Origin of the sequence: Paramaledivibacter caminithermalis DSM 15212, assembly GCF_900142245.1 — a bacterium.
GTDB lineage: Bacteria > Bacillota > Clostridia > Peptostreptococcales > Caminicellaceae > Paramaledivibacter > Paramaledivibacter caminithermalis.
In genome coordinates, this window is sequence record NZ_FRAG01000010.1 from 57672 (window position 1) to 103041 (window position 45370).

The following is a 45370-nucleotide window of genomic DNA, read 5'->3' on the forward strand; positions in this document are numbered from 1 at the left end:
GCCATAGTTGGTATTTTGTGTATTGATTATAATTCGTTTGGCGATGCATATAAAACCCTTTATATAATATCTATCATATTATTGTTATTGGTTTATGTTCCAGGTCTTGCAGTTGACCCTAGGCTAAGGGGTGGTGCAAGGAGTTGGATTAATCTGGGGATAATGGATTTACAAACATCTGAAATAGCTAAACTTGGTTTTATATTAGCCTACGCAAAATATGTTGAGAAGAGATATAATAAACTTGATAAAATAAAGGATTTAATTGGTCCTGCATTATTTGTAGCTCCATTTATACTACTACTTTTGAAGCAACCAGATTTAGGATCAGCCTTGGTATTTGCTATTATTGCCTTTGGGATGTTATTTATGGCTGGTATTAATATAAAGATTGTATTCTATGGAGGATTAATTGGCATTTCATCTATGCCTTTGGTGTATAGATTTTTAAAGCCACATCAGAAAAAAAGAATCGATGCATTTCTTAATCCATCGGATACTTCTTTAAATTGGCATGTAGATAAGTCAAAAACAGCTATAGGATCAGGAATGGTATATGGGAAAGGACTATTTAAGGGAACTTTTCATAGAGGAGACTTTTTGCCTGTTCAGGAAACTGATTTCATTTATGCTGTTTTAGGTGAAGAATTAGGGTTAATAGGCTGTTCAATAGTACTTTTACTTTATTTTTTGTTTCTATATAAAATGATAAAAATAGCAAAAAATGCTAAGGATATTTACGGATTATTAGTCGTTACAGGCATAACATTTATGTTTGCTTTTCAAATAATAGAGAATATTGGTATGACCGTAGGTATAATGCCAGTCACAGGAGTTACCCTTCCATTCCTAAGTTATGGCGGCAGCTCTCTCATAACAAGCATGATTGCATTAGGTTTAGTTCTAAATGTTTCCATGAGAAATAAGAAGATAAGATTTTAAAAGATTCCTAGTATAGTATAGTAAGGAATCTTTTTTCTTCATGTATAAATAGTTATAAATATGTCCTTTTAAAAATATACTATATTAAAATCTATTTAATATGAAACATAAGGAGGGGAATTATGGATAAGTTATATGGAGGAAATATAGCAAATAGACAAAGAAAATATAAAATAAAGAGATATAAAGCAGGAAATAGAAAACACAACATCTATAGAAAAATACTTGCTCAAATACTAGTATCAATTTTAGTAGTATTATTAATAATATTATTTAAAAGTATTAATACTCCTATTACAAACAATGCATCTTCTTTCATAAGCAAAATTTTATATGCTGAATTTGATTATAGGGAAAGCATTAATAAAACAAAGGAATATGTATCAAAAATAAAAGATTATACTATCAAAGCTATGCCAGTCTTTAATAAATCTACAAGGCAATTAGAAATGTCACGCCCAATAGAAGGAGTTGTAATATCATCCTATGGAGAAAATAATAATCCAATAACTGATAATAAAACATTTCAAAGAGGTATAGATATAAAGGCTGTAAATATGAAAATAGTTAAAGCAGTCGATGATGGAGTAGTTATAATGACAGGCGAAAGCGAAAATTTAGGAAAATTTATTAAGATAAGTCACGGAGATGATATATTTTCATTTTATAGTAATTTAGAAAGAATCTATGTAAAAGAAAATGAAAGGATCATTAGAGGACAAAGAATTGGAGAATTAGGGAATTTATACAATTCATATCTACATTTCGAACTATGGATTGACAATAACCTAGTTGATCCACAATTATATATAAATTATAATACAATGAGTATATGAAATAATATACATATATGATTATATAACTTTGCCTGATACCTATAATTTTAGATCTATTAATAATAATTCTATTAATAATTAGTAAAAGATGTTAAAATGTTTAATGAAGCAAACATTTTAGATTATATTTTCTCGTATATAAAAAGCATGTATAATATATATAAATGCAATACTAATGATAAACATAGTATTTTAAGGAGGAGCACTGATGAATGAAAGAATAGAAGAAATACTCTATAAAGTAGAGAAACCTAGCAGATATATCGGTGGGGAAATAAATAGTTATGAAAAAGAAATAAATGAAAATACAATCAGATATGGATTTGCATTTCCAGATATATATGAAGTAGGTATGTCTCATTTAGGCATGCATATAATATATAATTTATTAAATGAATTAGACAATGTATATTGTGAGAGAATATTTGCTCCATGGGTAGATATGGAGAATGTATTGAGAAAAGAAGATATATCTCTCTTTACCATAGAGACCCATAGCCCTATTAATGAATTGGATATTATTGGATTCACTTTGCAGTATGAACTTAGCTATAGCAATATACTTAATATTTTGAATTTAGGCAAAATACCCCTTAGGAGTTCAGAGAGAGATGAAACACATCCTATTATCATTGCTGGAGGGCCATGTGCATATAATCCTGAGCCTTTAGCAGATATAGTTGATTTTTTCGTATTAGGTGAAAGTGAAGAAGTTTTAATTGAAGTTCTTGATGCTTACAGAAAAATAAAAGAAAAAGGGCTTAATAAAAAAAGACTACTAGAAGAGGTATGTAAAATAGAAGGCGTTTATGTACCAAGCCTGTATGAGGTTCAATATAATGAAGATGGTACAATCAAAAGCTTTATACCTAAAAAAGAAGATTATCCTATAAAAATAAAGAAAAGGATTATAAAAGATCTTAATAATGTTTTTTATCCCGAAAAGGTTATAGTTCCCTTTGCTGATATTGTTCATAATAGAGCAATGATTGAGATTTTTAGAGGTTGTACAAGGGGATGTAGGTTTTGTCAGGCAGGAATGATATACAGACCTGTAAGGGAAAGAAAATCTGAAAAAGCCTTGGAATTAGCTGATAAACTTTTAAGAAATACTGGATATGAAGAAATTTCTATATCTTCACTTAGTACAAGTGATTATTCCCAGTTAAATGAATTGGTAAGAGGTTTAATAGACAAATATTTAAATAAAAAAATTGGGGTTTCTGTACCATCACTAAGGTTAGACTCATTTTCTTTAAAGCTTATTGAGGAAATTCAAAAAGTAAGAAAAACGGGTTTAACATTTGCTCCTGAAGCAGGAACACAAAGACTTAGGGATGCTATTAATAAAGGTGTAGAAGAGAAGGACTTAATAGATGCTGTAACAAACGCATTTGGATTGGGATGGAATACAGTGAAACTATATTTTATGCTGGGTTTACCAACCGAAACCTATGCAGACATAGATGGTATAGCAGATTTAGGGAAAAAGGTAGTGGATATATATTATAATATACCTAGGGAAAAAAGAAGCAAAGGTTTAAAGGTTACTATAAGTACTTCATCTTTTGTGCCCAAGCCATTTACTCCTTTTCAATGGGAGCCACAGGATAGAATTAACACATTAGTAGAAAAACAAAATTATTTAAAAAGTAAGCTAAAGCATAAGAATATTACCTATAATTATCATGATTCTAAGACAAGCTTTCTTGAAGCAGTATTTGCAAGGGGAGACAGAAAACTGGGAGATGTTTTAATTAGAGCCTTTGAAAAAGGTTGTAAATTCGATGGTTGGCAAGAACAGTTTTTGTATGATAAATGGATGGAGTCCTTTGAAGAATGTAAGATTAATCCTAATTTTTATGCAAATAGGCAAAGAGGCTATGATGAAATATTACCTTGGGATCATATTGATGTAGGTGTTTCTAAAAAATATTTAATGAAAGAAAATGAGAAGGCTAAGAATGAAGAGTTAACTAAGGATTGCAGATTGGGTTGTAAAGGTTGCGGAATAAATAATGGCTTTATAGGTGGTGTTTGTTGATGTATAAGATTTTAGCTAAATTTATAAAAAAAGATAGAATGAAATTTATATCACATTTAGAATTGATAAATATAATTGAAAGAGCTCTTAGAAGAGCAAATATTCCATTGAAATTTTCTCAAGGCTTCAATCCCCATCCTAAAATATCCTTTGCAGCTCCTTTAGCTGTAGGAGTATCCAGTGAAGGAGAATATTTAACTGTAGAAGTAATAGAGAAAATCGAAATTGATAATTTCAAAGAACGACTTAATAAGGAATTGCCTAAAGGTATAAAATTTATTAAATGCAAATATATAGATTCTAAAAGCAAATCACTTATGAGCCTAGTTGAAGATGCTACTTATATTATAAAATGTATTACACAAGATTCATATAATATAAATGAAGTGGATGAAATTTTAAAAAAATTCTTAAATAATGAAGAGATTTTATATAAAAAAGTAGGCAAGAGGAAAGGGGAAAAGATAATAAATATTAGAAATAACATTAGGAATATGATGGTTTTATCTGTAATAGAAAACGAAGTCATCTTTAAAGTTACTGTTGCTACAGGGAGCAAAGGAAATTTGAAGCCTGAAATAATTATTGAAAAACTTATGGACTTGGAAGGTATTAGTATAGATTTAGAGAAATTAAGGGTACATAGGCTAGAAATATTCTCATCAATGGGAAATAAAAATTTAGTCCCAATTGATAGAATTATATAATTGTTAGGATGGGAAAGTGATGAATAAAATAGTTATTGATTCTGGTTTTAGCCAAAGTCGTGTTGCACTATTGGAAAATGGAGAATTGGTTGAATACTATATCGAGAGTAAAAACTTTAAAAGGATTGTTGGCAACATTTACAAAGGAAGAGTAAAGAATGTTTTACCTGGAATGCAGGCTGCTTTTGTAGATATAGGTTTAGAAAAAAATGCATTTCTATATGTCAAGGATGCAATTCCCCAGGAAATATTATATGATAAAAAGAAAACCTTTAAGGACATTTTAATAAAAGATGTTATTAAGAATGGGCAGGAAATTATTGTGCAAGTAACTAAGGAGCCTATGGATAATAAGGGTGCCAGAGTTACAACTCACCTTTCATTTCCAGGGAGATATTTAGTATTAATGCCTAATATAGACTATATTGGTATATCGAGAAGAATTGAAGATAAAGATGAAAGAGCTAGGCTTAGAAAAATTGTTGAAGAAATTAGACCTAAAGGTATGGGTCTAATTATAAGAACAGAATCAGAGAATAAAGAAGAGAAGGATTTAATCGAAGATTTAAAATATCTTTTAAAGCTTTGGCATAAAATTGAAAAGGAAAAAAAGCTAGGATTTCCACCTAAAATATTATACAAAGATTTAGACTTGATTTATAGAACTATAAGAGACTTTTTTACAGAAGACATAGAAGAGTTAATTATTAATGATAAAGAGAATTACAATGCTATTTTAGAGTTTTTAGATTTAATCTCACCTAAGCTTCAAGATAGGGTAAAATACTTTGATCCTGGAATTAATATCTTTAGTTATTATGGTATTGAGAAAAAGATAAAAGAGGCATTAAGTAGAAAGGTATGGCTTAAAAGTGGAGGATACATAGTAATAGATAAGACTGAAGCACTTACTAGCATAGATGTTAATTCAGGCAAATACGTGGGAGTTAATGATTTATCTCAAACTATTATTAAAGTAAATAAAGAAGCAGCAAAGGAAATAGCTAAGCAAATTAGATTAAGGGATATAGGTGGTATTATAATAATAGATTTTATAGATATGGAAAACAAGAAATATGAACAAGAAATATTAAAGCTTTTAGAAAGTGAATTATCTAAAGATAGAGTAAGAACTAATGTATTAGGTATGACTGGATTAGGGCTAGTTGAAATGACGAGAAAAAAAGTTAGAAAACGAATAAGTTCAATTTTAGAGAAGAAATGTCCTTATTGCAATGGATTAGGAATGGTTCTTACTCCAGAGACAGTTATAAACAATTTAGAAAATGAATTGAAAAGAATATCCTTGCATACTAATTCAGAAGCTGTCATAGTAAATGTGAATAAAGAGGTTGGAAGGATATTAAATGGCGATATGAAGGAATATGTGGAAAGATTAGAAAATGCGTTAAATTTGAAAATATTTATATGTAAAGATGATAATATACATTCCAATGATTATGATGTAAAGTATATGGGAAGATTGAATAAAGTTAAGGATATTTTAAAGGAAATAGATTCAAAATAATATTATTGACAATTTTTTTTAGCTATGATAATATTAATTTGTTATGGGTATTGAGGTAAACTCTTAATATTCATTTGTAGCCGCACAAATCGGGTTTTAAAGAGAGTCTATCTACCTAGATTTGGCGAGACTGGACTGAGGAGGTGTAAGAATGTACGCAATTATTGAAACTGGTGGGAAACAGTATAGAGTTCAAGAAGGAGATACTCTATTTATTGAAAAAATTGAAGCAGCTGCTGGTGAGACTATTGAGTTTGATAAGGTTCTAGCTGTTTCAAATGGAACAAGCTTATCTGTGGGAACACCATTTGTTGAAAATGCCAAGGTTGAAGCTTCTGTAATTGAGCATGGAAAAGGACGTAAAGTGATTGTATTTAAATACAAATCTAAAAAAGATTATAGAAAAAAACAAGGTCATCGTCAACCATATACAAAGGTAAAAATTGAAAAAATTAATGCTTAAGGTTATTAAAAATGATTAGAATTAATATTAGGAGAAATAAAAAAAATGACATAGAAAGCTTTAGTGTTGAAGGTCATGCAGATTTTGACGAATTTGGCAAGGATATAGTATGTGCAAGTGTATCTATTCTTACTCAAACTGCTGTATTAGCTCTTTATGAAGTTGGAAATATCGATGTTACATACGAGATGAATGATGGATGGCTTTCATGCCAAATTCCATGTAACATTGATAGTAATCAAAGAGAGAAGGCTAATATAATTCTTGACACTATGCTCATTGGAATAAAAGGAACGCTTGAAATGTATCCTGAATATATACAGCTTCAAGACGAGGAGGTGTGAAGCATGCTATTTAAATTAAATCTTCAGCTTTTTGCTAGCAAAAAGGGAGTAGGTTCCTCTAAAAACGGCCGTGATAGTGAATCCAAGAGACTTGGTGTAAAAAGAGCTGACGGACAATTTGTTAATGCTGGAAGTATTATTGTAAGACAAAGAGGAACTAAGATACATCCAGGAAGCAATGTTGGAAAAGGTGGAGATGATACTCTTTTTGCTAAGGTAAACGGTGTGGTTAAATTTGAAAGAAAAGGTAAAGACAGAAAACAGGTAAGTGTATATCCTGTTAGTGAAGCTAGTGCACAATAATTAGACAAAAAGCCCATACATAAGGTATGGGTCTTTTTAATTATTACAAATAGATTACAAATATGAATCACATTGTGAAAATAAGGAAAAACTAGATATATAGAATTTACATAGTAAAACTTAATTTATACATGTACAAATACGCAATGTTTCTGGGCATTTTGGACATGTATAAATTAAAGTCTTTACTTAAAAATTCTATATTTTCTAAAATACGTATACATATTAAAAGGTGATGATAATGTTTATAGATAAGGCAAAGATATTTATTAAAGGAGGCAAAGGCGGCAACGGTGCTGTTTCCTTTCGTAGAGAAAAATATGTACCAGCAGGTGGTCCCGATGGAGGAGATGGGGGGCGTGGTGGTAATATAGTATTAGAAGTCGATGAAGGACTAAAAACTTTGATGGATTTTAGATATAAAAAGAAGTATATTGCTATGTCGGGAGAAGATGGCAAAAGAAAAAACAAGTTTGGTAAGGACGGAGAAGACTTGATTCTCAAAGTACCCCCTGGTACTATAGTTAAAGATGAAGAGACAGGGGAAATTATAGCAGATTTAATAAAAAATGGTGAAAGAGCTATAATAGCTAAAGGAGGTAAAGGTGGTAAGGGTAATGTTCATTATAAGACATCTACAAGACAAGCTCCTAACTTTGCAGAGGCAGGGGATTATGGAGAAGAAAGATGGGTAATCTTAGAACTTAAGCTTATAGCTGATGTAGGACTTATAGGGTTTCCAAATGTTGGAAAATCCACTTTGCTTTCTGTTGTTACTAAGGCTACACCTAAAATAGCTAATTACCATTTTACAACTATTAAGCCTAATTTAGGAGTTGTAAATGTTGTAGAAGGAAAAAGCTTTGTTTTAGCCGATATACCTGGACTTATCGAGGGTGCCCATGAAGGTATTGGCTTGGGGCATGAATTTTTGCGCCATGTAGAACGTACTAAATTACTTGTACATGTGATAGATATTTCTGGTATAGAAGGTCGAGATCCTATTAAAGATTTTGAGAAAATTAATAAAGAGTTAGAACTATTTAATCCTGTCCTTGCTTCTAGACAACAGGTGATTGCAGCAAATAAAATTGATCTATTGGATGACATGGAAAAATTCAAAGAATTTGAAAAAACAATGTCACGGAAGGGATATAAAGTATTTCCTGTTTCAGCAGCAACAAATAAAGGTATTAAAGAATTAATGTTATATATAACAGAGTTATTAGATAAAATTAAGGATGTCCCATTGCAAACTGTAGAAACAGATCATGAGGTATTTAGATTAAAAGAAAATAAAAATAAAGACGAATTAATTATAAAAAAAGAAAACAACATATACATAGTAGAAGGAAAGTCTATAGAAAAATTAGTTTATTCAACGGATTTTAATGATATTGATTCCATAAGACGATTCCAAAGCATATTAAAAAAGCGTGGTATTTTTGATGAATTAAAAAAACTGGGTATTGATGATGGTGATACGGTTAAGATATTTGACATAGAATTTGAATACTACGATTAAGGAGGAATTTTAATTGTTAACAAGTAAGCAGAGGGCATATTTAAAGGGATTAGCTAATAATATTGAGGCTATTGCTTATATAGGTAAAGAAGGTATAACAGAAGGAGTTCTAAAGCAATTAGACGATGCATTGGAAGCCCGTGAGCTAATTAAAGTAAGTATACAAAAAAATAGTATTCTTGATACAAAGGAAGCTGCAAATGAGGTTGCTAGATTAACACGATCTGAAGTTGTACAAGCCATAGGAAGAAAATTTGTTTTGTACAGAAAGTCCAAGGAAGATTCAAAGATTGAATTAAATGTGTAAAAAGAATATGTGGTCTTTGGACCACTATTTTTTAAGTGGTATAATTTACAATATTCTGTTAAAATAATAAAGTATATAAGAACAACCAACTCTAAAGAACACTAAAGCTTTAAAAAAAAGTTGGAGGGAAAGATGAAGAAAATTGGACTGATGGGTGGTACATTTGACCCAATTCATTATGGACATCTAGTATTAGCAGAACAAATAAGGACACGATTTAACCTAGATAAAGTATATTTTATACCAGTAGGTATTCCGCCACATAAACAAGGAAAAAAAATAACTAGTAGTAAGCATAGGTATTTTATGACATTATTAGCTACTATAACAAATCCATATTTTGAGATATCAAAAATAGAAATTGAAGATGATGGTATATCCTATACGGTGAATACCATAAAAAAATTTAAAGAAACAGTTGATTATAATGCTGAATTATATTTTATTACAGGTGCTGATGCTATATATGAACTAGAATCATGGAAGAATGTAAAGGAGCTTCTAGGTTTGTGCAATTTTATTGCTGCAAGTAGACCAGGAATAGATGAAGATAAATTGAAGTCAAAAATAAAGGACTTAAAAGAGAAGTATAATGGAAATATAATATTAACTTCTGTACCTGCATTGGCTATCTCATCTACTGACATAAGAAACAGAGTAAAAAAAGGTGAGAGTATAAAATATATCACACCTGAATCTGTCGAATATTATATATATAAAAATAGTCTTTATTTAGAAGAATAAATAATAAAGATATATGTTTTATATTCTTAGATTATGTTATTAAATGTTTAAACTATTGATATAGAATTTACATAGTAAAACTTAATTTATACATGTGCAAATACGCAACGTTTCTGGGCGTTTTGGACATGTATAAATTAAAGTCTTTACTTAAATTCCTATAGTAGTTTTTATAAGTGAAGCTTAATTTAATTCCTTGTAATAGTTTCTATCGTGGGAGTTTTAATATTTCCTTTTCGTTCATGGAATAAACCCGTTTTTTTTATATGATTTTGAGGGAAAAAACAGATTTATAAAAATCATTCAAATGAAATATTAAAACCCCTTAAGGTAGCTCAAAACAGAAAATTTTATTTACTGGCTTGACAGGTTAATTTTGAATAAGGGATATAATAATATTAATGAGGGGTAAGAAGAGTTGACAGATATAGAATTTCTAAAGAGTGTAGTAAAAAATAAATTACCAGAGAGAAGATATATTCATTCATTAGGAGTTTTTGAAACTGCCATTAATCTAGCGAAAATATATAATGTATGTGAAAAAAAGGCTGGAATTGCTGCTATTTTACATGATTATGCAAAATATTTATCAAAAAAAGAAGCAAGACATTATATTAAAAAATTTCATATTAAAATTGATGAAGTAATTGATAAACAAATAGATTTAGCCCATGGATTAATAGCTGCTGAATTAGTTAAACGTGAATTTAAAATAGTTGATATAGATATATTAAATTCGATAAAGTATCATACAATCGCAAGGGTAAATATGACAGATATTGAAAAAATTATATACTTAGCAGATTATATAGAACCCAACAGAGAATTTCCTGGAGTAAATAAAATCAGAAATGTAGCATTATATAATTTAGATAAAGCTATGATAATGGCTTTAGATAATTCTATCAAATATGTTATCGAAAAAGGATTGCTTTTACATACCAATAGTATTTTAGCTAGGAATAGTTTGATTTTAAGTAGTGATAAAAGCTGAAATTATGGAAACAATAATTCGCATATTTTAATTTTAAAAAGTTTTAATTTATACACATAAAAAATTTCTGGAGAGTTTAATATGTATAAATTAAAATTTACTTGGGATTCTCTATAAAAATAGAACTTGTTTTCAAATTTGTAACATTGAACTTTTGTCAACAGCCTAGGCTTAGAAGACGCTTTGTTTTTTAAATGTAAAGGGAGGAAATTGGATGGCAAAAAAGGAAAAAGAATTGGCTTTAAAAATATGTGACATATTATATAACAAGAAGGGCAAGGATATAGTTTTACTTGATGTATCAAACATATCAGGTTTTGCGGATTATTTTGTAATTGCAACAGGAAATTCAAAAAAACATACATCTGCTTTAGCTGATGAAATTGAAAAAAAACTGGATGAGTATGGCGAATTTTTAAATCATAAAGAAGGGCATAATGAGGGAACTTGGATTTTATTGGATTACTTAGATATAATTGTTCATATTTTTATCGAAGATGAAAGAAACTTTTATGATATAGAAAGAATTTGGAAAGGTGCAAAATATGTTGAATTAGATATTGACATGGAATAATAAAATCATTAAAATTATTGATAATATAAGTTTTTAAAATTTAATATTTATATATAGGAGTAGTAGAAAGTAATTCTAATTAATGGTTATTATTTATAGGTATTTTGGATAAGAAATTAAAGCAGAAAAAAGGTTTATTATCTTAAAAATTTCTATTTATAATAACTGTCAGAGAGTCGATGGGTGGTGCGAATCGATATTAGAATACTTTTGAACTTACCTAAATATATAGAGAGGTTGGTTACCTTTAAAAAACCATTTAAGTGGACATAGTGTCAAGTAGGGTGGTACCGCGGGAGAGATCTCGTCCCTATAGTTTTAGGGATAGTAAATTTCGGGTACTATTTTTTTATATCTAAAAAGCAGTTAATTAATATATTTAATAAACAATGAAAGCATTAAGCTTAAGGAGGTAAATTAATGACTAAATATAATTTTAATGAAATTGAAAAAAAGTGGCAAAACAAATGGGAAGAAAAGAAGGCATTCAAAGTTGATGAAAATTTTGAAAAGGAAAAATATTATTGCCTTGAGATGTTTCCTTATCCTTCAGGGAAATTGCATATGGGACATGTAAGAAATTATTCAATTGGAGATGTTATTGCAAGATTTAAAACTATGAATGGATATAATGTGCTTCATCCTATTGGATGGGATGCTTTTGGGCTTCCAGCGGAAAATGCTGCAATAAAGCACAATATTCATCCCGATAAATGGACTAGGGAAAATATTGCTGAAATGCAGAGGCAACTAAAGGAACTAGGGATAAGCTATGATTGGGATAGAGAAGTTACTACATGCTTACCAGATTACTATAGGTGGACCCAATGGATATTCTTACAGTTTTATAAGCATGGATTAGCGTATAAGAAAAAATCCCCTGTTAACTGGTGCCCTTCTTGTGAAACTGTCCTTGCAAATGAGCAGGTCGTCAATGAAAGATGTGAAAGATGTGATACTGTAGTTGTCAAGAAAAATCTTGAACAATGGTATTTCAAAATTACAGATTATGCTGAAAGGCTTCTAAAAGATCTTACTAAACTACAAGGATGGCCTGAAAAAGTTAAGATTATGCAGGAAAATTGGATAGGTAAAAGTCATGGGGCTGAAATGAAATTCAAAATTGAAGGAACTGATAAAGTTTTAGATATATTCACTACTAGACCCGATACAACCTATGGAGTTACTTTTATGGTTTTAGCACCAGAGCATCCCTTAGTAAGGGAGCTAATAGGTGGCACTGAATATGAGAAAGAAGTAAATGAATTCGTAGATAAATTGCAGCATTTATCAGAAATTGAAAGAACTGCTAGTGATGCAGAAAAGGAAGGTATGTTTATTGGGAAATATGCAATTAATCCATTAAATAACAAGAAAATTCCAATATATATAGCAAATTACGTACTTATGGACTATGGAACAGGTGCTGTTATGGCTGTACCTGCCCATGACGAAAGAGATTACGAATTTGCTAAGAAATATAGTATTGATATTATACCAGTTATAAAGCCTGAAGATTTAGATGATGTAGAAGCTTTACATTTGCCATATACTGAATCGGGAATAATGATAAATTCAGGTGAATTTAATGGTTTAAAGAATACTGATGGTTCAGATAAGATTATTGAATTTATTGAAGAAAAGGGTTTTGGTAAGAGGACTATTAATTATAGACTTAGAGACTGGTTAATTTCTAGACAAAGATATTGGGGAACACCAATACCTATAGTATATTGTGAGAAATGTGGAGTTGTGCCTGTACCTGAAGAGGAACTGCCAGTTTTATTACCAACTGATGTGGTGTTTTCTGGAAAAGGCGAATCTCCACTAACAACAAGTGAATCATATAAAAATACTGTTTGCCCAAAATGTGGACATATTGCTAAAAGAGAAACCGATACAATGGATACATTTGTAGATTCATCCTGGTACTTCCTAAGATATACAGACCCTAAAAACAGGAATGAACTTTTTGACAAAGAAAAAGCAAGCTATTGGATGGATGTAGATCAATATATAGGTGGAGTGGAACATGCAATTCTTCATCTGCTTTATGCAAGATTCTTTACAAAGGTTCTTTATGATATAGGATTGTCTCCTGTAGATGAACCATTTAAGAATTTACTAACTCAAGGCATGGTTCTAAAGGATGGAGCTAAGATGTCAAAATCCAAGGGAAATGTAGTAAGTCCTGAGGAAATTATATCTAAATATGGGGCTGATACAGCAAGGCTTTTCATTCTATTTGCAGCTCCTCCTGAAAGAGATTTGGAGTGGAGCGACAAAGGAGTTGAGGGTTCCTATAGATTCTTAAATAGAGTTTGGAGATTAGTATATGAGCTAAAGGAATATGTATCATCTATAGAAGGAACTGTTGAAATTAAAGGAAAAGAAGATAAAGAATTAAACTATGTAATTAATAATACTATTAAAAAGGTTACTGAAGACATAAGTCAAAGATTTAATTTTAATACTGCTATTAGTGCAATAATGGAGCTTGTAAATGAAACATATAAATATAAGGAAATTGATAAAGAGAAAATGAATACTGAATTAATAACCAAGGCTTTAGAAAATATATTAGTACTTCTTTGTCCGTTTGCTCCCCATATTACAGAAGAATTATGGTATATAATTGGTAAAGAATCAAGTATTCATACTGAAAGTTGGCCCAAATATGATGAGAAAGCCTTAGTTAAAGAAGAAATAGAAATAGTTATACAAGTTAATGGGAAAGTAAGGAATAAAATTTGTGTTAATAAGAGTATTTCAAAAGATGAATTGGAGAAGCTTTCTCTAAATAACGAAAGGATCAAATCATTTATTGAAGGAAAGAATATTGTTAAAGTTATTTGCGTTCCTAGAAAATTAGTTAATATTGTAGTTAAGTAGTTATTTGTTTTTGAAAGGAGGATTTGATGGATAATAAATTGAACCCAATATTGAAAACATATATACCAGTCGTAGAAGGTATAGCAAAAACATTTGGTAAAAACTGTGAGGTCGTTCTGCACGACTTTAGCAAAATGCAGAGTTCTATTATTGCTATAGAAAATGGGCATGTTACAGGAAGAAGTGTAGGAAGCCCTATGACGGAAGTAGGATTAAAAGCAGTACGTAAAGGTAATACAAAGGATAATATAATAAATTATACTGGAAAAAGCCTTGAAGGTAGAATTTTAAAATCATCTACTATGTTTATTAAGGATGAAAATGATGAGGTGATAGGATGTCTCTGCATAAACTTTGATTTGTCAGAGATAGTAGTTGCTAAAAAGGTAATAGATGATTTAATAAAAACCGAGGTTGATGAAAGTGACAAAGATAATGAAGGTAACGGAAATAGAGTAAATGATGTATTAATAGATATTGTGGAAAAGACATTGGATGAAACGGGTAAGCCTGTTGCATATATGGGAAAAGAAGAGAAGGTCAATATAGTTAAAAAATTAGATAATCAAGGTGCATTTTTAATAAAGGGTGCAATAGATTATGTTGCAAAAGTGCTATGCGTTTCCAGATATACGATTTACAACTATTTAGATGAAATTAGAGTTGAAACAAAATAGGTAGATGTTGTAAAATGTTATTAGGAATATGTATATGAATCTTAATATTAGTTGTGTAGGGAGTGATTCACATTGATTTTAATAATCAATGCAAATCATTCCTATATGCCTATTAGATTTATGTTCAATTCTACTTTTTAATAAAAATTCTAATATATTAATAGGAGGACTTAATTATGGATTTAAAAGTGGTACATACTGATAAGGCACCAGCAGCTGTTGGACCTTATTCACAAGCAATTTTAGCAGGCAATTTATTGTTTGTATCTGGACAGATACCTTTTAATTCTGCTACTGGTGAAATGGTACAAGGAAGTATCGAAGATGAAACAAGACAATGCTTAGAAAATGCAAAGGCAATTCTTGAAGAAGCAGGAACAACACTTGAAAATGTAGTAAAAGCAACAGTTTTTATTAAAGATATGAACCAATTTGGAAGAATAAACGAAGTATATGGAGAATATTTTAATACTCATAAGCCTGCAAGAGCATGTGTTGAAGTAGCAAGATTACCTAAGGATGTAAATGTAGAAATAGAAATGATAGCAATTGTGAAGTAAAAAAAAAGCGACTTAGGTCGCTTTTTTTTACCATTTCCATCTTCTGCGTTTTCTCCTAATCCTATTTATAGTTACTATTGTTCTCCAGATTATAAAAAGAACAATTATACCAAGAACTATTTTGAAAAATGACATATTTTTTGGGTCCTTAATTCTTTTGACTATTTTATATATTTGTTTTTCGTCTATAGAATTTTTAGCAATCAAATTTGTTTTCCCAATAATTTCATTATTTATGCTATATATAACTTTACCTAGTGCTTCACCTTTGCTTATAGGGGCTTTAATCTCTGGGTTTAATTCAATAGCCATTTTTATATTAGATTCATTATAATCCTTTGGAACAATTTTTGAAATACTATCCTGAGTTATAAGATCAAGATTTTTCTCTATTCCATTTTCTATTTCTATTGTTTTAAGTTTAGTACCAGAATTGACTACATTTATTTTTTTGAAGTTATTAAAACCATAGTCAATTAATGTTCTTGAATCTAAATATACGTTTGTTCTAATAGCCTTTAGAACAACACTTATAACTCTCCTGTTATCCTTGAATGCAGTAGAGACAAGGCATTGACCTGCTTTGGAAGTATAACCAGTCTTAATACCATCAACTATGTCATATTTAATATCAATCCATTCTCCATTATATTTTATCTTATTACCAGGGCCAACTCCATGAAGAAGTCTATTTCTATTTCTAAAGTATCTAATTTCAGGAGTTTTTTCTGTTGCAGGTATTTGATATCTTATGGTTTTTACAATTTCTCTAAACTTAGGAATAGTCATACCGTATTTAGCGATCATAGCTAAGTCATAAGCAGTAGTCACATGATTTTCATCAGGTAAACCATGGGGATTTGTGAAGTGAGTATTGAGAGCTCCTAATTCTTTAGCTCTCTTATTCATTAACTTTGCAAATTCTTCAGTGCTACCTGAAATATGTTTAGCCAATGCAACCGCCGAATCATTAGCAGATTCTATTAATAAAGCGTGCAATAATTGGTCTACAGTAAATTCTTCCCCTTCCTTAACATACATACGACTACCCTCGGTAAAAGGAGCTTCTTTATCAATAATTACTTTATCATTAAGATTTGCATTTTCCAGAGTTAGTATAGCAGTCATTATTTTAGTTGTACTAGCTGGATACATTTGTTTATGAGCATTTTTTTCAAAGAGAACTTCTCCAGTTTCAAAGTCAATCAGCACACCACTTTCTGAAGAAATATCAATTTGAGCAGGTAAAATCATTGCAAAGCTATTAAATGTTGATGTGATTAAAATAGTTGCTATAAATATTATTACAAATAAACGCCTCATGTTTTCACCTCTAGTTTAGTTTTATAGATATTAAATTTCAAGTATAAAAATCTAGTTTACTACGCTGATAAAAAAATTCATAGAGCGTTAGTATTAAGAAAATTATAATGAAGATTTTTAATACACTATATACAGTATATCAAAAATAAAAAAAAATTTTAAGTATTTATGTATAAAAAGAAGGGTATAGCAAAAGCATATAGAAATAATAACAATAATTACCATAATATACTATATATCTTGGATTAGATAATAAAATTTTAACCTTAGAATTGTAAAAAAGAGGAGGCTATATCATGAAAAAGCTTGAAAAAAAAGAAATTATCATAATTATAGTATTTATAATTTCAATAGTTTTTCTAAATGTTAATGAATTTAGATATAAAACTAATCAAAAAATATCAATTGAAGAGGAAGTAAAAGAAGTCGATAGTAGAGATCAAGAAGGAGATAAAGAAAATAAAGATAAACAAGAAGAAAAAGAGAAAAATGAGCCAAAAAAAATTAAAGTCGATATATGTGGTGCTGTTAAAAATCCTGGTGTAATAATCCTTAAGGAAGGAGATAGAGTAATAGATGCAATAAATAAGGCTGGCGGGCTTACTGATAGGGCTGATATTTTAAAGATTAATAGATCAAAATATGTTTATGATAGTGAAAAAATCATAATACCAGAAATTGGTCAAGAAATTGATGTTGAAGGAATCGATGATTCAGATACAATAGGAATAGATAAAAAAATAAATATTAATACTGCTTCAAAGGAAGAATTGGAAAGTTTAGATGGAATAGGAGAGTCCATAAGTGAAAGAATTTTAAAATATAGGCAAAAGAACAATGGATTTAAAAGCATTGAAGAGATTATGAATATAAGTGGCATAGGGCAAAGTAAGTTTGAACAAATTAAAGATAGTATAAAAGTTAAGTAAAATATGTTAATATAATAATGTAGCATAGCAAGCCAGTTTCCATAGTGGGAGTTTTAATATATCTATCTATTGAGTTAAATGAAGACCTAGAAGGTTGACCCTAATATGTCACCCTCAACATTAATCTCAATTTCGACAACAAAGTCATGACCTATAAGTAAATTTACGGAGGTGATATGCTTGAAAGATATAAAACATAAAAGATTAACTGAATTAAGCAGCAGTTCTGGCTGAGCTGCTAAAATAGGTCCTGAGACCTTGGCACAGGTTCTGTGTCAATTACCACCAGTTGAAAGTGATAAGCTTTTGGTAGGCTTAGACAAATCTGATGATGCTGCGGTATATAAGTTAAACGAAGATACTGCTTTAATACAGACTTTAGATTTTTTTACTCCTGTAGTAGATGACCCCTATGTTTTTGGACAAATAGCTGCTTCTAACTCATTAAGTGATATATACGCAATGGGAGGAAAACCAATTTTAGCTCTTAATATAGTATGTTTTCCAACATGCTTATCTATGGATATATTAGCTGAAATCCTAAAGGGTGGAAGTGATAAGGTAAGAGAGGCGGGAGCATTATTAGTAGGAGGACATACTGTAGATGATAATGAACCCAAATATGGGTTATCTGTATCTGGAATAGTTCATCCCCATAAAGTTCTAAGCAATTCCAATGCTAAGCCTGGTGATGTGTTAGTCTTAACTAAGCCTATAGGACTTGGAATATTAAATACGGCGATAAAGGCTGATATGCTCGATGAAAAAATTCAGAAAAAGGCTATTGAAACAATGATAAGTTTGAATGATATTGCAGCTGAGGGAATGGAAATTACAAAGGTTAATTCATGTACAGATATCACAGGATTTGGTTTTTTAGGTCATGCTTTTGAGATGGCTAAGGGAAGTGAAGTATCAATAGTAATAGATTCAAAGGCTGTTCCTATTATTGAAGGAGCCATAGAGAATGCACAGATGGGTTTAGTTCCAGCAGGAGCATACAGAAATGAAGGGTTCTTGGGGGATAATGTTGAGTTTGAAAAGGATATGCCAGTTTATATGAAGGATATTCTATTTGATCCACAGACATCAGGTGGATTACTTATTTCTATCGAAAAAGAAAATGTAAATAAATTATTGGAGTTTTATGATAGAAACTTGAAAACCCAATTTAGTATTGTTGGAGAAGTTGTAGAAAAACAAGAAAAATATTTGATAGTAAAATAAGCACTCGAAATATCCGGGTGCTTATTTTCAGATTACTCTTTCTAAATGCTTATCAAGAAACACTAGCTTTTATTTGCGTCCTTCTCCTTTTTCATAGTCAGATGTCATTTTAAATATTAGTGGACTTAGTGTTAATAGGGCTATTAAGTTTGGTATAGCCATCAATCCATTAAATGTATCGGAAATGTTCCATACAAATTCTAGAGATGTATAGGAGCCAATAAAGCATAAAATAATCCATGCTATCTTATATAGACCAATAATTTTTACTCCTGCTATATATTCGAGACATTTAGACCCATAATAGTACCAACCAAGGATAGTTGAGAATGCAAAAAATATTAAACCAAAGGATACTATGAATGAGCCAAAACCAGGTAAAGCATTGCCAAAGGCTGTAGTAGTTAAAGCTGCACCGCTAAGGTTTTCTGTAATAACCATTTTACCATCGGCACCAATATTAACAAGACCAGAAACCAGTATTACAAGGGCAGTCATGGTACAAACTACTAATGTATCAAGGAAAGATCCAAGAGAGCCTATTATTCCTTGCTTTACAGGGTCATTATTTGTAGATGCAGCATGGGCTATTGGGGCACTTCCAAGACCAGCTTCATTTGAGAATACACCACGTGAAACACCAAACCGGATAACTGTACCGATTACTCCCCCACCAACAGCTTTTCCAGAAAAAGCATTACCAAAAATCATAGAAAATGCTGTTGGAATCATGGAAACATTACTAAATAGTATAAATAATGAACCTAGAATATATATGATGGCCATTGCTGGAACGATTTTATCGGTAACCTTTGCTATACTTTTTATTCCTCCAAGTATAACTAGTCCTGTAGCAGCAGCAATAATAATCCCAGAAATTTTAGGATTTAATCCAAAAGAGGTATATAATGATGCTGCAACTGAGTTTGCTTGAACCATATTACCTATACCAAAGGAAGCGACAAATCCAAATAAAGCAAATAACCATCCTAGCCAAGCATAGTTACCATTAAATTTTTCTCCCATACCATTTTTTATGTAGTACATTGGGCCACCAGATTTTTCGCCCCTTTGATTTGTAATCCTATATTTGATTGCTAGTAAAGCTTCTCCATATTTGGTAGCACCACCAAAGGCAGCAGTAATCCACATCCAAAATATTGAACCAGGACCACCTGCTGCTATGGCAGTTGCAACACCAGCAATATTACCAGTACCGATAGTGGCGGCCAGAGATGTCATCAATGCTTGAAAAGGAGTTATATCTCCTTCACCTACATGTTCTTTTGAGAAAAGAAGTTTAAAGGCATAACCTAATTTTCTAAACTGAACTACCCTTGTCCCAATTGTAAGGATAATACCTGTTCCAACTAAAAATAGAATCATGAAGCCGCCCCATGCAAAACTGTTTATACTTTTTATAATTGCATTAAAAGTATCCATAAAAAACCTCCTAATATATAATGTGTATTTTAGATTTTGGTAATGTTACTAAAACTATTGTTTAAAAAATTTTTATTGAGAAAAACTACTAAAAAGCTTGAACATCTAAAGTTGTTTTTTATATTTTGAGATATTAATATATTTTGCAAAATATTAAAAAACTATGTAAAATTTAAAAAGATTTTTCCCTAAAAGATAATGGATTCTTTTTTCAAGGTACAACTTATTTTTATAAAGAAGTAAAAATTGTGTTATAATTTTATAGAAAAAAGATATAAAATCAAAAGATTTTAGGAGTGAAAAGATGAATAAAAAGAACTTACTTGTTAAATTACCGAAGGTAGATGAAATATTGAATGATAAAAAAATAGAGGAACTAATAAAAAAATTTCCAAGAACTACAATAGTCGATTCCATTAGAAATAAAATAGATGAAATAAGAAAGCTTATACTAAATACTGATGAAGCCGAGTTCGATAAGTTTGAAATTAATATAGATAGTTTAGTTGAGGATATAATATGGGATGTTGAAAAAAGAAATCAAATGAGTTTAAGAAAAGTAATAAATGCAACAGGAGTTGTACTACATACAAATTTGGGTAGAGCATTAATCAGTGAAAAAGTTATAGAGAACTTGATAGATGTTGCAAGTCATTATTCAACATTGGAGTTCGATATTTCTTCTGGGAAAAGAGGTTCCAGATATTCCCATGTAGAAGAAATTATATGTCAGTTAACTGGTGCTGAAGGTGCATTGGTTGTTAATAATAATGCAGCTGCAGTATTGTTGGTTTTAAATACTATTGCTCCAAATAAGAAAGTAATCGTATCTAGAGGACAATTAGTAGAGATAGGAGGTTCATTTAGAGTACCAGAGGTAATGGCTCAAGGTGGAGCTATTTTAAAGGAAGTAGGAACTACAAATAAAACTCATGTTTTTGATTATGAAGACAATATTGATGAAGAGACTGCTGCAATATTGAAAGTTCATACAAGCAACTACAAAATATTAGGCTTTACCAAGGAAGTAGATATTGAGGAAATGGTTTTATTAGGAAAAAAATATGATATACCTGTTATTGAAGATATTGGAAGTGGAACATTAGTAGATTTATCAAAATATGGTTTAACCTATGAGCCTACAGTTTTAGAAAGTATTTCAAAGGGTGCAGATATAGTTACCTTTAGTGGAGATAAGCTGCTAGGAGGACCACAGGCTGGAATAATAGTTGGAAAGAAAAAATATATAGAAAAGATGAAGAAAAATCAACTTACAAGAGCTTTAAGAGTTGATAAAATGACTTTAACAGCTTTAGAAGCGACCTTTAGATTATATTTAGATGAAAAAATGGCATTAGAGAATATTCCTACTTTAAAAATGTTGACTATGGATATAGATGAGATTAAACAAAAAGCAGAAGTTTTACATAGAAAAATAGAACAAAAAATAAAGACTATTACAGCTAAAATTATCCCAGGATATTCACAAGTTGGGGGAGGTGCAATGCCTTTAAAAGACCTGCCTACTTATCTAATTTCACTGAATTCAAAGAATTTAAGTGCTAAGGGGCTAGAAGAGCTTTTAAGAAAAAATAAATTCCCTATAATTTGTAGGATTAATGATGACAAAGTCTTATTAGATGTTAGAACAATAAAGGCAGAAGAATTTGATATTATAGCTAAAACTCTTAATTCAATTGAAAATGGGAGGAAAATATGAGAAATATTATTATTGGAACAGCAGGACATATTGATCATGGAAAAACGACCCTAATTAAAGCACTTACTGGTATAGAGACAGATAGACTAAAGGAAGAAAAGAAAAGAGGTATAACCATTGAATTGGGATTTGCTTTCTTTAAGCTGCCAAATGGAAAAAAAGCAGGAATTGTTGATGTACCAGGTCATGAGCGATTTATTAAAAATATGCTTGCAGGGGTAAGCGGAATAGACTTGGTTTTACTAGTTGTTGCTGCAGATGAGGGTGTTATGCCTCAAACTCAAGAGCACTTAGATATTTTATCAATTTTAGATGTCAAAAAGGGAATTGTTGTATTAACAAAGAGTGATTTAGTAGATGAAGAATGGTTAATGCTTGTTAAGGAAGATTTAGCACATAAAGTGAAGGGAACTTTTCTAGAGAAGGCTCCAGTTGTTTGTGTTTCATCTCTTGAAGGAACAGGGATTAATGAACTTAAAGAGTATATAACAAAACTTACTGAAGAAGTGCCTGAAAAAAACATTTCTCAGCCTTTAAGACTGCCAATAGATAGAGTTTTTACATTATCAGGGTTTGGAACCATAGTGACAGGAACTTTAATTGAAGGAACTGTTAAAGAAAAAGAATCTCTTATGATATACCCTAAAGGCTTAGAGGTAAAGGTTAGAAATATTCAAGTCCATGGCAATTCCGTTGATAAAGCCTATGCAGGACAAAGAGTGGCATTAAACTTGACAGGTATAAAAAAAGAAGACATATCTAGGGGAGATATTCTTGCCGCTGAAAATTCTATGAAAGGTACTATGATCATAGATGTTAAATTAAATCTATTAAAAAATTCAAGTAGAAAGATAGAGCATTGGTCAAGATTAAGATTTTATCATGGAACTAAAGAAATTTTATGTAGAGTCGTATTACTTGATAGAGATGAATTAAATCCTGGTGAAAGCTGTTATGCTCAATTAAGATTAGAAGAGGAAACTGCATGTAAATATGGCGATAGATTTGTAGTAAGATTTTATTCCCCACTGGAGACCATTGGTGGAGGAGTTATATTAGACCCCAATGCAGTGAAGCATAAAAGGTCTAATGAAGATATAATCAATGAATTAAAGGTTAAGAGCGAAGGCAATAATGATATAATAATAGAAAGTGCTTTAAAGAAATTTAGCAATGAGTTTCCAGACATAAGATTTATATCTGTTCAGACAGGATTATCTGAAAAAATTGTTAAGGAGAGTTTTATAGCTTTTATACAACAGAAATTGGCTGTAGAATTTTCTAATGGAAGATTTGTTCATAGGGATTTCATTGAAAAGTATGAAGAACAGATTATAAGCTTTTTATCTAAGTTTCATAAAAAATATCCTTTAAAACAAGGAGTATCAAAGGAAGAGATAAAAAGTAGATTCTTTAAAAATACTAGAGGAAAGCTTTTTGATGAAATAATTGAAATTTATAAAAAGAATGGCATTGTTAATGTTTTTGGTGATAAGGTAGCTTTAAAAGGGTTTGAAATTCAATTATCAAGCAAACAAACCGCTATTAAAGATAGAATAACAAAAATATATAGGGATAATGGGTTTAAGCCACCAATGCTAAAGGATGTTTTAAAATCTATGGATTTGGATGAAAAGGATAAGGATATTATTGATGTTATGATTGATATGAATATTTTAATTAAAGTAAGTGAAGATATTTTATTTCACATAGATGTTTATAGTAAGGCGAAAGAAGCCCTAAAGAAGCATTTAGTAGAAAATAAAGAAATAACCTTAGCACAGTTTAGAGATATATTGAATACGTCTAGGAAATATGTGGTTCCATTATTAGAACATTTTGATGCAATTAAATTTACAAAACGTATTGATGATAAGAGAGTTTTGTATAATTAAGTATTGAAGCTTTAATATAACATCATTTTTATTACTATTAACAATTAAGAAACTTGCATAATTAACACTAATAATTTTGAAATGCAATATGTAGATAGCTTTCTTAGCTTTATCTTCTCTTTCACATTTTATATTCCCAAATTTTTTAAATGCATTATGTCAAAAGAATTAATATTAAGTTAATGATTAATAATAAGTTATAGGGAAATTATTCATTTATAAACATTTAAAATTCTTAGAAACACTGGGCATTTATATATCTTTATATAGAAGGAAAAAAATGAGGTGATTACTTAATGTCAAAAAAACTTTTAGTTGTTGATGATGAAGAAATATTGTTAAAGGGTTTAAAGTATAGTTTAGAGCAAGAAGGATATGACATAGATACTGCTGTTGATGGAATTGAAGCGTTTGAAAAAGCTATTAATAATAGCTATGAATTAATTGTTTTAGATTTAATGTTGCCTAAAATGGATGGTTTGGAAGTATGCAGAAAGATAAGGGAGAAATCTATGGTACCAATTATTATTTTAACTGCAAAGGGTGAAGATACTAGTAAAGTTTTAGGATTAGAGTATGGTGCCGATGATTATTTAACAAAACCCTTTAATATTCTTGAATTAAAGGCAAGAATTAAGGCCATATTTAGGCGAGTAGACGTAAAGGGAAATATAATGCATACAAATATTCTAAATATAGATGATTTTACAATTAATACTCTAGGTAGAAAAGTTAGTCTAAATGGTAAGGAAATTAATTTAACTGCAAAGGAATTTGATTTGCTTCTACTATTGGCAACTAATCCAGGTAAAGTTTATTCTAGAGAAGAACTTCTAGAGACCATATGGGGTTATGAGTATTTTGGTGATGTAAGAACGGTAGATGTACATGTTAGAAGATTGAGAGAGAAGATAGAACAAAATTCCAGCCAACCAGAATACATTTTAACAAAATGGGGAGTTGGTTATTATTTTAGAAAGAAATAAAAAACTTACTGGACTAAGGTGGAAACTAGTTTCCACCTATTTGTTATTAGTATTTTTAACAATTTTGCTTATAAATTCATTTATAAGTGAATCACTTAGAATAAACTATGTCAATGAAAAGAAAATTAGTTTGCTTACACAAAGTAATATTATCGCCGATAGATTATTACCCTATATTTATGAAATCAACAGCAAGTATGTTAATGAAATGGTTACAGATATAGTAATGCGATTGAGCATTGAGCTAAAATCAAGGGTGATGGTTTCAGATTTAAATGGGAAAATATTAATTGATTCATATAATACCTTTGAGGGTGAAAGATTAAATGAAGAAGAACTATCCCTTGCATTATTAGGCAAAAATGTTGCTAAGCAACATTTTTTACCTAAATATGGTAGAGTTATGTATGTAGCTGTTCCAATTACAAATAAAGGAAGGATTCTAGGTGCAGTTTTTATATCATCTTCTTTAGAAGAAATATTTTCAAACATAAAAAGGACAATGGAAAAATTTATGATTCTTTCTTTTTTCAGTTTAGCAATAACAGCTTTTATTAGTTTTGTTTTTGCAGATATTATTTCAAATCCAATAGAAAAATTAACTGAAGCAGTAAAAAAGATGGCTCAAGGTAAGTTTAATCAAAAAGTAGAGGTTTATGGCAACGATGAGATAAGTAATTTGGGAAGAGCTTTTAATCTAATGACTACCAAGCTTGAACAGGTTGATAAACAGAGAAGAGAATTTGTAGCAAATGTTTCCCATGAGTTAAGAACACCCCTTAGTTCAATAAAAGTTCTTTCAGAGTCTTTGATACATCAAGATGATACCCCAAAAGAAATATATAAGGAGTTTCTAAGGGACATTGATTCAGAGGTAGACAGATTAAATAAAATTATTGATAATTTGTTATATTTAGTTGATTTAGAAAAGGAAAACATTCATTTAGATTATCAGTTAACATATGTTAATTATTTAATTCAAAAGGTAATTAGTAGTTTAAAGCCTTTAGCTGACAAAAAAAATATTGAGATAAGCTTTGTAGAGAAAGAAAAAATACAGGTAATGCTTGATAAGTTTAAAGTTCAACAAAGTCTTATAAACGTAATAGGTAATGCTATAAAGTACACACCAGAAAATGGTAAAATACATATCGAAATATATTCTGAACAAAATAACTTTGTTATTAAAGTAAAGGACAATGGTATTGGTATTCCAGAAGACGAATTGCCCTTTATATTTGATAGATTTTATAGGGTTGATAAAGCAAGGGCTAGAAAGACTGGGGGAACAGGATTGGGATTGTCAATTACTCAACAGCTTATAGCTCTTCAACAAGGAGAAATTAAAGTTGAAAGTGAAGTTAATAAAGGAACTACTTTTTATATATTATTACCTTTAAAGGCAGCTGTTTAAATTAGGGGGGTATTATTTTGAAGTCATTTTATAGATTGTATGTTTTTTTGCTAATATTTTGTGTTGTAATTTTATTAATAGTAACATTTAGAGAAGATATTAGTATATCAGATAATGTAAGGCCAATACCTCCAGTCCCTGAAGAAATTACATCTACGTTTAAATTGTATTTTATTGATAAAGATGAATTAGCAATTGAAAATAGATCAGTAACTACAAAGGACATAGCTTTTGAAAAGGTTATTGTAGAAGAATTAATCAATGGCCCTAGAAATAAAACTTTATTGCCTACTATTCCTCCAAGCACTAAGCTACTTTCTATAGAAACCATAGATAAGATTTGCTATGTAAACTTTTCTAAAGATTATGTTGAAAATCAAAACTGGGAAGAAATTGGAGAAAATTTAATAATATGGTCTATTGTCAATTCCTTAACTCAACTAGACTATATTCAAAAAGTTCAGATATTAGTAGAAGGTGAAAAAATTCAATTCTCACATGATGAGTATTCTTTAAACCAACCATTTTCTAGAAATGAAGAATTAGTTAAAAAAAGTGATGTCACTTATTTTTCTATTATTAAGGATTTTTTAGATAGCTTAATGATGGAAAGATATGATAAGGCATATTCAATGCTTGATAAGGGAAGCATAATGAGAATTGGATTCCAAGAATTTAGAGTGCTTATGGATGAGTATATAAAGGAATTAAGGGGTTATGAAATTGTATTTTACAATACACAGATATTTAGTGATAAGACTATTGTTTTAGTAAAGTATAATAGGAATAACACAAATGGGAATATAACATTCTATCAATCATGGAAATTAATAGATGAAGATGGGCAAAAACGAATAGTCTTAGGAGATAGAGAAGACTATATTAGTCGATTGAATCAATAGAAAACATTTTAAATATTGGGGGAGAAGATATGAAGTATAAGTTAAAATATGGTAAAGGAGAAGTGGAGTTTGAAATAGATGAAAAAAATTATATGGGACAATTATTACCAAAGGAAATAGAATATGATTTAAAGGGAGAAGAAGAAGTAGAAAGGGCTATAAATAATCCCATAGGTACAGCTAGACTAAAGGATATAGTAAAGGAAGGTGAAAAAATTGCAATAGTAACAAGTGATATAACAAGACCTATGCCTAGCAAAATAGCATTGCCGCCATTAATAAGGGAATTAAAAAAAGCAAATATAAAGGAAGAAAATATAACTATAGTGTTGGCATTAGGAAGCCATAGGGAACATACAGAGGAAGAAAAGATTAGCTTATTAGGTGAAAAAATATATGAAAGCAATATACAAATACTAGATAGCAATATGAATGAGTGCATAAATCTAGGTAAATGCAAAAATAAAACACCAGTAGATATATTTAGACCTGTAGCTGAAGCTGATAGAATAATATGTATGGGAAATATAGAATATCACTATTTTGCAGGATACAGTGGTGGAGCTAAGGCATTGATGCCTGGTGTATCAAGCCATGAGGCGATACAAGTAAATCACTCAAATATGGTAAAAGGTGGAGCCTTTGCTGGTAATATTGAAACAAATCCTGTAAGACAAGATATAGATCAAGTAGGTGAATTTATAAAAATAGATTTTATAATTAATGTAGTTTTAAATAGCAAAAAAGAAATTGTAAAGGCAGTAGCTGGACACTACATAAAAGCCCATAGAGAAGGTTGTAAATACTTAGATGAAATGTATGGAATCCAAATTGAAGATAGGGCAGATATAGTAATAGTATCGCCAGGAGGATTCCCAAAGGATATTAATATTTATCAATCTCAAAAGGGACTGGATAATGCAAAGCATGCAGTAAGAGATGGGGGGATAATAATACTAGTAGCATCTGCAAAGGAAAGGTTTGGAGAAAAAACCTTTGAAGAATGGATGCTTACTAAAACGCCACAGGAAATGATAGAAGAAATAAAGAAAAATTTTAGGCTGGGAGGGCATAAAGCGGCTGCAATAGCGATGATACTTCAAAAAGCAAAAATATATATGGTATCAGATTTAGAAGATGAATTAGTAACAAGGATTAACTTTAAACCCTTTAGGTCAGTACAAGCTGCACTAGACTCAGCAATAAATGAATTGGGAGAAGATTCAAAGATAATGATAATGCCAACTGCAGGTTCTACTTTACCTAGATATGTGAAAAAGACCGTGTAATGATGGTTTTTTAGTAAAAATAATAGCATACTTGCAAAATAATAAAGCCCCACGCTATAAAAATAAGCACAACGGATTAATTATAACACAACTATTTTGCAAGTATGATTAATGTTATTTATTATTTAACCAATTCTCTCAACAAATTCAAATTTTTCGTTATTTGGACCTCTAAAAAACAATATCCTAGCTTTGCCAACAATTTTTGGCTCCCTTAATATTTCAATGTTATTTTGATTAAGCTTTTTAATTAGTGAGTCGAGATTTGGTACTTTGAAAGCTAAATGATCTATTGGAGATGGATTTTCACTCTTAACTCTTTCTTGGTTTTTTTTATATATAAGTTCTATATACGTCCCACCTCCATCTAAGAAAACTAAAGTCATCTCTGGATAATCATATTCTTTTACTATTTTACATTCAAGAATTTCTGTATAAAATTTTTTAGACTCCTCTAAGTCAACAACTGGTATTCCAATATGGCCAAAAGTAAACATAACTTTCCTCCTTTTTAATATCTGAGCATATACAATATAATTATATAATAATTCATAAGAGAAATAAATCTAAATAATATTTATGCATATGGAACTCATCAATTATAAAAATTTTCCTATCTCCTCCCATAGTATCATTATAAATACAAAGGTTATTAAAAGGAAATTTGTAGCTCCAAAGGAGATATTAATATGTCTAATATATTGAATTATTTCATGATCTTTTCTTATCGCTTTTCTATAGATTATATATCCTGCTGATAAGGTAAATATATAGCTAATAAAATTCTTTATTTTAAAAACATGTATATAAGAGATATTTACTCCAAAAAGTATCATTATTATTGGCTTATAATATATTCCTAGAACTATACACATAATAGTTAACAGGAGCATAGATGAATAAACATTTATATTTTTATGGTTTTCCCTAGCAGATGTTCCCCAAAATATTTGTGAGAGCTTTATGAATGATATACTTGTACCTAGGTTTATTATAAAAAGCATTAAAATTTTTGTGCTAGATTTTCCGATTCCATATTTTATAATAGTTTTACTTACAAATCCATTAAATAATGGTGCACCTGTTATAGATAACATACCTATTATCATACAAATTGATATAAATGGTAATCTTTTAAAAACACCTCTTATTTCTGTAATTCGCCTAATGCCATATGAGTTTATTATTGCACCTGCTCCTAGAAATAATAATGATTTAAATATGGCATGATTAAAAATATGCATTAATCCACCAATATATATTTTACTATCTGAGCTACTTATTCCTATTAGTATCATACCTATTTGAGATATTGTATGAAAGGCAAGGATCTGTTTTATATCTTTTTGGCTTAAAGCAAAAATTATACCACAGATTGCTGTAAGAAAACCTAAAAAGAAAAAGAAGTCTTCAAAGCCCTTTATTTTGAACATATCATTTAATCTGATAAATGCATATAATCCACTTTTCACCAAAAGCCCTGAAAGTAGTGCTGAGATAGAGGAGGGAGCAGCACCGTGGGCTTTTGGAAGCCAATTAAAAACGGGGAAAAAGGCTGATTTTACACCTATAGCTGCCATTATGAAAATATAGCCTAGCTTAATAAAATTAGTATCTTTAATCACTGAAATTTTTTGAGCAGTGATATCAATATTTAATGTTCCTGAAACATTGTATATTAATATTAATCCTAATAGATAGAATAGCATACCAGTACTATTAAATAACAGGTAGTAAAGGCCTGCCCTGACAGAATATCCATCCTTTTTATAAAGTATTAGTATTGTTGATATTATAGTTATGATTTCTATAAAGACAAATAAATTGAATAAATCGTTGGTTTGAAGTAATCCTAGAAAACAACCCTCTAAAAACATAAGAAAAAAGAGGAACTTAAAATCGTTTTTTCTTTTATTCCAGCAGTAGATTAATATAATCCACCATATAAATATGGATAGAAAAATGAAGGCTATTGAAAGCTGATCATTTTTTAAGACTATTCCTATATTTTTTTCCCAATTCCCTAATGAAAGTATTTGAGCTTTAGTAAGACCATTATAGATACTATAGTATTTCAAAGCTAGCAATGTAACAAAGAATTGAGCAGCAAAGATTATATAGTTTACATATTTATTATGCAACAAATATACTAGCATTGATGCTATTATTGGAATGAAAATTAGATATATAGGTATGAATGCCATTTTATCCTTCCCTTTCAAGTAGTTTTTCCCAGTTTAATGTTCCATAATAGTGAAAAATTTTTATGCTTATTATTAAGGATAATGCAGTAATAGAAGAACCGATGACTATGGCTGTTATCATTAAAGCTTGGGGAAGTGGATCAACAATATTAATTGAACTGTCATGGATTATAGGAATATTTCCATCTGATAAATTACCAAAATTCAAAAATAAAAGTATAACTGCTGTTTGGGTAATATTTAGACATACTATAGATTTAATAATGTTTTTACTGATAACTAAACCATATATGCCTATTAATACAATAATAAATGAAAGTAATGGACTCATATGTCAGCTTTCCCCTTCCTTTATAAACGTTGAGAAGATAGTAACAAATCCTAAAGCAACCTTTATACCTATTAAAAGGTTTAACATTATTAGGAATATCTTTTTAAAATCTATTGGGTAATGGACAGGTATAAAATTAGTAAAAAAAGTTCCTTTTGTAAAAAAGCCTATGGAAGAAACTAATAGTATTCCTATGAATGACAGCTTTTCCAGCTTTATTAGTAGATTTAGATTTGTTATTTTTTCAGGATATATAAAATAGCTTATCAATACAGCAGTAGCTAGAATAGCTCCACCTTGAAAACCTCCACCAGGAGAGCTGTGACCATTTATAATTACATAAAATCCAAATAGAACCATAAAGGGGAATAATACTTTGCTTATACATATAAAAAGTGGGGAATTTCTCATGCTATGCACATCCTTTCAAATTCCTACATCACCTCATCATCCTTTTTTGAGATAAATATTATTCCTGAAACCACAATAAGAAGAATGCTAGCTTCAAAAATGGAATCAAAAAGTCTATAATCCAGATAAATAGCTGTTACTATATTATTAGAACCTGTTTCAGCAACTGAATTATGGATAAAATATTCCTTGCTAGAATCATCAACATAATTTAATATTTCGCCTATCGATGTATGAAAATTAAAGAGTAGAACAATAAACATTGATAATAAGAGGATTTTTTTAATCATAGGTCTCAGCCTCGCTTATTTTTATAATATATATGTTTGGGATGTCTTTAATCATTTGTTCAAGCTTGTTTATTAGAACAGTACTTTCTTTACCCTTTAGGACATATTTACCATCTGCTTTAGATTTTTCTACTATTAAATCAACGTTTCTACTTCTAAATATCCCCTTTAAACTATTTAAATCTATATTATATATCCTTAATTTTAGATTATAATACTTTGTAAAATCCATTAGTAAATTATATCCCGTGCCTACCTTGTTATCTAAAAAGTCATCTTCTGTGTGATTGATAACTACGAATTCCCTTTGTCGTGATATGGATACAATAAATATTAAGGGCATTATTGCACTACCTATTGCCACCTCTGCAAGTGCCACATCGGGAGATTTGTTTAAATAATATAGAATTGCAGCAATAAGAGAAAATAGTGAAAAAAACACAACTAATTTTATGTTGCTTTTACTTTTGATTATAACTATAGTAGTAATTATTAGAAGTACTTGCATCATATTTCCAATTAAAGTATTCATTTTTTTCCCTCTTTCTCTATAATAATTCCATTCAAATAAGCAGACCTAGCAATAACATGATTACTTATAGGGCATGTTATTATAACAAAGATTAATATTAAGAAAAGTCTTAATGAAAAGACACTAAATCCATTATAAAAGATTAAGGCTAATAGAATAGTTATTGAAGCAACAGTATCAATTTTACTGCTGGTTAATAATCTTGAATACATATTTGAAAAGCGAAATATCCCAACTATTCCAAATAAAATATAAATCCAAGACAAAATTAAAAGTCCACTCACTATCATTTTTCTCTACCTCCCGCTAAAATAAGTCTTGCCAGTAGAGTTATGGTTAAAAAACCTATGATCCCATAAGTAAATGCAATATCTAGTAAAATTATTTTCTGTTTATATACCCCATGGACTACTAAAAGTAGTAAAGTCTTGGCAGAAATCAGGTTAAGGGCAAGTAATCTTTCCCATATAGTAGGGCCTATTATCATTCTAACAAGACTAGCAAACATAGCTGCTGCTAATAATACCATGGTAATTTGAAGAAGCATTATTTTTCATTCCTTTCATACTTATAAGAAAGTAAAATATTTGGAATTTATTAGAGAGATTTATTCATTTTAAATAAAGAAATTTTCGAATTTATTCTTAATTTCAGCGCTGATGAGCTCATAATCACAGCAGTTTTTTAAAGATAGAACAGTAAGCTTATTATCATTGACATCTATTGTCATGGTACCGGGAGTTAGGGTAATTGAATTGGATATTATTGTTATAAAAAGAGGATCGGAAATAGTTAAATCGACTTCAGCTATGCAGGGTATACAATCTTTTTTTATTATGCAAAGCATATAGCTGAAGGAAGATTTATAAATTTCGAATATTAATTTTATAAAATATTTTATTATGGTGCTTATTTTTATACTCTTAAATACGAAGGAATGATGGGTATACACAATTCCGTAGGACAGTTTAGTAACAGCAATGCAAATAATGATTCCAGCTGCTAAATTTAAATAATTAAAGCTTAAGGTTAGTAGCATCCAAAATATGAATAGTACAATAAATAATTTGTAATTTTTTTTTATATATACCATTGAGTCCTCCTTAAATTTTACTAAATTACTTTTTTCTGCATAAAACTATTTTAAATTTATTATCACTATAATATGTTTCGACATCATCAATCATGTTTGCAACTATATGAAGATTATAAATGCTACATATATTGTCTACGCTACCTATTAAACCCCAATAGAGACTTTCAATTTCTAAAGTCCTTTCCATACTCAATATTTTTTTGATGTCGTGTATGGTATCCTTATCAAGAAATACTTCTTCACTTGAAATTTCTATTTTAGTTTCTAATTGAGATTCAGCGATTTTTATTGAAATATCCGTCGCCTTTTTTTCTAAGAGCAATATTAAAAATTTGCAAATAATCCCATTGATTTTTTGCTTTTCTTTATTCATGTTTTTCCCTCCTCAAACTAAAAGGTATTGTCAAAGATATATGCAAACCTAGTATTTACAAGGGTTTAGGCTTCACCTCCCTATATTGTACTTTTTGCCTAGTAATTGCTTAAATATTTGTGTTAAAATTTCATCAGGGTCAGGATGAAAGCTTGTTTGCTTCAACCTTTACAAAGATTTTATAAACAAATTATAATTTCCTATTATAGATAGAAATAATAAATTTCCAAAATATTTTTCATGATTCTTTTGACACTGCCAACTAAAAAGCTATTTATTTTCGATATATTTAATTTTCTAATTTAATTTGAAAGTCAAGATATTTACTAAGTATTACCACTATATTTTCCTTTCTTTTTAGATTTTTTAGTTTGAGCAATAAAAGGATTTTCAAGATATGCAAATATATATAAATATGATATAGCAATTTTTATGCCGATATCACAGTATAGTCATGTTTCTATTGATTTTACTGAATACTAATAGTTTATATAGAATAAAACAATAGATAAATGTTATATTTCAACAAGGATTTTTATGTATTATGTACTATTTTAGAACATATTTTTAATTTCAGTTTGTCCATGGGTGATTTGTTTTGAAACACATGTTCTGTTTTAGAACACAAACAGATTTTAAATATCTCATATTAACTTGCTTTTTTATAAAATCTATTATTTGAGGGGGATTTATGGTCGAAAAATGTAAAAAATATCCCTTGACACATCTATTAAATATGCTATAATGTAGTAGTGTCAATATGAAGGTGCTATATGGGAGTAGATGGTGGCTGGTGTTGCCTCTGGTCTTCAAAACCAGTATGAGGGGTTAGGAGCCTCTTAGGTGGGTTCGATTCCCACGTACTCCCGCCAGTTTCCAAGTATTAAGATAGGGTAGATTATAGCAAAAACTAGAGAATCCAGATAGAAGGATTCTCATTTTTTGTAGATACAAAAAAACAAAGGGCTTTATAGCCCATAAAGTTTATTGGATTTTATCAGTAGGAGTTTTAAAGCTTATTTTAGACTCGTTACCAGCTATAAGTCTAGAAATGTTGGACTTATGTTTGTATACAACAAATAGACCCAGTATAACAGAGTAGATTAAGAAGTATTTATGAGTTTTAAAAATGAAAGAAATAATTGGAAATAACAGAGCTGATGAAATTGAAGCAAGAGAAACAATGCGTGATGCTTTAATGATTAAAATCAAACAAGCTAATAAAATGGCTCCTATTAATGGATAAAGAGCAAATATAGTCCCTCCTGTTGTGGCTACTCCCTTTCCTCCTTTAAACCCAAGAAAAATTGGATAACAATGACCTATTACACAGAAAGTCGAACATATGACAGCTATATCTATTCCAATAAATTTTTTTACAATAATAGCCACCATAAAACCTTTAAGAAAATCTCCTAGAAAAGCTATTGCTCCAGCTTTTTTTCCAAGTGTTCGAAGAACATTTGTTGCACCAGAATTACCACTTCCATAATTTCTAATATCAATGCCCCCAATAAATTTTGCTGTTAGAAAAGAGAAAGGTATGCTTCCAATGAAATAGCTGAATACAGCAGGTAATAAAAACTTAATCATTATAAGATAAGTCCCCTTTCAAAATTATATAGTAATAAAATTTTCCTATATAGTAATTATTATAAAGAAGGCAGTTAGCTGAATCAATATAAAATAAATAATTATTACAATATATTATTGAAATATAATAAAAAAAATTATCATATTGTCTTTTAGTGCATTAAACAAAGGGTATGGGTTATTGTATTTGTTATTTTGACAATTCTTCTTTTACTAATTCTATATTGCTTATTACTACACTTCCTTTTATTTTAATAATATTTAAATCCTTTAACTTTAATGAATCTTCAAGGTCCTTAATTGAAGTATTCAATTTATTTGCTAATTCCATCTTTTTTTTATCTATTAATTGAGATATTAAAGCATCCTTATATATATTGAGCTTGGTATAGTTGTTAGATGCACTACTGTAATCATTGATTCTATAATCTAATATGATTTGTCTAAGATGATATTTCATATAGTATATTGGACTTGGTATTTTTTTCTTGAAATTCTTTATTAAATCAGGAATATAGGCTGTCAACTTATTGCTGTAGAAAATACTGTCTAAAAAATTATAGCTATTTGCTGAAATTGTAAGGTTATTTAAAGTTTTTTCAAATCCATCTATTGATTCTTGAGATGTACCTGATTTGATGACTAATGATTCTAAAGAGTTCCATTTCTCATGTAAACCTGTAATTTTTTTATTTATTTTTTCCCATATAAATTCAATATCATTAGGTATTTCAGCAGGTCTACTTTCTTTTTTATTTGTCTCTTCATTTTTTAATATTGGTGATAAAAGAATATCATTAATGGTAATAGGTTTTGGCTCAAATTCAATAAACTTATCAATTTGGCTCATTTCTTTATTTTGTGCATTTTTACCTTCTTGCCCTTTATTGTCTTGGTCGCTACTTTCTTGAAAGCTTGTTCCCATTTTTAAAGCAAATTCTTTTTTTTCTTCATTCTTTTTCTTTTTTTCTTTTATCTGCTTTTCATAATAAGGAACCATATCTATTTGAGACATTATACTTATAATTTCTGATTCCATTTCTTCAACTATTTTAGGCATTTCCTTTGGCTCATCAGATTTTGGAGACGGTTTTTGTGGTGCTTGTTTTGCGCAAGATGGTATTAATATTGTACAAATAATAATTGCAATTAGAATATCTATATAATATATACTCCTATTTTTTTTCATAAGAATCACCTCAAAAATATTATTACCATTGTCTATTTAATCAATACTGATAAATCTTAAATTCAAAAAAATAATATGATTTTTAATATTGATAAATGGTAAAATAATGTTATAGATATTCCAGTAAAACAGTTAATTTATACACATCAAAAATCCTTAAAAACTTTGGATATTTTGATATGTATAAATTAAGTTTTACTATTGGAAATCTATATAAATAAAAATGATACATACATATATCTATAATATTAAGATTTTGAAATAGAAGGGATTAATATGGAAAATTTTAAAGGTTTGTTATACTATTTATTTGGAAGGGTATATATAACTAAAAATATTCGACTATGTAATGAAGATTTATTATTGCATATATCTGATACACCATCAAGCTTTTATCCTGGTTTAAGATTGTTGCTCAAAGATCTTAGGCCTAAATATATAATACATACAGGAGATTTAGTTGACAATATTAAGCTTCAGTTATATCCTAATAAAATAGATATATATAAGAAAAAAATAAAAGTATTAATTAAAATATTGGAAAATTCCTTTGCAGATGAAATATATTTAGTATTAGGGAATCATGATGATTATTCAGCAGTTAAAACATTTACTAAAAAAAGCATTATTCTTAAAGAAGGCAAAATTATAACAATTGATAATGATATTTATAATATAAGTCATTTTTCAAATTCCATTATTGAAGCACCAGCTGAGTATAATTTATATGGTCATGATACAGCTTTGCATTCTAAGATAGAAAATAAAAAGGTATACCTTAATGGAATAGAGGGTATAAACATCATAGCTTTAAGTAGTAAAAAAATATTTGTTTTACCTTATCCACATGGCACTAATGATGATAGGATGTGCAAATCAAATGTAGGCATCTAAAGGGAGGGGCTTAAATGTTATCTATTTTTAGAAGTGGACCGAAAGTTATTATTATTGAGAGTTCATTAGTTGAACTTGTAAAAGATTGTATAATAAAGGATTTTAAAACTAAAAACTATGATATAAATACTGCCCTTGAGAAATCAACGGAAAATACTACTATTATATTTCTTACCCATAAGAGAAAGGATGTAATAAAGCCGAGGGATGTAAAGGATGTGTTGTTTTTAGAAAATCAAGCAGACTCTATATTATGTAAAATAATTAGTGATAATAAATATGATATAGTTTCAAGTGCTAGAATGGCTCCAAGAATTATTATTATGAAAACCTTTGGCAATACTGACAAGGTCATAGATCAGATATTACATGATTATGATGCTGAAGCTGGAAAATTTACTGAGATGCTTGAAAATAGCAACAAAGGTACTATTGTTGCTTTTACACAAAGATATCTTAATGAACCTATTAATCTTTCAGATTTATATGAAAGGGCAATCCTTATTGATAAAGATTATCCTAGCGTAATGAGAGAGTTAAAAATTCATGATTTAAAGTATTTAAATATAGGGTTTGATAATAAGGACTGGTATGAATTAACAATAAAGATATATGATAGCTATGGAGAATACAAGCTCCATTATCAAAGACTTCTGAAAATACTGGAGTATTTAGAATTGGGATTTATACTTGGAGAATCATGGGGTAAAGATGCAGCCACAGTATTTTTATCTGTAGGGGTATATAGAATTAGATTTTTCACATATTATGATCCAAAGTATATTAAGAAAATACTATTGGGGTTAGAATATTTAGAAGATGGTACAAGAATTGTTGACCTTGATTTATATAATAAAAGGAGAAAAGTATATTGGTCTGATGTTATGATAAAAGGTATAAAGAATAAAGAAGAATTGAGTGGTATCTATAGAAAAGAAATATTTGCTAAACTCAACGATAAGGTTATGAGTGAAGTACTAGAAATGGAAAAGCAGATTTTGGCTACAAGAAAATGAGCCGATTATTTTAGGTGAATAGTATAGATATTCCAGTAAAACAGTTAATTTATACATATCAAAAATCCCCAAAAGCTCTGGATATTTTGATATGTATAAATTAAATTTTACTATGTAAATCCTATATAGAAATTTAAGTAAAGACTTTAATTTATACATGTCCAAAATGCCCAGAAACATTGCATATTTGTACATGTATAAATTAAGTTTTACTATGTAAATTCTATATGATAAGCATAATCTATATTGTAAAGATAATTAAACTCGAATAATGAAAAGATAAAGTAGGCATAATTATTATGCCTATTAAAGCAGTAAAAAGATAGAATATTTAGAACGGAATATTCTGAGAAGCTAAAAATATTCAGCCATTTCATTAATTGTATATTCATCCATATCAAATTTAAATAAAGGTATCTGATAAAGATTATCAACAGGAATTTCCTCTTCAATAATTTTCAAATACCGGGTTTCTTTTACTTTTTTATCCTTCCAAAAATCATCAGAGTTTTCATTTGGTAAAATTTTATTAACAACTAGGGAAGTTACCTTTATACCATATGACCTTAACATTTTGACAGCTTTTTTTGTTTCTTCTATTGGCATTTTTTCTGCATTTAATACGAATATAAATTGCAGATTTTCACCATCAATCATGATTTTTCTTGCTAGTGTAAGATTATTTCTACGCTTAGATAAAATCTCAATTATTGGGTCTTTAATACCCTTATCTTTGCTAAGCATGCTTTTAAAGGTTAGAGTTTTTTTGCGCTTAGCGATAAGACTATCCATCCAAGCTCCAAGCATTTCAGGTAAAGACAATAATCTTAAGGTATGACCAGTAGGAGCTGTATCAAAAACGATATAATCAAAATCTTTTGAAGTATCAATTATTATTTCAATCATTTTATCAAACAGAGCTGATTCATGGGTACCTGGAGAAACACTGGCAGCATCTAGCTGCTTATTTAATTCCTCCATAATGATTGGACTCATAATTGAATGTAGGTTTTTTCTGATTTTTGTTATATAAGCATTACTTTCTCTTTCTGGGTTTACCTCTACACCAAATAAGTTGGCTTCTAGTTGAGTTATTTTGTGTTCAATTTGACAGTGGAACAAATCAGAAATCGAATGGGCTGGGTCAGTTGATACAAGTAATGTTTTTAAGCCACTTCTGGCTTTTGAAAGGGCAAAAGCTGTAGAACAACTGGTTTTACCAACGCCACCTTTTCCACCAAAAAAAATTATCTTTCCCATAAGCAATCTCCTTTATGGATCTATGTCTAATTTGCCTGCTTTTTCTTCCCAAATTGATTTTTTATCTGACATTCGCATATTCCATTTTACAAGATCTTCTCCTAAATATGGTAATAACTCTAAAGCGTAATAGGTTGTAGGCAAATCTATACCTAATAAATCACCAAAACATAAAAGCATAAACTGATCCATAGTGTCAGAAGCTTCATTTTCTATATGACCATGAGCCTTACCTTGCATGTCCAAAGCACCTACAAAAAATAATCTTATATTTTCCAGTATCTCCTTCATCCCATCGATTACCACCACGCTTTAATGATAATAATATTGAGAGAAAATCTAAAAGATTTTCTCTCAATATTATTATTAATTTAATTACTTCAAATTATTTTTTTGATATAGAAGCTGTTTTACTAAATGCAGCTTTAGCTTGTAAAATCAATACTATAGCTAGTATAAATAATGCAACAGAGAAGAATAGTAGTAAAATATTGCCTAAGTTAGCAAACATCAATTGTATAAGGGCAACAAGGGTAACTGCAAACATAAATATCATTGGTATTGTTGCCATTTTATGCTCTCTACCTGATTGCTTTAACCAAACACCAAGGGCCAATAATGCTAGAGCTGCTAGCAGCTGGTTGGCTGACCCAAATAATGGCCAAATAGCTTTCCAGCCCTTAAATGCAAGTCCACCACCTAGAACTACAGTAATACATGTAGATACATATCTATTAGTTAATGGAGATGGCTGACCTTCACCAGATACATCAAAGAATTCTTGGAAAATAAATCTTGCAAGCCTTGTTGCTGTATCTAGGCTTGTTAAAGCAAATGCTGATATTGCAAGGGCAACAAAGCTTTTGCCAGTTGCAAAAGGTAATCCGAAGGAAGTCATAAAATCGCCGATACCGCTTGAAAATACATTTACAGGACCACCTTGTCCAAGCAATTCTTTAAATTTATCAGCACCTATATAGCTGGCAGTAATGATTGCAAGGGTTGCTAATATGCCTTCAATAAGCATTGACCCATAACCAACAAGTCTAATATCCTTTTCATTATCTACTTGTTTTGCTGTTGTACCTGAACCAACAAGAGAGTGGAAACCTGATATTGCACCACAGGCAACAGTTACGAATAACATAGGAAATAATGTTGATTTACCAACAGTGAAACTAGTAACTGGAGCTAATTGGATTGCTGGTCTCATGAATATAACTCCAACAAATCCACCGATTAGCATTGCATATAATAAGAATGAATTTAAATAATCCCTTGGTTGTAATAAAATCCATACTGGTGTTACACTTGCTACAAAAATATAACCAAGTAAAATGATCATCCAAGCTGTTTTTCCCAGTTGTAATGGGAATAATGTTCCTAAATAAATACTTAAGATTAATAATGCTACACCAATAATACTACCGATTGCAAGGCTTACACCTTGTCTGTATACAAAGATACCAAATACAATTGCCACTGCAATAAATAATACTGATGCTGTTGCTGCCTCAGGAACTGCAACAAAGGTATTTGCCACGATGTTGGTAAATGCAGCGATTACAAGCAATAATGTAAGCCATGCAAAAATAGCAAATAATTTTTTACCATTCTTTCCTATTGTTACACCGATTACTTCACCTAATGATTTTCCGTCATGTCTTACAGAAGAGAATAATGCACCCATATCATGGACCCCACCAAAGAATACTGATCCAATTAAAATCCATAAAAATACAGGGACCCATCCAAATATTGCTGCACCAATCGGTCCTACTATTGGACCTGCACCTGCAATTGATGAAAAGTGATGTCCAAGTAATACTGGTGCTTTTGCAGGCATATAGTCCACACCATCATTCATAGTATGGGCAGGTGTTTTCCTTGAAGGATCAATGCCCCACTTTTTAGCTAGATAAGCACCATAGGTTACATAAGCAACTAAAAAAACCACTGAAGCAATAAGAATTAGTAACAATGAGTTCACTTAATACTCCTCCTTTTTACTAAGCTAGAAATTTTTTTAAATCTTTCTTAGCATATTTATTTGATAATCCCATGTTAGCTTTGGGATCTATCAGCAAGATACCTCCATTAAGCCAGCCCTTTAGACCGAACTTAAAACTTTTATAAAACTTGAATTTTTCAATAGATTTTATTAACTTTTGATTATCAGGCAATTCTGTTTCAAATAGAAATATAATAGAACTTGCCATATGGTTTTCATTAAGATCAATTACTTGATCATAATGTTCACTAATTAATGATTTAACCTCATTAAAATTTTCTTGTGTAAAAGTGTTTTCTAATTTTTTGAAAAATATATATTCATTATATTCAAAGGCATATAATTCCATATCCTTTTTTAGTATATATTTTGAATTCCTCTGGTTATAACGAGCTAAAAAATTAAAACGTTTTCCAGCTATAGAAAAATTATCTTCTAAATTGTAATAGGCTTCTAATTTTTTTCTTAAGCTTTGCTCAAAAAACATAAATACCCGCCTCCTATATAATAATTATAAGGTAAGCGGGTAATACAAATTACTTTTTTTTCCAAACAGTACAGATTTAATTCTAAGATGTACAAATATAGTGTTTAATGGTTAGAGAATTTGCATCTTATTTTTAAATTCTGTTGTTTGACTTCTGCTTACGGGGATTTCCTTCTCTAATCCCTTTAATTTGACTCGATAGGTTCTATTAAACCAAGGAATAATTGATTCGATATAATTTAGATTAATAATATAAGAGCGATGACATTTAAAAAAGTCGTTTTCAGGTAATATGTTTTCGATTTCTGAGAGCGATTTATAACATTCGAACTGTCCCTTTAAAGTATCAATTTTAACGGTTTTATCTTCAATATAAATACATAATATTTCATTTGACTTTACTGGATAAAGTAGCCCATCTTTATACAAACACAGATGGTTTTTTCGTTCATGAGGAATTGAGAATTCATTAAGAAATTTATCTACCTTATTCATATTAAGCTGCTCATGATCTTTCAATCCTTTTATTTTAGCAAGGGTTGTCAAGAAACGTTCTTCTTTTAAAGGTTTTAAAAGGTAATCTACTGCATTTAACTCAAAGGCTTTAATTGCATATTCATCATAGGCTGTCACATAAACTAGATAAGTATCTATACGCTTATTTAATATTTTTTTAGCTAAGTCAATACCATTTAATAAAGGCATACTAATATCACAAAATACAACTTCTGGGCTGAGGGTTAATATAAGATTCATAGCATCTACACCATTTTCAGCTTCCCCAACTACTTGAAAATCTTTATGTTGATCTAATAGATACTTTAATTCATCCCTTGCTGGTTTTTCATCATCAACGACGATACATTTAATCAAACTAGTTCAGCTCCTCTCATTTTGGAATAGTCATTTTTATTGATGTTCCTGAGTATACAGTACTCTCTATGCTAAATTTACAACGATCACCATAACAGCTTTTTATACGTTTATAAACATTAGAGATACCAATGCCAGTGTTTTCATTATACTGCTTAACTTCTTCTAACTTTTCACGAGACATACCAATACCATCATCAGACACTTCGACAGAATAGTATTTTTCTGATTCAGTGATTCTTATAGTTATATTGCCTCCATCAACCTTCTTATTTATCCCATGCTTAACTGCATTTTCCACAAGGGGTTGAATTGAAAGGGGAGGAATCATGTACTCCATATTGCACTTAATATCGTAATTGATATTAAGTTTATTACCAAATCTAGCTTTCTCAATAATTAAATATGCCTTTACATGGTTAATTTCTTCATTTAAGCTAACAAAATCTTTGTTAGTCTGCATATTCATTCTAAAATAATCGCTTAAATGAATCAATAAGCTTCTAGCAGATTCTGGACTGGTTCTAATCAAAGAAATAATGGTGTTGATTGCATTAAATAAAAAATGAGGATTGATCTGTGCTTGTAAAGCCCTTATTTCAGCTTGAGTAGCTGCTTTAGAAATTTCCTCTAAACGACTAAGCTCTAGCTGAGATGAAAAGATGTTTCCAAGTCCCTTTGCCAGTTCTATATCCTGATCTAGAATTTCTGCTGTTGCTTTATAAAGCTTTAAGGCTCCTCTAGTTTCTATACCATCTTTAAGGGGTACAACTATTGATGAAATAAGTTTGCAACCCTTATGAGAACAGCCTATTGCTTCTTTCGTGTTGGCAATTGTCATTTTTCCTGATTTAAGAGCTTGTAAAGTGACTGAAGTTTTACAAAATTCTCCAGATAAATGATGATCACTTCCAACACCGATATGAACTAAAATCTTTGAATGGTCGGTTATTGCTATTGCATCAAATTCAGTTGATCTGTAGATTACATCTGCTGCTTTAATTGCAGTTTCTTTTGTAAGTCCATTTTTTAAATAATGCAATGTCTTATCGGCAATTAGAAGGGATTGTTTAGCACTTAAAGTTGCTTCTATAGAGGTTATATCCTTAATATTTTGTATTATCATAATAAAAACACCTATCCCAATAGAGTTGTTGATAGTCATCGGCAGTCCCACAATTTTAACAAGGGCTAATGCAGCATCAAAGGGCTTAGCTGTTAAAAGTATAAAAATCATCTGAAAGGATTCAATGATGACGCCTATGGCTATAGAGAAAACAATTTTATTTGGGCTTTTTTTAAATTTAGAGCTTAGAAGCCCTGCAATAACACCTTCAAAAAAAGTAGATAAACCGCAGCTTAAAGCAGTAAAACCACCTATGTCTATTAGGAAGCGATGACTTCCTCCAATGGCCCCTGCTAATATACCGACAATTGGACCACCTAAAAAACCACCAACGGCAACACCTATTACCCTAGTGTTTGAAATTGCACCATTAACGGAAATACCAGTATAAGTTCCTACGATACTTAAAAATCCAAAGAAGATACCCATAAATATTTTTTCGCTTGTATTTTGAGTTTCCTTTGCAAATATATTTTTAAAGATTCTAGCTTTAGATAGTATGAGTGCCAGCATAATTAGAAATCCAACACGATAAATTAAATCTATTAACATTAATATCATAACAATCCTCCAGCTTTATTCTATAGTAAAATTATATCAGATTTAATGTATATGAGGATAGAAAAGAGGTTAAATTATTTAGTTATAAATAAATTAATAATTTTTAAAAACAGTATGTGGACAGCTTTTTGACTATTTTTACTATATTTTGATCTTCAAAATTTTAAAAATGTATTATGCAATTTCCTAAGTTTTTTATTAAAACCAATATAATAAAAAAACAGGTTTATTACATGAATCTCCAAAATATTAAAACCTGAGCCTGAATTATTCATAGAAAACATCAAAAATGATTGAATCGTAGTATTAACAAGTAGTCCAACAAATTGGACTTTGCACCCATTGGGTGAAATAACAAAAAAATAAAGAAAAGAACCTAATTTTGTGTTAAAGTTAAAGCGTTAAAACAAAAACTATATCACGAAAAGAGGTTCTTTCTATGACAAGTTTACATCAAAATTCACTTAACTTCAACAAAAGTTTTTCATATGATTTCGGTGGAGGTAATCTTTCTTCAGATGCAGGGTTAATAATAGTTCGTTCTTTTCTTGAAAA

General features: G+C 29.8%; 46 protein-coding genes, 1 tRNA gene and 1 other annotated feature (1 of these 48 running past the window's edge). Of the genes, 27 read left to right on the forward strand and 20 right to left on the reverse strand.

The features are described from left to right. The 16 genes from rodA to BUB36_RS05955 form a co-directional block, all read left to right on the forward strand. Positions 1-942 carry the 3' portion of a rod shape-determining protein RodA gene (rodA, locus tag BUB36_RS05880; protein WP_242655729.1) on the forward strand. 216 nt of this gene lie to the left of the window's left edge, so 942 of the gene's 1158 nt are visible here — the last part of the coding sequence; its start codon lies off the left edge, out of view; it ends in the stop codon at positions 940-942. Positions 943-1064: 122 nt separating this feature from the next. After that, positions 1065-1778: a M23 family metallopeptidase gene (locus tag BUB36_RS05885; protein ID WP_073147977.1), complete on the forward strand. Its 714-nt coding sequence runs from the start codon at positions 1065-1067 to the stop codon at positions 1776-1778. A gap of 208 nt (positions 1779-1986) precedes the next feature. Beyond that, on the forward strand, positions 1987-3822 hold the full coding sequence (locus BUB36_RS05890) for a TIGR03960 family B12-binding radical SAM protein (protein WP_073147979.1): 1836 nt from the start codon (positions 1987-1989) through the stop codon (positions 3820-3822). Continuing rightward, positions 3822-4529, forward strand: a complete 708-nt coding sequence (locus BUB36_RS05895) for a TIGR03936 family radical SAM-associated protein (protein ID WP_073147981.1) — start codon at positions 3822-3824, stop codon at positions 4527-4529. The genes BUB36_RS05890 and BUB36_RS05895 overlap by 1 nt, the downstream gene beginning before the upstream one ends. Positions 4530-4548: 19 nt before the next feature. Then, positions 4549-6057: an Rne/Rng family ribonuclease gene (locus BUB36_RS05900; protein ID WP_073147983.1), complete on the forward strand. Its 1509-nt coding sequence runs from the start codon at positions 4549-4551 to the stop codon at positions 6055-6057. 68 nt (positions 6058-6125) lie between these two features. Then, positions 6126-6199 (forward strand) — a sequence feature (ribosomal protein L21 leader region). A 9-nt stretch (positions 6200-6208) separates the two neighbouring features. Beyond that, positions 6209-6520: a 50S ribosomal protein L21 gene (rplU, locus tag BUB36_RS05905; RefSeq protein ID WP_073147985.1), complete on the forward strand. Its 312-nt coding sequence runs from the start codon at positions 6209-6211 to the stop codon at positions 6518-6520. A gap of 11 nt (positions 6521-6531) precedes the next feature. Continuing rightward, on the forward strand, positions 6532-6864 hold the full coding sequence (locus BUB36_RS05910) for a ribosomal-processing cysteine protease Prp (protein ID WP_073147987.1): 333 nt from the start codon (positions 6532-6534) through the stop codon (positions 6862-6864). Positions 6865-6867: 3 nt separating this feature from the next. Further along, a complete protein-coding gene (gene rpmA / locus BUB36_RS05915; protein WP_073147989.1) occupies positions 6868-7167 on the forward strand; it encodes a 50S ribosomal protein L27 in 300 nt (99 codons plus the stop codon). 241 nt (positions 7168-7408) lie between these two features. Next, positions 7409-8692: a GTPase ObgE gene (obgE, locus tag BUB36_RS05920; protein ID WP_073147991.1), complete on the forward strand. Its 1284-nt coding sequence runs from the start codon at positions 7409-7411 to the stop codon at positions 8690-8692. A gap of 13 nt (positions 8693-8705) precedes the next feature. Continuing rightward, the gene (yhbY, locus tag BUB36_RS05925; protein ID WP_073147993.1) at positions 8706-8999 is read left to right on the forward strand and encodes a ribosome assembly RNA-binding protein YhbY; all 294 of its coding nucleotides are present in this window, start codon (positions 8706-8708) and stop codon (positions 8997-8999) included. 132 nt (positions 9000-9131) lie between these two features. After that, a complete protein-coding gene (nadD, locus tag BUB36_RS05930; protein WP_073147995.1) occupies positions 9132-9743 on the forward strand; it encodes a nicotinate-nucleotide adenylyltransferase in 612 nt (203 codons plus the stop codon). Positions 9744-10161: 418 nt separating this feature from the next. Next, the gene (gene yqeK / locus BUB36_RS05935; RefSeq protein ID WP_073147997.1) at positions 10162-10737 is read left to right on the forward strand and encodes a bis(5'-nucleosyl)-tetraphosphatase (symmetrical) YqeK; all 576 of its coding nucleotides are present in this window, start codon (positions 10162-10164) and stop codon (positions 10735-10737) included. 214 nt (positions 10738-10951) lie between these two features. Continuing rightward, the gene (gene rsfS, locus BUB36_RS05940; protein ID WP_073147999.1) at positions 10952-11311 is read left to right on the forward strand and encodes a ribosome silencing factor; all 360 of its coding nucleotides are present in this window, start codon (positions 10952-10954) and stop codon (positions 11309-11311) included. 420 nt (positions 11312-11731) lie between these two features. Next, on the forward strand, positions 11732-14203 hold the full coding sequence (gene leuS, locus BUB36_RS05945; protein ID WP_073148001.1) for a leucine--tRNA ligase: 2472 nt from the start codon (positions 11732-11734) through the stop codon (positions 14201-14203). 26 nt (positions 14204-14229) lie between these two features. Further along, complete coding sequence (locus BUB36_RS05950; RefSeq protein ID WP_073148003.1) at positions 14230-14880, forward strand: helix-turn-helix transcriptional regulator; 651 nt, start codon at positions 14230-14232, stop codon at positions 14878-14880. 176 nt (positions 14881-15056) lie between these two features. Beyond that, positions 15057-15440 (forward strand): RidA family protein, encoded by a 384-nt coding sequence (locus tag BUB36_RS05955; RefSeq protein ID WP_073148005.1) that lies wholly within the window; start codon positions 15057-15059, stop codon positions 15438-15440. Between the two features lie 27 nt (positions 15441-15467). Here BUB36_RS05955 and BUB36_RS05960 read toward each other — a convergent pair whose 3' ends face one another. Further along, positions 15468-16763 (reverse strand): D-alanyl-D-alanine carboxypeptidase family protein, encoded by a 1296-nt coding sequence (locus BUB36_RS05960; RefSeq protein WP_073148007.1) that lies wholly within the window; start codon positions 16761-16763, stop codon positions 15468-15470. A gap of 296 nt (positions 16764-17059) precedes the next feature. On the opposite strand from BUB36_RS05960, the gene BUB36_RS05965 reads away from it, so the two are divergent. Continuing rightward, entirely contained in the window at positions 17060-17692 is a 633-nt protein-coding gene (locus tag BUB36_RS05965; protein WP_073148009.1) for a helix-hairpin-helix domain-containing protein, read from the forward strand. 189 nt (positions 17693-17881) lie between these two features. Further along, a complete protein-coding gene (gene selD / locus BUB36_RS05970) occupies positions 17882-18919 on the forward strand; it encodes a selenide, water dikinase SelD (protein WP_084111773.1) in 1038 nt (345 codons plus the stop codon). Between the two features lie 69 nt (positions 18920-18988). Here selD and BUB36_RS05975 read toward each other — a convergent pair whose 3' ends face one another. Further along, on the reverse strand, positions 18989-20362 hold the full coding sequence (locus tag BUB36_RS05975) for an alanine/glycine:cation symporter family protein (RefSeq protein ID WP_073148013.1): 1374 nt from the start codon (positions 20360-20362) through the stop codon (positions 18989-18991). A 304-nt stretch (positions 20363-20666) separates the two neighbouring features. Between BUB36_RS05975 and selA the strand changes: the two genes are divergently transcribed. The 6 genes from selA to BUB36_RS06005 all read left to right on the forward strand — a co-directional run bounded on the left by selA (position 20667) and on the right by BUB36_RS06005 (position 28568). Beyond that, complete coding sequence (selA, locus tag BUB36_RS05980) at positions 20667-22082, forward strand: L-seryl-tRNA(Sec) selenium transferase (protein WP_073148015.1); 1416 nt, start codon at positions 20667-20669, stop codon at positions 22080-22082. Continuing rightward, complete coding sequence (gene selB, locus BUB36_RS05985; RefSeq protein ID WP_073148017.1) at positions 22079-23977, forward strand: selenocysteine-specific translation elongation factor; 1899 nt, start codon at positions 22079-22081, stop codon at positions 23975-23977. Before selA ends, selB begins: the two co-directional genes overlap by 4 nt. A gap of 296 nt (positions 23978-24273) precedes the next feature. Beyond that, a complete protein-coding gene (locus BUB36_RS05990; protein ID WP_073148019.1) occupies positions 24274-24963 on the forward strand; it encodes a response regulator transcription factor in 690 nt (229 codons plus the stop codon). Then, the gene (locus BUB36_RS05995; protein ID WP_242655730.1) at positions 24938-26377 is read left to right on the forward strand and encodes a sensor histidine kinase; all 1440 of its coding nucleotides are present in this window, start codon (positions 24938-24940) and stop codon (positions 26375-26377) included. Before BUB36_RS05990 ends, BUB36_RS05995 begins: the two co-directional genes overlap by 26 nt. 17 nt (positions 26378-26394) lie before the next feature. After that, positions 26395-27279, forward strand: a complete 885-nt coding sequence (locus tag BUB36_RS06000; RefSeq protein WP_073148021.1) for a GerMN domain-containing protein — start codon at positions 26395-26397, stop codon at positions 27277-27279. A gap of 29 nt (positions 27280-27308) precedes the next feature. After that, entirely contained in the window at positions 27309-28568 is a 1260-nt protein-coding gene (locus tag BUB36_RS06005; RefSeq protein ID WP_073148023.1) for a nickel-dependent lactate racemase family protein, read from the forward strand. 125 nt (positions 28569-28693) lie between these two features. Here the strand turns inward: BUB36_RS06005 and BUB36_RS06010 are convergent, their stop codons facing one another. From BUB36_RS06010 to BUB36_RS06055, 10 genes are all read right to left on the reverse strand, one after another. After that, entirely contained in the window at positions 28694-29065 is a 372-nt protein-coding gene (locus tag BUB36_RS06010) for a VOC family protein (protein ID WP_073148024.1), read from the reverse strand. Positions 29066-29167: 102 nt separating this feature from the next. After that, on the reverse strand, positions 29168-30772 hold the full coding sequence (locus BUB36_RS06015; RefSeq protein WP_073148025.1) for a complex I subunit 5 family protein: 1605 nt from the start codon (positions 30770-30772) through the stop codon (positions 29168-29170). Position 30773: 1 nt separating this feature from the next. After that, positions 30774-31103 carry a sodium:proton antiporter gene (locus tag BUB36_RS06020; protein ID WP_073148026.1) on the reverse strand — a complete coding sequence of 110 codons (330 nt, stop codon included), beginning with the start codon at positions 31101-31103 and terminating at the stop codon, positions 30774-30776. 3 nt (positions 31104-31106) lie between these two features. Continuing rightward, positions 31107-31514 (reverse strand): MnhB domain-containing protein, encoded by a 408-nt coding sequence (locus BUB36_RS06025; RefSeq protein ID WP_073148028.1) that lies wholly within the window; start codon positions 31512-31514, stop codon positions 31107-31109. Between the two features lie 23 nt (positions 31515-31537). Continuing rightward, positions 31538-31777: a hydrogen gas-evolving membrane-bound hydrogenase subunit E gene (mbhE, locus tag BUB36_RS06030; protein WP_242655731.1), complete on the reverse strand. Its 240-nt coding sequence runs from the start codon at positions 31775-31777 to the stop codon at positions 31538-31540. Positions 31778-31796: 19 nt separating this feature from the next. Beyond that, complete coding sequence (locus BUB36_RS06035) at positions 31797-32336, reverse strand: Na(+)/H(+) antiporter subunit B (RefSeq protein WP_073148032.1); 540 nt, start codon at positions 32334-32336, stop codon at positions 31797-31799. Continuing rightward, a complete protein-coding gene (gene mnhG / locus BUB36_RS06040; protein ID WP_073148034.1) occupies positions 32333-32626 on the reverse strand; it encodes a monovalent cation/H(+) antiporter subunit G in 294 nt (97 codons plus the stop codon). The genes BUB36_RS06035 and mnhG overlap by 4 nt, the downstream gene beginning before the upstream one ends. Then, positions 32623-32883 carry a monovalent cation/H+ antiporter complex subunit F gene (locus BUB36_RS06045; protein WP_073148036.1) on the reverse strand — a complete coding sequence of 87 codons (261 nt, stop codon included), beginning with the start codon at positions 32881-32883 and terminating at the stop codon, positions 32623-32625. Before BUB36_RS06045 ends, mnhG begins: the two co-directional genes overlap by 4 nt. A 69-nt stretch (positions 32884-32952) precedes the next feature. Next, the gene (locus BUB36_RS06050; RefSeq protein WP_073148038.1) at positions 32953-33429 is read right to left on the reverse strand and encodes a Na+/H+ antiporter subunit E; all 477 of its coding nucleotides are present in this window, start codon (positions 33427-33429) and stop codon (positions 32953-32955) included. Positions 33430-33454: 25 nt separating this feature from the next. Further along, a complete protein-coding gene (locus BUB36_RS06055; RefSeq protein WP_073148040.1) occupies positions 33455-33805 on the reverse strand; it encodes a hypothetical protein in 351 nt (116 codons plus the stop codon). A 775-nt stretch (positions 33806-34580) separates the two neighbouring features. On the opposite strand from BUB36_RS06055, the gene BUB36_RS06060 reads away from it, so the two are divergent. Then, positions 34581-34677: transfer RNA gene (locus tag BUB36_RS06060), tRNA-Sec, on the forward strand. 112 nt (positions 34678-34789) lie between these two features. Here the strand turns inward: BUB36_RS06060 and plsY are convergent. Both plsY and BUB36_RS06070 read right to left on the reverse strand, forming a co-directional pair. Beyond that, entirely contained in the window at positions 34790-35398 is a 609-nt protein-coding gene (gene plsY, locus BUB36_RS06065; RefSeq protein ID WP_073148042.1) for a glycerol-3-phosphate 1-O-acyltransferase PlsY, read from the reverse strand. 190 nt (positions 35399-35588) lie between these two features. Continuing rightward, a complete protein-coding gene (locus tag BUB36_RS06070) occupies positions 35589-36587 on the reverse strand; it encodes a hypothetical protein (protein WP_073148044.1) in 999 nt (332 codons plus the stop codon). Positions 36588-36863: 276 nt separating this feature from the next. Between BUB36_RS06070 and BUB36_RS06075 the strand changes: the two genes are divergently transcribed. Both BUB36_RS06075 and BUB36_RS06080 read left to right on the forward strand, forming a co-directional pair. Continuing rightward, on the forward strand, positions 36864-37481 hold the full coding sequence (locus BUB36_RS06075; RefSeq protein ID WP_073148049.1) for a metallophosphoesterase family protein: 618 nt from the start codon (positions 36864-36866) through the stop codon (positions 37479-37481). Between the two features lie 14 nt (positions 37482-37495). Continuing rightward, positions 37496-38497: a hypothetical protein gene (locus BUB36_RS06080; RefSeq protein WP_073148053.1), complete on the forward strand. Its 1002-nt coding sequence runs from the start codon at positions 37496-37498 to the stop codon at positions 38495-38497. A gap of 354 nt (positions 38498-38851) precedes the next feature. Here BUB36_RS06080 and BUB36_RS06085 read toward each other — a convergent pair whose 3' ends face one another. The 6 genes from BUB36_RS06085 to BUB36_RS06110 form a co-directional block, all read right to left on the reverse strand. Next, positions 38852-39757 carry an ArsA family ATPase gene (locus tag BUB36_RS06085; RefSeq protein WP_073148055.1) on the reverse strand — a complete coding sequence of 302 codons (906 nt, stop codon included), beginning with the start codon at positions 39755-39757 and terminating at the stop codon, positions 38852-38854. Between the two features lie 12 nt (positions 39758-39769). Continuing rightward, entirely contained in the window at positions 39770-40048 is a 279-nt protein-coding gene (locus tag BUB36_RS06090; protein WP_073148057.1) for a hypothetical protein, read from the reverse strand. Positions 40049-40142: 94 nt separating this feature from the next. Next, positions 40143-41747: a carbon starvation CstA family protein gene (locus BUB36_RS06095; RefSeq protein WP_073148059.1), complete on the reverse strand. Its 1605-nt coding sequence runs from the start codon at positions 41745-41747 to the stop codon at positions 40143-40145. Between the two features lie 19 nt (positions 41748-41766). Next, the gene (locus tag BUB36_RS06100) at positions 41767-42255 is read right to left on the reverse strand and encodes a hypothetical protein (protein WP_073148061.1); all 489 of its coding nucleotides are present in this window, start codon (positions 42253-42255) and stop codon (positions 41767-41769) included. 111 nt (positions 42256-42366) lie between these two features. Next, positions 42367-43128 carry a LytR/AlgR family response regulator transcription factor gene (locus BUB36_RS06105; protein ID WP_084111767.1) on the reverse strand — a complete coding sequence of 254 codons (762 nt, stop codon included), beginning with the start codon at positions 43126-43128 and terminating at the stop codon, positions 42367-42369. 16 nt (positions 43129-43144) lie between these two features. Then, positions 43145-44815 carry a sensor histidine kinase gene (locus BUB36_RS06110; RefSeq protein WP_073148063.1) on the reverse strand — a complete coding sequence of 557 codons (1671 nt, stop codon included), beginning with the start codon at positions 44813-44815 and terminating at the stop codon, positions 43145-43147. Between the last annotated feature and the right edge of the window lie 555 nt (positions 44816-45370).

Excerpts from the sequence above, each read along its gene's own strand:
- BUB36_RS05885 (WP_073147977.1), top strand. The coding sequence starts at position 1,065 with ATGGATAAGTTATATGGAGGAAATATAGCAAATAGACAAAGAAAATAT.
- BUB36_RS05890 (WP_073147979.1), top strand. The coding sequence starts at position 1,987 with ATGAATGAAAGAATAGAAGAAATACTCTATAAAGTAGAGAAACCTAGC.
- BUB36_RS05895 (WP_073147981.1), top strand. The coding sequence starts at position 3,822 with ATGTATAAGATTTTAGCTAAATTTATAAAAAAAGATAGAATGAAATTT.
- BUB36_RS05900 (WP_073147983.1), top strand. The coding sequence starts at position 4,549 with ATGAATAAAATAGTTATTGATTCTGGTTTTAGCCAAAGTCGTGTTGCA.
- rplU (WP_073147985.1), top strand. The coding sequence starts at position 6,209 with ATGTACGCAATTATTGAAACTGGTGGGAAACAGTATAGAGTTCAAGAA.
- BUB36_RS05910 (WP_073147987.1), top strand. The coding sequence starts at position 6,532 with ATGATTAGAATTAATATTAGGAGAAATAAAAAAAATGACATAGAAAGC.
- rpmA (WP_073147989.1), top strand. The coding sequence starts at position 6,868 with ATGCTATTTAAATTAAATCTTCAGCTTTTTGCTAGCAAAAAGGGAGTA.
- obgE (WP_073147991.1), top strand. The coding sequence starts at position 7,409 with ATGTTTATAGATAAGGCAAAGATATTTATTAAAGGAGGCAAAGGCGGC.
- nadD (WP_073147995.1), top strand. The coding sequence starts at position 9,132 with ATGAAGAAAATTGGACTGATGGGTGGTACATTTGACCCAATTCATTAT.
- rsfS (WP_073147999.1), top strand. The coding sequence starts at position 10,952 with ATGGCAAAAAAGGAAAAAGAATTGGCTTTAAAAATATGTGACATATTA.
- leuS (WP_073148001.1), top strand. The coding sequence starts at position 11,732 with ATGACTAAATATAATTTTAATGAAATTGAAAAAAAGTGGCAAAACAAA.
- BUB36_RS05950 (WP_073148003.1), top strand. The coding sequence starts at position 14,230 with ATGGATAATAAATTGAACCCAATATTGAAAACATATATACCAGTCGTA.
- BUB36_RS05955 (WP_073148005.1), top strand. The coding sequence starts at position 15,057 with ATGGATTTAAAAGTGGTACATACTGATAAGGCACCAGCAGCTGTTGGA.
- BUB36_RS05960 (WP_073148007.1), bottom strand. The coding sequence starts at position 16,763 with ATGAGGCGTTTATTTGTAATAATATTTATAGCAACTATTTTAATCACA.
- BUB36_RS05965 (WP_073148009.1), top strand. The coding sequence starts at position 17,060 with ATGAAAAAGCTTGAAAAAAAAGAAATTATCATAATTATAGTATTTATA.
- BUB36_RS05975 (WP_073148013.1), bottom strand. The coding sequence starts at position 20,362 with ATGGATACTTTTAATGCAATTATAAAAAGTATAAACAGTTTTGCATGG.
- selA (WP_073148015.1), top strand. The coding sequence starts at position 20,667 with ATGAATAAAAAGAACTTACTTGTTAAATTACCGAAGGTAGATGAAATA.
- selB (WP_073148017.1), top strand. The coding sequence starts at position 22,079 with ATGAGAAATATTATTATTGGAACAGCAGGACATATTGATCATGGAAAA.
- BUB36_RS05990 (WP_073148019.1), top strand. The coding sequence starts at position 24,274 with ATGTCAAAAAAACTTTTAGTTGTTGATGATGAAGAAATATTGTTAAAG.
- BUB36_RS06005 (WP_073148023.1), top strand. The coding sequence starts at position 27,309 with ATGAAGTATAAGTTAAAATATGGTAAAGGAGAAGTGGAGTTTGAAATA.
- BUB36_RS06010 (WP_073148024.1), bottom strand. The coding sequence starts at position 29,065 with ATGTTTACTTTTGGCCATATTGGAATACCAGTTGTTGACTTAGAGGAG.
- BUB36_RS06015 (WP_073148025.1), bottom strand. The coding sequence starts at position 30,772 with ATGGCATTCATACCTATATATCTAATTTTCATTCCAATAATAGCATCA.
- BUB36_RS06020 (WP_073148026.1), bottom strand. The coding sequence starts at position 31,103 with ATGAGTCCATTACTTTCATTTATTATTGTATTAATAGGCATATATGGT.
- BUB36_RS06025 (WP_073148028.1), bottom strand. The coding sequence starts at position 31,514 with ATGAGAAATTCCCCACTTTTTATATGTATAAGCAAAGTATTATTCCCC.
- mbhE (WP_242655731.1), bottom strand. The coding sequence starts at position 31,777 with ATGTTTATTGTTCTACTCTTTAATTTTCATACATCGATAGGCGAAATA.
- BUB36_RS06035 (WP_073148032.1), bottom strand. The coding sequence starts at position 32,336 with ATGAATACTTTAATTGGAAATATGATGCAAGTACTTCTAATAATTACT.
- mnhG (WP_073148034.1), bottom strand. The coding sequence starts at position 32,626 with ATGATAGTGAGTGGACTTTTAATTTTGTCTTGGATTTATATTTTATTT.
- BUB36_RS06045 (WP_073148036.1), bottom strand. The coding sequence starts at position 32,883 with ATGCTTCTTCAAATTACCATGGTATTATTAGCAGCAGCTATGTTTGCT.
- BUB36_RS06050 (WP_073148038.1), bottom strand. The coding sequence starts at position 33,429 with ATGGTATATATAAAAAAAAATTACAAATTATTTATTGTACTATTCATA.
- BUB36_RS06055 (WP_073148040.1), bottom strand. The coding sequence starts at position 33,805 with ATGAATAAAGAAAAGCAAAAAATCAATGGGATTATTTGCAAATTTTTA.
- plsY (WP_073148042.1), bottom strand. The coding sequence starts at position 35,398 with ATGATTAAGTTTTTATTACCTGCTGTATTCAGCTATTTCATTGGAAGC.
- BUB36_RS06070 (WP_073148044.1), bottom strand. The coding sequence starts at position 36,587 with ATGAAAAAAAATAGGAGTATATATTATATAGATATTCTAATTGCAATT.
- BUB36_RS06075 (WP_073148049.1), top strand. The coding sequence starts at position 36,864 with ATGGAAAATTTTAAAGGTTTGTTATACTATTTATTTGGAAGGGTATAT.
- BUB36_RS06080 (WP_073148053.1), top strand. The coding sequence starts at position 37,496 with ATGTTATCTATTTTTAGAAGTGGACCGAAAGTTATTATTATTGAGAGT.
- BUB36_RS06085 (WP_073148055.1), bottom strand. The coding sequence starts at position 39,757 with ATGGGAAAGATAATTTTTTTTGGTGGAAAAGGTGGCGTTGGTAAAACC.
- BUB36_RS06090 (WP_073148057.1), bottom strand. The coding sequence starts at position 40,048 with ATGAAGGAGATACTGGAAAATATAAGATTATTTTTTGTAGGTGCTTTG.
- BUB36_RS06100 (WP_073148061.1), bottom strand. The coding sequence starts at position 42,255 with ATGTTTTTTGAGCAAAGCTTAAGAAAAAAATTAGAAGCCTATTACAAT.
- BUB36_RS06110 (WP_073148063.1), bottom strand. The coding sequence starts at position 44,815 with ATGATATTAATGTTAATAGATTTAATTTATCGTGTTGGATTTCTAATT.